At 69.1% G+C, this 55,290-nt stretch carries 54 protein-coding genes (1 of these 54 only partly in view); 29 read left to right on the forward strand and 25 right to left on the reverse strand.

The genetic code is table 11. From position 1 onward, the window contains the following. Positions 1 to 265: glycosyltransferase (locus tag MKK67_RS30200; protein ID WP_409568462.1), on the forward strand; the 265-nt coding region annotated here is incomplete at its 5' end. Here the strand turns inward: MKK67_RS30200 and MKK67_RS30205 are convergent. After that, positions 253 to 1,242 (reverse strand): hypothetical protein, encoded by a 990-nt coding sequence (locus MKK67_RS30205; RefSeq protein ID WP_243972462.1) that lies wholly within the window; start codon positions 1,240 to 1,242, stop codon positions 253 to 255. The genes MKK67_RS30200 and MKK67_RS30205 overlap by 13 nt on opposite strands. A gap of 84 nt (positions 1,243 to 1,326) precedes the next feature. Here MKK67_RS30205 and MKK67_RS30210 point away from each other — a divergent pair, with 84 nt between their 5' ends. Then, complete coding sequence (locus tag MKK67_RS30210) at positions 1,327 to 1,968, forward strand: hypothetical protein (RefSeq protein WP_243972463.1); 642 nt, start codon at positions 1,327 to 1,329, stop codon at positions 1,966 to 1,968. Next, positions 1,965 to 2,609, forward strand: coding sequence for a hypothetical protein (locus MKK67_RS30215; protein ID WP_243972464.1), 645 nt, complete (start codon positions 1,965 to 1,967; stop codon positions 2,607 to 2,609). The genes MKK67_RS30210 and MKK67_RS30215 overlap by 4 nt, the downstream gene beginning before the upstream one ends. A gap of 512 nt (positions 2,610 to 3,121) precedes the next feature. Here the strand turns inward: MKK67_RS30215 and MKK67_RS30220 are convergent. After that, positions 3,122 to 4,561 (reverse strand): PLP-dependent aminotransferase family protein, encoded by a 1,440-nt coding sequence (locus MKK67_RS30220; RefSeq protein WP_243972466.1) that lies wholly within the window; start codon positions 4,559 to 4,561, stop codon positions 3,122 to 3,124. 356 nt (positions 4,562 to 4,917) lie between these two features. Here MKK67_RS30220 and MKK67_RS30225 point away from each other — a divergent pair, with 356 nt between their 5' ends. The 8 genes from MKK67_RS30225 to MKK67_RS30260 all read left to right on the forward strand — a co-directional run bounded on the left by MKK67_RS30225 (position 4,918) and on the right by MKK67_RS30260 (position 11,907). Continuing rightward, positions 4,918 to 5,400 carry an MSMEG_0572/Sll0783 family nitrogen starvation response protein gene (locus MKK67_RS30225; RefSeq protein ID WP_243972468.1) on the forward strand — a complete coding sequence of 161 codons (483 nt, stop codon included), beginning with the start codon at positions 4,918 to 4,920 and terminating at the stop codon, positions 5,398 to 5,400. A gap of 82 nt (positions 5,401 to 5,482) precedes the next feature. Further along, positions 5,483 to 6,559, forward strand: a complete 1,077-nt coding sequence (locus tag MKK67_RS30230; protein ID WP_243972470.1) for a Nit6803 family nitrilase — start codon at positions 5,483 to 5,485, stop codon at positions 6,557 to 6,559. Then, on the forward strand, positions 6,513 to 7,616 hold the full coding sequence (locus tag MKK67_RS30235) for an MSMEG_0568 family radical SAM protein (protein WP_243972754.1): 1,104 nt from the start codon (positions 6,513 to 6,515) through the stop codon (positions 7,614 to 7,616). Before MKK67_RS30230 ends, MKK67_RS30235 begins: the two co-directional genes overlap by 47 nt. Beyond that, complete coding sequence (locus MKK67_RS30240; protein WP_243972472.1) at positions 7,613 to 8,158, forward strand: MSMEG_0567/Sll0786 family nitrogen starvation N-acetyltransferase; 546 nt, start codon at positions 7,613 to 7,615, stop codon at positions 8,156 to 8,158. Before MKK67_RS30235 ends, MKK67_RS30240 begins: the two co-directional genes overlap by 4 nt. Then, positions 8,158 to 9,153, forward strand: a complete 996-nt coding sequence (locus tag MKK67_RS30245; RefSeq protein WP_243972474.1) for a sll0787 family AIR synthase-like protein — start codon at positions 8,158 to 8,160, stop codon at positions 9,151 to 9,153. Before MKK67_RS30240 ends, MKK67_RS30245 begins: the two co-directional genes overlap by 1 nt. Beyond that, positions 9,150 to 10,325, forward strand: a complete 1,176-nt coding sequence (locus MKK67_RS30250; RefSeq protein WP_243972475.1) for an MSMEG_0565 family glycosyltransferase — start codon at positions 9,150 to 9,152, stop codon at positions 10,323 to 10,325. The genes MKK67_RS30245 and MKK67_RS30250 overlap by 4 nt, the downstream gene beginning before the upstream one ends. After that, a complete protein-coding gene (locus MKK67_RS30255) occupies positions 10,318 to 10,599 on the forward strand; it encodes an MSMEG_0570 family nitrogen starvation response protein (RefSeq protein WP_243972476.1) in 282 nt (93 codons plus the stop codon). The genes MKK67_RS30250 and MKK67_RS30255 overlap by 8 nt, the downstream gene beginning before the upstream one ends. Positions 10,600 to 10,638: 39 nt before the next feature. Next, positions 10,639 to 11,907: an MSMEG_0569 family flavin-dependent oxidoreductase gene (locus MKK67_RS30260; RefSeq protein ID WP_243972477.1), complete on the forward strand. Its 1,269-nt coding sequence runs from the start codon at positions 10,639 to 10,641 to the stop codon at positions 11,905 to 11,907. 306 nt (positions 11,908 to 12,213) lie between these two features. On the opposite strand, the gene MKK67_RS30265 is transcribed toward MKK67_RS30260, so the two are convergent. Together MKK67_RS30265 and MKK67_RS30270 are read right to left on the reverse strand one after the other, a co-directional pair. Beyond that, on the reverse strand, positions 12,214 to 12,900 hold the full coding sequence (locus MKK67_RS30265; protein WP_243972483.1) for a response regulator transcription factor: 687 nt from the start codon (positions 12,898 to 12,900) through the stop codon (positions 12,214 to 12,216). A gap of 8 nt (positions 12,901 to 12,908) precedes the next feature. After that, positions 12,909 to 14,249, reverse strand: a complete 1,341-nt coding sequence (locus MKK67_RS30270; protein WP_243972485.1) for a histidine kinase — start codon at positions 14,247 to 14,249, stop codon at positions 12,909 to 12,911. Between the two features lie 173 nt (positions 14,250 to 14,422). Between MKK67_RS30270 and MKK67_RS30275 the strand changes: the two genes are divergently transcribed. Then, positions 14,423 to 15,334: an MBL fold metallo-hydrolase gene (locus MKK67_RS30275; protein ID WP_243972487.1), complete on the forward strand. Its 912-nt coding sequence runs from the start codon at positions 14,423 to 14,425 to the stop codon at positions 15,332 to 15,334. Between the two features lie 140 nt (positions 15,335 to 15,474). Here MKK67_RS30275 and gyrB read toward each other — a convergent pair whose 3' ends face one another. The 5 genes from gyrB to MKK67_RS30300 form a co-directional block, all read right to left on the reverse strand. Beyond that, positions 15,475 to 17,919: a DNA topoisomerase (ATP-hydrolyzing) subunit B gene (gene gyrB, locus MKK67_RS30280; protein WP_243972489.1), complete on the reverse strand. Its 2,445-nt coding sequence runs from the start codon at positions 17,917 to 17,919 to the stop codon at positions 15,475 to 15,477. 179 nt (positions 17,920 to 18,098) lie between these two features. Beyond that, positions 18,099 to 19,061, reverse strand: a complete 963-nt coding sequence (locus MKK67_RS30285; protein WP_243972491.1) for an aldo/keto reductase — start codon at positions 19,059 to 19,061, stop codon at positions 18,099 to 18,101. A gap of 4 nt (positions 19,062 to 19,065) precedes the next feature. After that, positions 19,066 to 19,710: an MBL fold metallo-hydrolase gene (locus MKK67_RS30290; protein WP_243972493.1), complete on the reverse strand. Its 645-nt coding sequence runs from the start codon at positions 19,708 to 19,710 to the stop codon at positions 19,066 to 19,068. Between the two features lie 88 nt (positions 19,711 to 19,798). Beyond that, a complete protein-coding gene (locus MKK67_RS30295; protein ID WP_243972494.1) occupies positions 19,799 to 20,188 on the reverse strand; it encodes a hypothetical protein in 390 nt (129 codons plus the stop codon). A 63-nt stretch (positions 20,189 to 20,251) separates the two neighbouring features. Next, positions 20,252 to 21,919 carry an alpha-amylase family protein gene (locus tag MKK67_RS30300; protein WP_243972495.1) on the reverse strand — a complete coding sequence of 556 codons (1,668 nt, stop codon included), beginning with the start codon at positions 21,917 to 21,919 and terminating at the stop codon, positions 20,252 to 20,254. Between the two features lie 155 nt (positions 21,920 to 22,074). Here MKK67_RS30300 and MKK67_RS30305 point away from each other — a divergent pair, with 155 nt between their 5' ends. Further along, positions 22,075 to 25,116 (forward strand): penicillin-binding protein 1A, encoded by a 3,042-nt coding sequence (locus tag MKK67_RS30305; RefSeq protein WP_243972497.1) that lies wholly within the window; start codon positions 22,075 to 22,077, stop codon positions 25,114 to 25,116. 26 nt (positions 25,117 to 25,142) lie between these two features. After that, on the forward strand, positions 25,143 to 26,189 hold the full coding sequence (locus MKK67_RS30310; protein WP_409568463.1) for a hypothetical protein: 1,047 nt from the start codon (positions 25,143 to 25,145) through the stop codon (positions 26,187 to 26,189). Between the two features lie 108 nt (positions 26,190 to 26,297). Here MKK67_RS30310 and MKK67_RS30315 read toward each other — a convergent pair whose 3' ends face one another. Next, positions 26,298 to 26,513: a hypothetical protein gene (locus MKK67_RS30315; protein ID WP_007563892.1), complete on the reverse strand. Its 216-nt coding sequence runs from the start codon at positions 26,511 to 26,513 to the stop codon at positions 26,298 to 26,300. A 269-nt stretch (positions 26,514 to 26,782) separates the two neighbouring features. Here MKK67_RS30315 and MKK67_RS30320 point away from each other — a divergent pair, with 269 nt between their 5' ends. Both MKK67_RS30320 and MKK67_RS30325 read left to right on the forward strand, forming a co-directional pair. Then, positions 26,783 to 27,031 carry a hypothetical protein gene (locus MKK67_RS30320; protein WP_243940950.1) on the forward strand — a complete coding sequence of 83 codons (249 nt, stop codon included), beginning with the start codon at positions 26,783 to 26,785 and terminating at the stop codon, positions 27,029 to 27,031. Between the two features lie 301 nt (positions 27,032 to 27,332). After that, a complete protein-coding gene (locus MKK67_RS30325; RefSeq protein WP_243972506.1) occupies positions 27,333 to 27,968 on the forward strand; it encodes a hypothetical protein in 636 nt (211 codons plus the stop codon). A 231-nt stretch (positions 27,969 to 28,199) separates the two neighbouring features. Here MKK67_RS30325 and MKK67_RS30330 read toward each other — a convergent pair whose 3' ends face one another. Further along, positions 28,200 to 28,778 (reverse strand): polysaccharide biosynthesis/export family protein, encoded by a 579-nt coding sequence (locus MKK67_RS30330; protein ID WP_243972756.1) that lies wholly within the window; start codon positions 28,776 to 28,778, stop codon positions 28,200 to 28,202. A gap of 187 nt (positions 28,779 to 28,965) precedes the next feature. Between MKK67_RS30330 and MKK67_RS30335 the strand changes: the two genes are divergently transcribed. Beyond that, positions 28,966 to 31,194 (forward strand): GumC family protein, encoded by a 2,229-nt coding sequence (locus MKK67_RS30335; RefSeq protein ID WP_243972511.1) that lies wholly within the window; start codon positions 28,966 to 28,968, stop codon positions 31,192 to 31,194. 425 nt (positions 31,195 to 31,619) lie between these two features. Here the strand turns inward: MKK67_RS30335 and MKK67_RS30340 are convergent, their stop codons facing one another. Next, positions 31,620 to 32,807, reverse strand: a complete 1,188-nt coding sequence (locus tag MKK67_RS30340) for a GNAT family N-acetyltransferase (protein WP_243972512.1) — start codon at positions 32,805 to 32,807, stop codon at positions 31,620 to 31,622. Between the two features lie 237 nt (positions 32,808 to 33,044). On the opposite strand from MKK67_RS30340, the gene MKK67_RS30345 reads away from it, so the two are divergent. Then, positions 33,045 to 34,106, forward strand: a complete 1,062-nt coding sequence (locus MKK67_RS30345; protein WP_243972514.1) for a polysaccharide deacetylase family protein — start codon at positions 33,045 to 33,047, stop codon at positions 34,104 to 34,106. Positions 34,107 to 34,133: 27 nt separating this feature from the next. On the opposite strand, the gene MKK67_RS30350 is transcribed toward MKK67_RS30345, so the two are convergent. The 4 genes from MKK67_RS30350 to MKK67_RS30365 form a co-directional block, all read right to left on the reverse strand. Next, complete coding sequence (locus tag MKK67_RS30350) at positions 34,134 to 34,580, reverse strand: type II toxin-antitoxin system VapC family toxin (RefSeq protein WP_243972516.1); 447 nt, start codon at positions 34,578 to 34,580, stop codon at positions 34,134 to 34,136. A gap of 4 nt (positions 34,581 to 34,584) precedes the next feature. Then, positions 34,585 to 34,824, reverse strand: a complete 240-nt coding sequence (locus MKK67_RS30355) for a type II toxin-antitoxin system Phd/YefM family antitoxin (protein WP_243972518.1) — start codon at positions 34,822 to 34,824, stop codon at positions 34,585 to 34,587. A gap of 98 nt (positions 34,825 to 34,922) precedes the next feature. After that, a complete protein-coding gene (locus MKK67_RS30360; RefSeq protein ID WP_243972758.1) occupies positions 34,923 to 35,258 on the reverse strand; it encodes a hypothetical protein in 336 nt (111 codons plus the stop codon). 81 nt (positions 35,259 to 35,339) lie between these two features. Continuing rightward, positions 35,340 to 35,546, reverse strand: coding sequence for a DUF2842 domain-containing protein (locus MKK67_RS30365; RefSeq protein WP_243972760.1), 207 nt, complete (start codon positions 35,544 to 35,546; stop codon positions 35,340 to 35,342). A 179-nt stretch (positions 35,547 to 35,725) separates the two neighbouring features. Here MKK67_RS30365 and MKK67_RS30370 point away from each other — a divergent pair, with 179 nt between their 5' ends. From MKK67_RS30370 to MKK67_RS30385, 4 genes are all read left to right on the forward strand, one after another. Next, entirely contained in the window at positions 35,726 to 36,823 is a 1,098-nt protein-coding gene (locus tag MKK67_RS30370) for a COX15/CtaA family protein (protein ID WP_243972763.1), read from the forward strand. A gap of 147 nt (positions 36,824 to 36,970) precedes the next feature. Continuing rightward, positions 36,971 to 37,654: a PAQR family membrane homeostasis protein TrhA gene (trhA, locus tag MKK67_RS30375; protein WP_243972765.1), complete on the forward strand. Its 684-nt coding sequence runs from the start codon at positions 36,971 to 36,973 to the stop codon at positions 37,652 to 37,654. 87 nt (positions 37,655 to 37,741) lie between these two features. After that, entirely contained in the window at positions 37,742 to 38,980 is a 1,239-nt protein-coding gene (locus tag MKK67_RS30380; protein ID WP_279601912.1) for a glycosyltransferase family 4 protein, read from the forward strand. Between the two features lie 414 nt (positions 38,981 to 39,394). After that, positions 39,395 to 40,915, forward strand: a complete 1,521-nt coding sequence (locus MKK67_RS30385; RefSeq protein ID WP_243972528.1) for an undecaprenyl-phosphate glucose phosphotransferase — start codon at positions 39,395 to 39,397, stop codon at positions 40,913 to 40,915. A 42-nt stretch (positions 40,916 to 40,957) separates the two neighbouring features. Here the strand turns inward: MKK67_RS30385 and MKK67_RS30390 are convergent, their stop codons facing one another. The 9 genes from MKK67_RS30390 to MKK67_RS30430 all read right to left on the reverse strand — a co-directional run bounded on the left by MKK67_RS30390 (position 40,958) and on the right by MKK67_RS30430 (position 50,347). Continuing rightward, positions 40,958 to 41,311 (reverse strand): hypothetical protein, encoded by a 354-nt coding sequence (locus MKK67_RS30390; protein ID WP_092041422.1) that lies wholly within the window; start codon positions 41,309 to 41,311, stop codon positions 40,958 to 40,960. A gap of 217 nt (positions 41,312 to 41,528) precedes the next feature. Continuing rightward, a complete protein-coding gene (locus tag MKK67_RS30395; protein ID WP_243972531.1) occupies positions 41,529 to 44,102 on the reverse strand; it encodes a TonB-dependent receptor in 2,574 nt (857 codons plus the stop codon). A 257-nt stretch (positions 44,103 to 44,359) separates the two neighbouring features. Beyond that, positions 44,360 to 44,998 (reverse strand): hypothetical protein, encoded by a 639-nt coding sequence (locus MKK67_RS30400; protein WP_243972533.1) that lies wholly within the window; start codon positions 44,996 to 44,998, stop codon positions 44,360 to 44,362. 75 nt (positions 44,999 to 45,073) lie between these two features. Further along, the gene (locus MKK67_RS30405) at positions 45,074 to 45,961 is read right to left on the reverse strand and encodes an ABC transporter permease (protein WP_409568464.1); all 888 of its coding nucleotides are present in this window, start codon (positions 45,959 to 45,961) and stop codon (positions 45,074 to 45,076) included. 268 nt (positions 45,962 to 46,229) lie between these two features. Next, entirely contained in the window at positions 46,230 to 46,970 is a 741-nt protein-coding gene (locus MKK67_RS30410; protein ID WP_243972535.1) for an ABC transporter ATP-binding protein, read from the reverse strand. After that, the gene (locus tag MKK67_RS30415) at positions 46,967 to 47,248 is read right to left on the reverse strand and encodes a hypothetical protein (protein ID WP_243972537.1); all 282 of its coding nucleotides are present in this window, start codon (positions 47,246 to 47,248) and stop codon (positions 46,967 to 46,969) included. The genes MKK67_RS30410 and MKK67_RS30415 overlap by 4 nt, the downstream gene beginning before the upstream one ends. Positions 47,249 to 47,451: 203 nt before the next feature. Next, entirely contained in the window at positions 47,452 to 47,886 is a 435-nt protein-coding gene (locus MKK67_RS30420) for a hypothetical protein (RefSeq protein ID WP_243972540.1), read from the reverse strand. Between the two features lie 104 nt (positions 47,887 to 47,990). After that, positions 47,991 to 48,974 (reverse strand): YVTN family beta-propeller repeat protein, encoded by a 984-nt coding sequence (locus MKK67_RS30425; protein WP_243972542.1) that lies wholly within the window; start codon positions 48,972 to 48,974, stop codon positions 47,991 to 47,993. A 125-nt stretch (positions 48,975 to 49,099) separates the two neighbouring features. Next, positions 49,100 to 50,347 (reverse strand): ABC transporter substrate-binding protein, encoded by a 1,248-nt coding sequence (locus tag MKK67_RS30430; RefSeq protein WP_243972544.1) that lies wholly within the window; start codon positions 50,345 to 50,347, stop codon positions 49,100 to 49,102. A 182-nt stretch (positions 50,348 to 50,529) separates the two neighbouring features. Here MKK67_RS30430 and MKK67_RS30435 point away from each other — a divergent pair, with 182 nt between their 5' ends. The 7 genes from MKK67_RS30435 to MKK67_RS30465 form a co-directional block, all read left to right on the forward strand. Continuing rightward, positions 50,530 to 51,036: a DUF3280 domain-containing protein gene (locus MKK67_RS30435; RefSeq protein ID WP_243972546.1), complete on the forward strand. Its 507-nt coding sequence runs from the start codon at positions 50,530 to 50,532 to the stop codon at positions 51,034 to 51,036. A gap of 28 nt (positions 51,037 to 51,064) precedes the next feature. Next, a complete protein-coding gene (locus MKK67_RS30440) occupies positions 51,065 to 51,766 on the forward strand; it encodes a (5-formylfuran-3-yl)methyl phosphate synthase (RefSeq protein ID WP_243972548.1) in 702 nt (233 codons plus the stop codon). Then, positions 51,763 to 52,332, forward strand: coding sequence for a uridylate kinase (locus tag MKK67_RS30445; protein WP_243972549.1), 570 nt, complete (start codon positions 51,763 to 51,765; stop codon positions 52,330 to 52,332). Before MKK67_RS30440 ends, MKK67_RS30445 begins: the two co-directional genes overlap by 4 nt. Continuing rightward, entirely contained in the window at positions 52,329 to 53,888 is a 1,560-nt protein-coding gene (locus MKK67_RS30450) for a DUF6513 domain-containing protein (protein ID WP_243972550.1), read from the forward strand. Before MKK67_RS30445 ends, MKK67_RS30450 begins: the two co-directional genes overlap by 4 nt. A 2-nt stretch (positions 53,889 to 53,890) precedes the next feature. Then, positions 53,891 to 54,481: a DUF447 domain-containing protein gene (locus MKK67_RS30455; RefSeq protein WP_243972551.1), complete on the forward strand. Its 591-nt coding sequence runs from the start codon at positions 53,891 to 53,893 to the stop codon at positions 54,479 to 54,481. Between the two features lie 116 nt (positions 54,482 to 54,597). Continuing rightward, on the forward strand, positions 54,598 to 55,131 hold the full coding sequence (locus MKK67_RS30460; RefSeq protein ID WP_243972556.1) for an SRPBCC family protein: 534 nt from the start codon (positions 54,598 to 54,600) through the stop codon (positions 55,129 to 55,131). Further along, on the forward strand, positions 55,128 to 55,290 hold the start of the coding sequence (locus MKK67_RS30465; RefSeq protein WP_243972557.1) for a YncE family protein. 794 nt of this gene lie beyond the right edge of the window; only the first 163 of its 957 coding nucleotides appear in the window; it begins with the start codon at positions 55,128 to 55,130; the stop codon falls past the right edge of the window. Before MKK67_RS30460 ends, MKK67_RS30465 begins: the two co-directional genes overlap by 4 nt.

Genomic DNA, 55,290 nt, shown 5'->3' on the forward strand with positions numbered 1-55,290 from the left:
GGCCCTGGCCTATGGCCGGCCGGTGGTGGCCTGCGCCGAGGATGCGAGCGCCCGGGCCTTCGTGGGCGTCCCGGGAGCGGGGCCGCTGGCGCAGGCGGCGACCGGTCCGGCGCTCGCCGACGCCCTGCGCCCGCTCCTGCGCGATCCCGCCCTGCGCTCCGCTTACCGGGCCCGGGCCCTGGAGGCCGCGGGCCGGTTCGACCGGGCGAGCCTGGGACGGGAGACCCTCGACCTCTACCGCCGGGCGATCGCTCAGGGGCGGTAGGGCTGCAGCAGCGCGTCCCGCTCCTCGGGCCGCCCTCGCCCCGGATCCAGCGCCTCGTAGCGTTGCGAGCGCGCCCGGACATGGGTTCCGGTGAGCGCGTGGTCGATCGCCCCGTGGAGCGCGATGAAGCTCTGCGGCCAGCCGCCGGGCAGCACCGGCCGCTCGTGCACCCGGCCGTCATAGCGGATGGCCGTGCGGTTCAGCCGGTACTGCACGTCGGGGTAGACATCCGACAGGAGGCCATCGACGCGGTTGCGCCGGGGAAGCCCGACCGAGACGACGTCTCCGGCCTCGGCGAGCGCCGCGAGTGCGGGGAGATGCGCGCCGGTCGCGGGATCGAGGGCCTCGTCGGCGTCGAGTTGCAGCATCCAGGCGGTGCGGGCGAGATCCTGCAGCGCGTTGCGCTGGGCGGCGAAATCGCCCGCCAGCGGCCGGGCCGCCACCCGCACGGCGCCGGGGGCAAAGCTCGGCACCGGCACGGCCCGGGCCGGGGCCGCGGGGCCGTCGAGCAGGATCGCGACATCCGCGGTCCAGGCGGCCTGCGCCGGCAGGGCCGCCAGCACGGAATCCCGCTCGGCCGCGCGGCAGATCACGCCGAGCGAGACCGGGCGCTGTTCCGCGCCGTCGAGATCGTACAGGACGCCTTGTGCGGCGCGCAGGCTATGAGGTTGCAGCAGGGCGGCGCGGTCCGCCGGGCCGAGGGGGCGGATCCCGCGGCCGAGCCGGGTCGCGGCGCTGCGCAGGGTGTAGAGGTCGAGGCCGTAGCCCGCATCCGGGTCGGGGATGAAGACGGGCGCAGCCAGGCGCCCAGCGAGATCCCGCCAGCATCTTTCTGGGTCCGCATCCGGCTCGATCAGGACGCCGCAGGAGCCGCAGGCGATCGGGAACAGGCGTCGGCGCCCGCCCGGGAAGTCTAGCGGCCGGGCGCTCGGGGCCAGCATGGCGGCCGCGCAGATGAAGCACCGGCGCACGCGCATCACCCCGGCTTCCGGTTTGTCGCGGTGCCCTGGTGGCACGGAGCCAGCGCCATACCTCGGCTGTTCCTCACGCCCCCGCCGCCCATGTCCTTCGCCATCGATCCCCTCCGCGCGGAGCGCGCAGACCCGCACGCGTCCCTCGCCATCGTCGGCAACGCGCCCGGGATCGGCCCGGCGGCGCGCGCCATCGACGCGGCCACGCATGTGGTGCGCTTCAACAACGCCTCCGGTTTCGGCGGGCCCACCGGCTCGCGCGTCACACATCTCGCCCTGGTCAATCGCGGCGGGCAGATGCGCGAATGGCTGGCCGACCCAGCGTTCCTGGACCGCCCGGTCATCCGGCAGGCCGAGGCGTTCATCCTGCCGTTCCCAATGCTGCCCGCAGAGGCGAACGAACCCGAGCCGATCTGCTGGACCCGCGAGGCTTTGGCGCTGCTGCGCCCCCTCGGCAAGCCGATCCATCTCCTGCCCGAGACCCTGCACCTTGAGGCGAGGCGCCGGCTCGCGCCCAAGACGAACGAGTGCCCGAACCCGAGTACCGGCTTCCTGGTGAGCCTCGCGCTGCTGCGCGACCGCCCGGCGGATTCCGGCCCGGCCGACATCCACGGCTTCGGCTTCGCCGGCTGGCCCGGTCATCCCTGGGCGGCCGAGCGGGCCTGGTTCGCCGAGGCCGAAGCGGCCGGGCGCCTGCGCCTGCATCCGCCCGACGCGACGGACGCGCCATGACCACGCTGATCACCGTCCTGAAGAGCGGCGGTCGCTACGACGCGACCTGGGTCGAGCGCCTCGCTCGCGGCGTGCGCCGCCACGCGCCGGCCTTCGACCGGATCCTCTGCCTGACCGACCTGCCGCTGGCTGTGACTGGGGTCGAACGAGTGCCGCTGCGGCATGATTGGCCCGCCTGGTGGGCGAAGATGGAGTCGTTCCGCCCCGGCCTCACCGACGGCACGACTCTCCTGTGCGATCTCGACACCGTCCTCACCGGCCCGGCCGACGCCCTGGCCCGGCCGGGCCTTGCCGCCATGGAGGATTATTTCCACCGTGGACGGCTCTCCAGCGCCCTCATGCGCTGGAACGGGGACGAACTCGCCGGCCTCTACGCGACGTTCGCGGCCGAGCCCGCGCGCTGGATGAGGCCGGGATCCTGCGGCCCCGTGCCGAACGCCGTGCACGGCGATCAGGTCGTCATCGACCATCTGCTCAGCCGGGACGGCCCGTCTCCAGACTTTATCCAGCAGATCCATCCAGGCCTGCTCGATTTCTACGATCCCCGACGCTCTGAGCACGGCCCGGTGGTGATCTTCATCGGCGCCGCGAAGCCAGATACGGCCACCGGCCCCGTCCACGCGGCATGGGCCGGAACCTGAACCGTCCGCGAGTTACCCCGTTCGGCTGGATCTCACCGCTTGTTTAAGCTTTGCCGGGAGGAATGGGAGGCAGCACCGAGATCGGCAATTCTTCCGCACACCGTCCCGGCGGCCCTCCTTTCGGACGTTGGATTGGGGCAAATCCTCCCAGGTGCAGACAATTTTGCGCCGTCCATTCGCATGGCAAGGCCTCGTCCAAAGCATCCGTTTTCGACCGCATTTCGCTTGAAAGCCGCCCGTCCGTGTTCGGCCAGCTTCGGGCGGCCGTTCTGCGCCCGTTTCGTACATTCAACGGTTCAAGGGCGTATCTCGAAAACAAATATTCATACGTTGTAGTGAGCCATTTGCTTTAAGATCTTGAATAGGCCGCCGTCGCCTGCTGGGCCAATGATCCGAAAACCCTTGATCATGCGCTTATCGTTGTCGTCATTCCCCGCCGCCATCCGGCAGGTCGAGGTTACGGCCGCCGAGCACATAATCGAGCGCTTCGACCCGTACCCGGCTCGGATGGGTCAGATGTAGGCCGAGGCGAGGGCCGGCGAGCCTTCGAGGGCGTGGGCGAGCACTTCCAGTCCGTGCGTGATCTGCTGCCGGGTGGAGGGGCCGCCAAGACAGAGACGGACCGCCTCCGGCGGCGTGCCCGCGACGCAAAAAGGGTCGCTGGCGATGACGCCGAGCCCGGCCGATCGACCTTGGCTGGCGAAGGCCGAGCGCGTCCAGCCCTCCGGCAGCGTGATCCAGACGTGGAAGGCGTGCGGATCGGCGGTGTAGGTGCCGGCGGGCAGCATCGCGGTTGCGATGCGCTGGCGCGCGGCCGATTCCTCGCGAACGAACTGCACGATGGCCTCCGCCGTGCCGTCCATGATCCACCGCGTCGCCAGGGCCGTGGAGATCGGCGAGGCCATGACGGTTGCAGCCCGGAGTGCGCCTCCGAGCGGCAGGGCGGAACGGGCGCTCGGGGCGACCAGGAAGGCGAGCCGAAGTCCGGCGCCCAGGCACTTGGCGAGGCCTGCCACGTAGTAGGTGATCTCCGGCGCGAGTTCCGCAAAACTCGGCGGCGGAGTCGGGCAGATGCGAGCGTAGGCGTCGTCCTCGATGATGGTGACGGCGTATCGCCGTGCTACTGCGATAACGGCCTCGCGCCGCGTCCTGGGCAGGGTCGCGGTGGTGGGGTTCTGCAGCAACGGATTCAGGTAGATGGCCTTCGGGGCCACTTTGGTGCAGGCGGCGGCGAAGGCATCAGGGTCGACCCCGTATCGGTCCATGGGCAGATCGACGAGGCGCAGGCGCAAATGCGCCGCGAGCGCGCGGATGCCGGGATAGGTGATCCGCTCGGCGCAGATCGTGTCGCCCGGCCGGGCCACCTGCCCCAGGATGCCGAACAGGGCGCTGTGCGCCCCTGGGCAGATCAGCAGACGCTCGCGGGACGTGACGACCCCGCGGCCTTTCAGCCAGCGCAGAGCCGCCTCCTTGTCCTCCTCGGTCCCGCCGAAGCCCTGGTAGCGCAGCAGGTTGGTGAGATTGCCGGACAGGTCCGCGAACGCGGCTTGCATGCGCGCCTTCAGGGCCGGCGCGTCGGGCTCGGGGGGCAGGTTCATGGTGAAGTCGACCGGACCGATCCGACGCGCTGCCACGGCAGCGGTCGAATGGGGGGGGCGCGCCGGATCGACCACGAAGGTCCCCTGGCCGACGCGTCCCTCGATCAGTCCACGCTTATGGGCCTCGACGTAGCCGCGTGAAACCGTCGTGAAGTTCAGATCGAGCGCCTCGGCGAGGGCGCGCTGGGTCGGCAGGCGCGTCCCCGCCGTCAGGCGCCCCGTCCGGATGTCGTCGGCCAACGCCTCCGCAATGGCGAGGTAATGCGGCTTGCCCCACCGCTTCAGATCCGGCGTCCAGGCCCCGGTCCCTCCCCGCTGCGTGTTCGGTCGTTCGTCTCGCTCGGGCGAAGTCATGCGTGGCGGCCCAGATCATGATGCGATCAATGCTTGATTGTATGGCTTGCAATAGCCGTACCGCGATCACGCTCCGAATGACCAGTCTCCGGCATCCATACAATGCCGACAATCTTCGGTCCGTAAATGGGCATCCGTTGGCAATTGTGTACTCATATCGCGCCCGATAAATAGGCGCTGGGCGCGACGCCGATATGCCCGAGCCAGCCATATTGATCGCATTATTGTATGAATGTAGCTCCGACACCTTGTATGGCCGATTGATCGAAGTCCTCTGGCACACCGCTTGCCATGAATGGTTTACGGCCGCTCGAAGTTCAGTCTTCCGCGGTCCAATCCTTCGAGGAGAGAGATCAATGCCTGCTGTGAACCGCGAGCCTCACAAGAAGGGCGACTTCCTGGTCGATTACGAGGAGAAGGTCTTCGAGGACGTCAAGGCCGAGCGGGGCCAGAAGGCGTTGGTCACCTTCCATACCGTCGCGTTCGAGGGCTCCATCGGCCTCGTCAACCTGCTCCAGGCCACGCGCCTGCAGCGCAAGGGCTTCGAGACCTCCATCCTTCTCTACGGCCCGGGCATCACGCTGGGCGTCCAGCGCGGCTTCCCACGGCTCGGCGACGAGGCCTTTCCGGGGCACCTCAACTTCAACAACCAGCTTGAGAAGTTCATGGCCGAGGGAGGCAAGGTCTACGCCTGCCGGTTCTCGACCCAGGCCCTCTACGGCCACGGCGAAGCCGCCTTCATCGAGGGCATCCGCATGATCAACCCTCTCGACGTCCTCGACTGCATCCTCCTGCACAAGCGCGACAACGCGGTGATCATCGACACCTGGACCGTCTGACCGGCCTTTGGCCTCCAGTCCGGGACGTCGCATCCGGCGGCCGCGCACGACGTGGCCGCCGTTCACAGCCGGAGGATGTTCCATGTCAGACAGCCGGATCGTGCGGGCCGCCGCCGTCCAGATCGCGCCGGATCTCGACCGGCCGGAGGGCACCCTGGAACGGGTGCTCAATGCCATCGACGAGGCTGCCGCCAAGGGCGCGCGCTTCATGGTCTTTCCCGAGACCTTCGTCCCCTACTACCCCTACTTTTCCTTCGTGCTGCCGCCGGCGATGCAGGGCGCCGAGCACCTGCGCCTCTACGAGCGGGCCGTGACGGTGCCGGGCCCCATGACCCAGGCGGTCTCCGCCGCCGCACGCCGGCACGGGGCGGTCATCGTGCTCGGGGTCAACGAGCGCGATCACGGCTCGCTCTACAACGCGCAGCTGGTCTTCGACGCCGACGGGAGCCTCAAGCTCAAGCGCCGCAAGATCACGCCGACCTATCATGAGCGCATGATCTGGGGTCAGGGCGACGGCGCCGGCCTCACCGTGGTCGACACGGCGGTGGGGCGCGTCGGCGCGCTGGCCTGCTGGGAGCACTACAACCCGCTCGCCCGCTACGCCCTGATGGCGCGCCACGAGGAGATCCACGCGGCGCAGTTCCCGGGCTCGCTCGTGGGCCAGATCTTCGCCGACCAGATGGAGGTGACGATCCGCCACCACGCTCTGGAGGCGGCCTGCTTCGTGGTCAACGCCACGGGCTGGCTCACCGAAGAGCAGGTGGCACAGGTCTGCCCGGACGAGGGCCTGCGCGGCGCCTGCCGCGGCGGCAACTGCACCGCCATCGTCTCGCCCGAAGGCAAGCATCTCGCGGAGCCGCTGGGCGCCGGCGAGGGCATCCTGATCGCCGACATGGACCTGGCGCTGGTGACCAAGCGCAAGCGGATGATGGACTCGGTCGGCCACTACGCCCGGCCCGAACTCCTCAGCCTGCTCCACGACGACCGCCCGGCCTCGTTCGTGCACCAGCCGATCCATTCCCAGACCGATTCCCGGAGCCTCGACCATGAGCAGCAGCCCGCTTCCGACGAGCCTTCCCGCGTTCCCGCCGGTCGTGGCGGGCCTGGTCGGGATGCCGACGGAGCGCCTGATCAACGCGTTGCAGTCCTACGGCGTTAGGCTCGCCGACAGCCGCGCCGGGGCGCCGAGCCGCCGCGGCGGGGCCGGTCCGTCGGACCACAAGGCCATGACCATCGCGGGCCGGACCGTGATGGTACCGGTCCACACCGAGGCCGCCTTCGAGTCGCCCTTCCTGGTCCGCCGCCCGGATGCCAACGGGGTCTCGGTGATCGAGCGTGACGGCGTGGTGATCGGGCAGGCGACCTTCCCGGGCAAGCCGCGCTTCTACGCGCTCTCGACCTTCGACGGCGTCCCTTACGCGAAGATCGCCGTTCTGCACGGGCGGGACGTGCTCGCCACCACCGTGCTCCAGACCTGTATCCGCTACGCAAGCCGCACGAAGACCTGCCAGTTCTGCTCGATCGGCCAATCGCTCGCCGCCGGTCGCACCGTCGCGCACAAGACGCCCGAACAGCTCGCCGAAGTCGCCCGCGCCGCCGTGCTCCTCGACGGCGTGAAGCACATGGTCATGACGACCGGCACGCCGAACGCGACCGACCGGGGCGCCGCCGTGCTCTGCGAGAGCGCCTTTGCCGTCAAGGCCGCGGTCGACCTGCCGATCCAGGCGCAGTGCGAGCCGCCGGATGACGACCGCTGGTTCGAGCGGATGAAAGCGTCGGGCATCGATGCCCTCGGCATGCATCTGGAGGCCGTCACGCCCGAGGTCCGGGCCCGGATCATGCCCGGCAAGGCGAGCGTGCCGCTCGAGCGGTACTATGCGGCCTTCGCGGCCGCCGTTCCCGTCTTCGGGCGGGGTCAGGTCTCGACCTACATCCTGGCGGGGCTGGGGGACGCCCCGGAGGCGATCCTGGAGATGGCCGAGCGCCTGATCGGGATGGGCGTCTACCCGTTCGTGGTGCCGTTCGTGCCGATCTCGGGCACCCCGCTGGAGAGCCACCCGGCACCCGGCCCCGATGTCATGCACGGCATCCTCAAACCCCTCGCGGACATGCTGGTCGGCGCGGATCTTCGCTCGACCGACATCAAGGCCGGATGCGGGCGCTGCGGCGCCTGCTCGGCGCTCTCCACCTACGAGCGCGCGGGGGCGGTCTCATGATGTTCGAGCCCGTGCCGCCCTACTGGCCAAGCCACTTCCGCATCAAGTTCGCCACGCGTTCATGGGAGCGGAACGCCTGCGCGGCCCTGCGCCGGCAGGTCTTCTGCGCGGAGCAGCGCATCTTCACCGAAGACGACCGGGACGCCGTCGACGCGCACGCGATCCCGATCTGTGCCCTCTCGACGCTCGGCGGCGATGCCGACGCCGTCGTCGGCACCGTGCGCATCCACGAAGCGTCGGAGCGTGCCGGCACGTGGTGGGGCTCGCGCTTGGCCGTCGCCGGAGCGTTTCGCGGCACCGCCGCCCTGGGCGCCGGGCTCATCCAGGTCGCGGTTTCCTCGGCCCATGCCCGGGGCTGCACGCGGTTCCTGGCCCATGTGCAGGATCGGAACGTCCCGTTGTTTCAGGCCCTCCACTGGACGAGCCTCGACGCGATCGAGCTGCACGGGCGGCCGCATCACCTGATGCAAGCAGACCTCGCGGCCTACCCGCCGATGCACGACCCCGAGCACGGGCTCGTCACGTTCCGCAGGGCCGCGTGATGAATGCGGGCTTCGACCTCCAGTCCCTGGCCAGCCAGATCCGTGACGCGCGCGGCGTCGCTCACAAGCGCGACATCGATGCCGTGGTCGAGCGGCTGGGACTGAACAGCCGGCACGCCGCGGTGCCGGTCGGTGACGATTGTGCCGCCCTACCGGATGGCGACGACCACCTGCTGTTTGCCATCGAGGGCTTCCTCGACAGCTTCGTCTCGGCCGATCCTTACTTCGCTGGCTATTGCGGCATCATGGTCAACCTCAGCGACATCGCCGCGATGGGTGGGCGCCCGCTCGCGGTGGTCGACGCGCTGTGGAGCCGGGATGCGGCAGCTGCGGACCCGATCCTGGCTGGTTTGTCCGACGCGGCGGCCCTCTACGGCGTCCCGATCGTCGGCGGTCACACCAATACGCGCGCGCAAGCCGGCAACCTCGCGGTCGCCGTGCTCGGCCGGGCCGGCCCGCGCCTGCTCACGAGCTTCGACGCGGCGCCCGGCGATGACCTCGTCGCGGCGATCGACCTGCGCGGACGCTTCCGCGACCCATACCCGTACTGGGACGCCTCGACCGGCAGGGCGGGTGAGCGTCTGCGCGGTGATCTCGCGTTGCTGCCGGCCCTCGCCGACGACGGGCTCTGCCGGGCGGCCAAGGATATCAGCATGGCAGGTGTCGTCGGCACCGCACTGATGTTGCTGGAATGCTCGAACGTCGGCGGTGTCATAGACCTCGACGCGATCCCGCGGCCGACCGATGTGCCGCTCGCCCGTTGGCTGACCGCCTTCCCGAGCTTCGGCTACCTTCTGAGCGTGCGCCCGGACTGCACGCCCGCCGTCCGCGCGCGGTTCGCCGAACGGGACATTGCCGTCGCCACCGTGGGTCAGCTCGATGCAAGCCGGGTCGCCCGGGTGCGCGATGCCTCCGGCGAAGAGGCCGTGGTCTGGGACTTCAAGGTCAGCCCGCTGATCGGCTGTGGCCAGGATGGCATGGGTGCCGTCCGATGACGGCCCTGCGCATCGCCGTCCTGACCCACTCCACCAATCCACGGGGCGGCGTCGCGCATTGCCTCGCCCTGGCCGAGGCCCTGTGCGCGCTCGGGCATGAGGCGGTGGTCCACGCGCCGGATCCGTCCGGGCGCGGCTTCTTTCGCGCGGCTGCCTGCCCGACGGTCTCGGTGGCCGCAAAGCCGGTGGCCGGCGCGACGGTCGACCGCGTGCGGGCGCGCATCGCCGATTACCTGCGCCACTTCGCGTCGCCCGCCGCCTGTGACTTCGACGTCTTTCACGCCCATTGCGGCATCGGCGGCAATGCGCTCGCGACCCTCAAGCACCGCCGCTTGATCCCCGGCTTCGTGCGCACGGTCCACCACGTCGACAGCTTCTCCGACCCGGTGCTCGCGGACTGGCAGGATCGCTCCATTCGTGAGGCCACGCGCCTGCTCTGTGTCAGCCGCACCTGGGCCGACCGGCTCGCGGACGATCGCGGTACGGAGATCGGCGTCGTGGGGAACGGCGTGGACCTGGCGGCTTATCGAGAGGCGCCGACCGAAGCCGACGCGATCGTGCAGGAGCGCTGCGGCCTCGGTGTCGGGCCGGTCGTCCTGAGCGTCGGCGGCTTCGAGGCGCGTAAGAACACGGCCGGGATCATCGACGCTTTCGCGCTCCTGCGTCGACGCCACCCCCAGGCGCAGCTCGTGGTTGTCGGCGGCGCATCACTCCTCGACCACGCCGCCTACGGCGTCCGCTGCCGCGCCGCGCTGAGCGCGCACGGGCTTGTGGTCGGGCGCGGCGAGGCCGTGATCGAGACCGGACCCGTCTCGCAGGAGGAGATGCCGGCCTTCTATCGCAGAGCGGACGTTCTCGCCTTTCCATCCTGGACGGAGGGCTTCGGGCTCTGCGTGCTGGAGGCGATGGCCTGCGGCACCCCGGCGATCGTCTCGCGCCGGCCGCCCTTCACCGAGTACCTCCGGAGCGACGACGCCCTCTTCGTCGATCCCGGCGATCCCCGGGACATCGCCGACGCCATGACGGCCGCCCTGGCACCGATGACGCGCGCGCGGCTGCGCGCTGCCGGTTCGACCCGGGCCGCCGCGCATTCCTGGCGCGCCTGCGCCGAGCGCCACCTCGATACCTACGCGGCCTGCGCCCGCGTCGAACGGGAGCCGATCCATGCCTGAGATGCACTTCCACATCCGCTGGCCCGATGGAAGGCGCGAGGCCTGCTACTCGCCCTCCCTCGTCGTGAAGGATTTCCTCGCGGTCGGCGAAAGCTACGCCCTCGACGACTTCGTCGAGAAGACCCGCACGGCCCTCACCATCGCGAGCGAGCGGGTGCGCGAGAAATACGGCTTCGCGTGCACGTCGGCGATGGCCCAGTGCGCCCGGATCGAGACTGCGGCGAAGCGGCAGGACCCCGGGGGCCTCGTCACGGTCGAGACCTTCGAACCCTGAACCCGGCGCCTCCCCTCGGAACATCGCGGAGTTAGAGCCATGACGTCTACGCCCCGTCACGTCCCGGTCGCCATCGTCGGCGGTGGCCAGGCCGGTCTCTCGGTCAGCTATCACCTGAAGCAGCGCGGGATCGATCATCTCGTCTTCGAGAAGCATACGGCCGCGCACACGTGGTCGAGCCAGCGATGGGACACGTTCTGCCTGGTCACGCCGAACTGGCAGTGCGACCTGCCCGGCCATCCCTACGATGGGCCGGATCCGGACGGGTTCATGAAGAAGGACGAGATCGTCGCGTACCTGAAGGGATTCGTGGCGAAGGTGAACCCGCCGATCCGCGAGGGTGTCGCGGTCACACGCGTCGAACGGCGCGGAGACGGCATCTTCTCGGTCCAGACCTCGGACGGCGACTACACGGCGAACGAGGTCGTTGTCGCCTCGGGCGGCTATCACACCCCGATCATCCCGCGCATGGCCGAGAAGCTGCCGGGCTCGGTCACGCAGATCCACTCGAACCAGTACCGCAACCCGGCCCAACTGCCGGAGGGCGAGGTTCTGGTGGTGGGCTCCGGGCAGTCCGGCGCGCAGATCGCCGAGGATCTGCATCTCGCCGGCCGCGCGGTGCATCTCGCGGTGGGCGACGCGCCGCGCTGCGCCCGGTTCTATCGTGGCCGCGACGTCGTCACCTGGCTCGCCGATATGGGCTATTACGCGATGACCGTCGACAACCATCCGCTGCGCGACGGCGTCCGCGACAACACCAACCACTACGTAACCGGCCGCGACGGTGGCCGGGACATCGACCTGCGCCGCTTCGCCAAGGAGGGCATGACGCTCTACGGTGCGCTGGAAGATTACGATGATGGCAGCCTACGCTTCCGCGACAATCTCAAGCGCTCACTCGACGGGGCCGACCGGACGTACAACGGCATCAACGCGGCCATCGACAAGTACATCACCGAAAACAACGTCGATGCTCCGGTGCAGGCGCACTACACCCCCGTTTGGGAGCCGGGCGAGCCCATCACCCGTCTTGCCCTCGCGGGCTCCGGCATCACCGCGATCGTCTGGTGCATCGGCTTCACGCCGGACTTCCGGTGGCTCGACGCGTCCGTGTTCAACGGCGCGGGAAACCCCAAGCACAAGCGCGGCGTGACGCAGGAGGACGGCGTCTACTTCATCGGTCTGCCCTGGCTGAATACCTGGGGCTCGGGCCGCTTCGGCGCGGTCGGCCGCGATGCCGAGTTCGTCGCGCAAACCATCCAGACGCGCCTCGGCGCTGAGCGGTTCGCCCTGAAGTTCGCCGTGTAAATGGGTTGCCGACGGGGCGGCCGCTTGTACGGCACCGATGGCTGCCTCGGCCCAGGTTCAAGACCGCCTCGCCATACCGTTCCTCTCTGGAGCGGGTGGAACCAAGCCTCGAAACCTGCTGCCACGATGCCCCTCACACGCGCTGAGGGGATAGCCTGTGAGTTTGCACATCAGGCTTGATGGGGTTGGTTCATCCCTGTCGAATGCTGCCCGCTACACTTCGGGTATGCCGCATCTCCGCGCGAACGGTCTGTCGGAGACCTGGCTCTGGAAGGAGTTGAGACACCGCCATTGGGCGTTGATCGCTCAGGCGCCCGGTAGAGTGACGGCTAGGTTCCAACTGATGTTCAGTCCCTCGGACGGCGATACCAGCCCAGCTCCGAGGGCGATCCAAACGAGGTGGGCGTCGGTGCGTGCGCCGAGCTTGGCGCGGATCACCGAGAGGTTGTTGTGCACGGTCTTCAGGCTCAGGCACAGCGCCTCGGCCACCGCCTGCGCCGTCGTACCCGCCGCCGTCAGGCTCAGGATCTCGAGTTCCCGCGGGCTGAGGTCGTCTAGGGCTTCGCGCCCGCCCTCCACCTCGTCCACCGCGATGGCCCGCGCGATATCGGCGCTCATCGCGCGCTCGCCCCGCAGCACGGCGGCCACCGCCGCCAGGAGTTCACGCGGCGGACTGGCTTTGCTGACATAGCCGCACGCACCGGCAGCGAAGGCTTGACGTGCGATCACCGACCCCGTGCGCATGCTGAACACCAGGATGCGCGCCGCCCCATCCCATTGGCGGATGTGCCGGATGGCCTCGATGCCGCTCGGACCGGGCAGCGACAGATCGAGGATCACGAGATCCGGTGCGAGCGCCTTGTATCGCCGGTAGGCCTCCGCTGCGCTCTCCGCCTCGGCCATCACGACGAGCCCCGGCTGCCGCTCGAGCAGGCGGCGGTAGCCCTCCCGCACCACGGGGTGGTCGTCGACGAGGAGGATATTCGTGGCCATGGGCGACCTCAACCGGCGGTCGGAACGGTCGCGCAGGCGCGGATGCCGCTTCCGGTGGCGGTGAGCGACAGGCTGCCGCCCAGCGCGGCGAGCCGCGCCCGGATGCCGACGAGGCCGCGGCCTGCGGCGGATGCCGTGCGGGCTACGTCGCCGCCGCCGTCGTCGTCCAGGGAGAGCGTCACCGCCCGCATACCAGCCTCCGCCCGGTCCAGCCGGAGGAAGATCCGGCTCGGCCGGCCGTGGCGCAGGGCGTTGGTCAGGAGTTCCTGCGCGACCCGGTAGAGGCTCGCCGACGCGCCCGTCGGCAAGTCGGCGAGGTCGCCGGTGACGTCGAGATGGAGAGCGGGGCCGGTCCTGAGTTGCGCCCGCCAGTCCGCGACGAGGCCACGGAGGGCGTCCACCAGTCCGACCTCGGCGAGGTCCGGCAGTTCGAGGCGGGCCAGCGCCCCGCGCAGGCTCTCGCGCATGGTGGCGAGAGTAGCCTCGATGCCGCGCGCGTCCTCGCGCAGGTCCTCGCGGTCTGGAGGCGCGGCCTGTTCGATCGCGGCGGCGCGTGCGCCAGCCGCCGCGAGGCACTGGCCGAAGGCATCGTGCAGGTCGCGGGCGAGCGCCTGCCGCTCCTCTTCCTGGACCGTGACGAGGCGCTGCATCAGGTCTGCGCGTTCGGCCTCGGCGTGGACCAGCCGGCCAGCGAGGCCGTTGCAGGCGATGGCGATCCGGTCGAACTCGGCGGCCGCGAAGCGCGGCAGGGGCGCTCGGATGCTGGCGGCGTCGAGCTTCTCTAATCCCTGAACGATCCTGCCGGCGGGCGCGACGAGGCGTGCGACGGCGAACCAGTTGAGCAGCGCCGTCGCCGCGGCCAACACGATAGCGAGACCGCCCGCGAGGCGCACGCGATGCCAGATCCGGGCTGCGCCGGCCATCGGGTCGGGCCAGGCCGCGACGCTGCCGATGGTGCGCCCGCGATAGACGATCGTCCGGATCGTCGGTTCGGCTTCAGCCTCCCACCCGAGCGCGGTGCGAAGCCACCCAGGGGCGGCATCGAAGCCGTCCCAGTCGCCGCAGAACCGTCGGGGCATCTCCGCGCCGAGATGGATGTCGGCGCAGATCCCGGGCAGGAGTGTGAGGATCGCCGGCGTGGGCTGTGACGCGGACGCGGGCATCGTGGCCGGACCGGCGCTGCCGAGGCCGGGCTGGCGCGCGAGCTGCGCGGCGATCCGATCCGCCGAGGTCGCGGCCTCGCGGCGCAGGCCGATGCGCGCCTCCCGGATGCTCCAAACGACCGCTCCGGCCAGGCACAGCAGCGCGACCGCGAGGAGGCGTAGGCCGAGATGGGCAGGCAGGCTCATGGGGTAACGGCCGCGCTCGATGTGTGCCCTGATTTGGCACGTGGAACGCCAGCGTGCGCAAGCCCTGGTCGGCTCGGTCGGGAAGAATGCCCGGGTGTTCGCGGGAGGACTTCCCTGGCCCGATCCCGGCATGGCCCGGAGGATGGCGACGTCTCTTCCATGCGGAGCCCGCCATGTCCATTCAGCTCTCCCGCCGCAGCCTGCTGGCCGCCACCGCCCTGCTGCCGCTCGGCCTGCACGGGCCGACCACGGCCGCACCTGTCGCCGGCCCCTACCGGGTCGGCGCGTTCACGGTGACGCCGCTGCGGGACGGGCTGTTTCCGCTGGAACCGAGCATGATCCCATCGGCCGACAGCACGGCCGGGCATGCCCTATTGAAGCGGGCCGGCCTTCCTGCGAACGGCCCGTCACCGGAGCCGGTCAACGCCTTCCTGATCCGGCGCGGGGAAAGGCACTGGCTGCTCGATGCGGGCTGCGGCACCGTGCTCGGGCCTGGGTTCAACCGGGTAACCGCGGCGCTGGCAGCGGAAGGCGTGCGGCCGGATCAGGTCGAGACGATCTGGCTGAGCCATCTCCATGCCGACCATGCCGGCGGCCTCCTGATGCCGAGCCGCCGCGCACGCTTCGCCAACGCCGAACTCGTGCTCCAGGACCGCGAGGTGGCGTACTGGTCGGATGCGGGCGCACGCGCCTCCGCGCCCGCCGCCCTGAGTTCGATGTTCGATACGGCGCAGGCGGTTCTCTCAGCCTATCCCGATCGGATCCGGCGTATCTCCGGCGAGGTGGAGCTCGCACCCGGCATCCACGCGCTGCCCCTGCCCGGTCATACGCCCGGGCACATGGGTGTTCTGATTGCGGACGGATCAGAGCGTCTGCTAATCTGGGGCGACATCGTCCACTCGCGGCTGCTGCAGATGCCGCATCCGGACTGGACGGTGATCTGGGACACCGATCCGGCGCAGGCGATCGCGACGCGCCGGCAGATCCTCGACCGTGCGGCGGCGGAGGGCTTGAGCGTGACCGGCATGCACCTCACCGCCCGCGGCAGGATCGAGCGGGCGGATGCCGGGTACGCGCTGCGTTAGAATCCCTCGATCCTCGATCCAACGCGCTCGCCGTCGAACCGGTATCTGCTTCGACGGCGAGCGCTTCGGGAACGCCGGAGAGGATCAGCTCCCATCGGAAGATAGCGATTCCAGCCGATAGAACCTCGACAGGCGAGCTGTCACACGTCCAAGTTAGCCACGCTCAGCGCGTTCTCCTGGATGAACTCACGCCGCGGCTCGACCACGTCGCCCATCAGCTTGACGAACAGGTCGTCGGCGTCGGTCGTATCCTTGACCTTCACTTGCAGCAGGGAGCGCACGTCGCGGTCCAGCGTCGTTTCCCAGAGCTGCTGGGCGGTCATCTCGCCCAGACCCTTGTAGCGCTGGAGCTGGAGGCCCTTGCGGCCGAAGGCCATCACCGCCTCGAACAGGGCGACGGGGCCGTGCAGAACGGTCTCGTCGGTCTTGCGCATCAGCGTGGCGGGCTCGCCGTAGATCTCCCGGAACGCGTCCGCCCGCTCGGACAGGCGGCGCGCCTCCTGGGACGAGATCAGGCTGGCATCCAGGGTGGCGACCTGCTTGACCCCGCGTAGGGTCCGGGTGAAGCGATAGCCGTCCTCGTGGGCTTCGCCCTGCCAGCCCTGCTCGATCTCGTCGGCGATCAGATCGAGGCGGCGCGCGGTCGTGTCGGCCAGAACCTCGGCCTCGCTCAGCCGCGACGCCGCCTCCCCGTCGAACGCCCCGGCCAGAACCGCCTGTTCGACCACGGAGCGGTCGTAGCGGGTGTGCAGGCCCTGGAGCACGTTGCGGAAGCCCCGCGCCTCCTCGACCAGGCTCTTGAGCTGCGGCCCGGTGAACTCGGCGCCCGTGGAGAGGCGCAGGATCGCCCCGTCGGTGCCCTGGTCGATCAGGTAATCCTCGAGGGCGCGCTCGTCCTTGAGGTAGATCGCCCGGCGCCCGCGCTCTGCTTTGTAGAGGGGAGGCTGGGCGATGTAGAGGTGGCCGCGGTCGATCAGCTCCGGCATCTGGCGGAAGAAGAACGTCAGCAGCAGGGTCCGGATGTGCGAGCCGTCGACATCCGCGTCGGTCATGATGATGATGCGGTGGTAGCGCAATTTTTCCGGGTTGAAGCCTTCCCGGTCCGTCGACGAGCGGCCGATCCCGGCGCCGAGCGCCGTGATCAGCGTGCCGATCTCCGCCGAGGACAGCATGCGGTCGGCCCGCACGCGCTCGACGTTGAGGATCTTGCCGCGCAGCGGCAGCACCGCCTGGAACGCCCGGTCGCGGCCCTGCTTGGCCGAGCCGCCGGCCGAATCGCCCTCGACCAGCAGGATTTCGCATTTCGACGGGTCGCGCTCCTGGCAATCGGCGAGCTTGCCGGGCAGCGAGGCGATGTCGAGGGCGCCCTTGCGGGTCACGGTTTCGCGGGCCTTGCGGGCGGCCTCACGGGCCGAAGCCGCCAGCACGACCTTGCTCATCACCGAGCGGGCCTGCTGGGGATTCTCCTCGAGCCAAGTCGACAGGCCCTCGTTGAGCACGTTCTCCACCGCCGGTCGGACCTCGGACGAGACCAGCTTGTCCTTGGTCTGCGAGGAGAATTTCGGGTCCGGCACCTGCACGGAGATGACCGCGGTGAGGCCCTCGCGGCAATCCTCGCCGGTCAGCGAGACCTTCTCCCGCTTGGAGACGCCCGAGGAATCGGCGTACCCGGTGATCTGCCGGGTCAGCGCCGCCCGGAAACCCGCCATATGGGTGCCGCCGTCGCGCTGCGGGATGTTGTTGGTGAACGGCAAGGCCGTCTCGTTGAACGAATCGTTCCACCACAGCGCGACTTCCACCCGGATGCCGTCGCGCTCGGCACGAACCACCACCGGGTTGGTCATACCGTCGATCGGCTTGCGCGAGCGGTCCAGGTACCGGACGAACGCCTCGATGCCGCCCTCGTAGTACAGCTCCTCGCGCTTGTGCTCGGCATGGCGCGCGTCGGTCAGCACGATGCGCACGCCGGAATTGAGGAAAGCCAGCTCGCGCAGGCGCTTCTCCAGCGTGCCGTAGTCGAACTCGATCATCGTGAAGGTGTCGGTGGAGGGCAGGAAGGTCACTTCCGTGCCGCGACGTCCGTTGCCGGGGCCGACGATCTTGAGCGGCGCCACGGCATCGCCGTGACGGAACTCCATCGCGTGCTCCTGGTCGTTGCGCCAGATCCGGAGTCGGAGGAAGGACGACAGGGCGTTCACCACCGAGACGCCTACGCCGTGCAGGCCGCCCGAGACCTTGTAGGAGTTCTGGTCGAATTTACCGCCCGCGTGCAGCTGGGTCATGATGACCTCGGCCGCCGAGACGCCCTCCTCCTTGTGGATGTCGGTGGGGATGCCGCGGCCGTTGTCGGACACCGTGACCGAGCCGTCGGCGTTGAGTTGCACGGTGACGAGGTCGGCATGGCCGGCCAGGGCCTCGTCGATGGCGTTGTCTACCACCTCGTAGACCATGTGATGCAGGCCCGAGCCGTCGTCGGTGTCGCCGATATACATGCCGGGGCGCTTGCGGACGGCGTCGAGGCCCTTCAGCACGCGGATCGATTCCGCGCCATACTCGGCGGGCTCGTTCGGGGGGATGTCGGCCATGAAATTCCTCGGGCAGGCGGACCAATTCGCGACGGAGAGACACGCGCCGTCGGGCGCCCACGCCTGCGCTCTCGCTTGGTCCGCCTGATATAGGGGTTCCGCGTTGAGATTGCACGATTTTACGGGCTCGCGCCGGGCCCGTGCACCCGCTTTTCTGAGGCCCCGCGCTTAACGTCGCGTTAGCCCTGGATGCCGCCCGCGCTCGCCGCGTCCAAACGAGCGATCGCGTCCGCCGAAAGCCGCAGATCGGTAGCGCCGAGCAGGTCGTCGAGCTGCGCCACCGAGGTCGCGCTGGCGATCGGTGCGGTGATGCCGGGCCGAGCGATGATCCAGGCGAGCGCCACCTGGGCTTGGGTCGCGCCGTGGTCCCGGGCGACCGAATCGAGCACGTCGAGCAGCGCGAGGCCGCGCGGGGTCAGGTACTTGCCGACCCGGTTCTCCCGGGCCCGTCCCGCCGCATCCTGCGCGGACCGGTACTTGCCGGTGAGGAAGCCGGCCGCCAGGGAGAAATAGCCGATCACCCCGATCTCTTCGGTCCGGCACAGGGGTTCGAGCTCCGCCTCGTAGCCGCGCTCGGCGAGGCTGTAATCCGGCTGGAGGCATTCGTAACGCGGCAGGCCCGAGGCGGCCGAGACCTTAAGCGCCTCGGCGAGCCGCTGGGCGTCGTAGTTCGAGGCGCCGATCGCCCGGACCTTGCCGGCGGCGATCAGGCGCTCGTAGGCGCGCAGCGTCTCCTCCAGGGGCACCTCGGCATCGTCGGTGTGCGACTGGTAGAGGTCGATCCGGTCGGTCTGGAGCCGCCGCAGGGACGCCTCGCAGGCTTCCTCGATGTGCTTGGCCGAGAGGCCCTTGCCGGCCTCGCCCATATCCAAGCCGACCTTGGTCGCCAGCACGATTTTCTCCCGGGCGCCCGGTCGGGCCGCGAACCACGTGCCGATCACCGTCTCGGATTCGCCGCCCTGATGGCCGGGCGCCCAGCGCGAATAGACGTTGGCGGTATCGATGAAGTCGAAGCCGCGCTCCACGAACCGGTCCAGGATCGCGAACGAGGTCGCCTCGTCGGCGGTCCAGCCGAAGACGTTGCCGCCGAGGCAGAAGGGCGCGACCCGGAGGTCGGAGCGGCCGATGCGACGCTTGTCCATGCTGTCAGCCCTGAAGGAAGGGATTGGAGACGCGCTCCTCGCCGAGCGTGCCGGTCGGCCCGTGGCCGGGGATGAAGGAGATGTCGTCGCCCAGCGGCAAAACCTTTTCCTTGATCGCCCGGATCAGCTGCTCGTGGTTGCCGCCCGGCAGGTCGGTGCGGCCGACCGAACCCTTGAACACCACGTCGCCGACCAGCGCGAAGCGCGCGTCCCGGCTCACGAACACGACGCTGCCGGGCGAGTGCCCCGGGCAGTGGAGGATGTCGAAGCCGAGTTCGCCCACGGTCACGGCGTCGCCGTCGTCGAGCCAGCGGTCGGGGGTCACGACCCTCGCCTCGCCGAGCCCGTAATTGGCAGCGGTCTCGGGCAGGGAATCGAGCAGGAACTTGTCGGCGAGGTGCGGCCCTTCGATCGGCACGCCGAGGCGCTCGCGCAGCTCGTCGGCGCCGGCAGCGTGGTCGACATGGCCGTGCGTCAGCAGGATTTTTTCCACGCGCACGCCCTGCTCACGGATGGCGGCCTCGATCCGGTCGAGGTCGCCCCCGGGATCGACCACGGCGCCGACCTTGGTGGCGTCGTCCCAGATCAGCGTGCAGTTCTGCTGGAAGGGCGTGACCGGGATGATCCCGGCGCGGGGCGTTCCTGGCATGGGGTTCCGCAGGTTGGCTGCGCCGCCGTCGGCGCTCTCGATCCGGTTCTAGCGCAGAAGGACGCGCACGGCACCCTGCCGGGTGTGGTCAGGCCGTACCGTCCTTCGGTCGGCGCAGGCTGTCATGGAGTGCCAGCATTTCGGCCATGCCCAGGGACCGGCTGCTCCAGCGGGTCTCGGCGGTGTTCACTTTGGTGAACCGGTCGTGGGACCGGCCGCCATAGGCGCCGAAGATCGCGACACCCGCCTCGGTCGCGCCGTCCTCCGAGGGCGTCGCGGACGCGTCCGGCCGGTCGATCCGGTACGAGGGCGCCGCGGCCTTGCCGGTGACGCCGATCCGGACCCAGGCATCGCCGTAATGCTTCTGGCACATCCGCATCGTCACCAGCACCTGCCGGAGATAGCCCTCGGCATCGTCCAGGCTCTCCAGGACGTCCGCGATCGTCGCGTCCGGGGGGTAATGTTTCGTCCGAACCATGTGCAATCCTGCTCCGCGGCGAGCCTTACCGCGCCGGCCGGAGAAGCGCGAGGCGCCGTCCGATCAGCCCGGGGTCCGCTTCAACAGGGCGTCGAGGCCGCCGACCCGAAACCAGTGGTAGCCGTAGCCCTCCAGGAACAGGCAGTGCTCGCCCTCGGGGCTGGCCTGGCTGCGCGCTCCGGTGAGCACGTCGACCAGGATATCGTGCTCCGGCTCGGTCTCGCCGGTCCGGAGCGCGACCTCCACGGGTTCCGGCGCGAGGTTGTGCACGCACAGGACGGCGTTGCCGCGCCATTCGTAGCGCAGGGCCAGGATCGAGTTCTTGCCGGTCGGCACCGCGGTGACGTCGCCCCAGCCGATCTCGGGAGCCTCCTTGCGCTGGCGGATCAGGCTCTGCATCCAGTTCAGCAACGACCCCGAATCGTGGCGCTGGTCGGCGACGTTCACATGGGCGTAGCCGTAGGGGCCGTGATCGATCGGCGGCAGCACCACGCGCTCGGCCTTGGTGAAGCCGCCCTGGTGCTCGGCTGTCCACTGCATCGGCGTGCGGGCGCAGTCCCGCTCCTTGAGGGTGAGGTCGTCGCCCATGCCGATCTCGTCGCCGTAGCGGAGCACCGGCGTCCCCGGCAGGGTGAACATCAACGAGTAGGCGAGCCGGATCCGGCGCGGATCGCCGGCCAGCATCGGGGCGAAGCGGCGGCGGATGCCCCGATCGTAGAGCTGCATCCGCTTCTCGGGGCCGAACTCCGCGAACACGGCCTGCCGCTGCGTCTCGGTGAGCCGGCCGAGATCCAGCTCGTCGTGGTTGCGCAGAAAGATGCCCCACTGGCACGAGAGCGGACGGGGCTTGGTCCGCTCGATCGCCTTCACCAGCGGGCGGGCATCGTGCGCGGCCAGGGCGTAGAAGGTCGATTGGTTGACCTGGAAGTTGAACATCATGTGCATGCGGTCGGCATCGTCGCCGAAATAGTCGAGATCCTGCTTCGGCAGGACATTGGCCTCGGCCAGGATGATCGCGTCGCCCTTGCGCCATTGCAGGAACTCGCGAAAGTCGCGCAGCATGTCGAACTGCTCGCGCGGCTTGCCGCCGACATCGGCGCCCTTCTCGGCGATGACGAACGGCACCGCATCCATGCGGAAGCCGGACACGCCGAGTTCGATCCAGAAGCCCATGATCTTCAGGATCTCGGCCAGCACCTCGGGATTGGCGGTGTTGAGATCGGGCTGGAAGTCGAAGAACCGGTGGAAGTACCAGGCGCCGGCCTTCTCGTCGTAGGTCCAGGTGGTCTCCTGGACGCCGGGGAAGACCATGCCCTCGTCGGTGGTGGCCGGGCGCTCCTTCGACCAGACGTACCAGTCGCGATAGGGCGAATCCGGGTCCGAGCGGGCCGACTGGAACCAGCGGTGCTTGTCTGAGGTGTGGTTGACCACGAGGTCGATCAGCACCCGCAGGCCCCGCTGCTTGGCCGCGTGCGCGAAGGCGACGAAATCGCCGAGCGAGCCGTAATCGGGATCGACCCCGTAATAGTCCGCGATGTCGTAGCCGCCGTCGCGCTTGGGCGAAGGCTGGAACGGCATGAGCCAGACCGCAGTGGCGCCCAGGCCCTGGATGTAGTCGAGCCGCCGCTCCAGCCCGGCGAAATCGCCGATGCCGTCGCCGTTGGCATCCATGAAGGTGCCGACCGACAGGCAGTAGATGACCGCGTTCTTGTACCAGAGATCGGTGATCATGCCGGTCCTCGCCTTCGCTGCACGACGAACGTCAAGCCTCACGAAAGCGTTGCCGTGGGCTGTCTCAAATCAGCCGCGTTGTGGAGCGCCTATCCACCAGCCCCGGCGTAGCGCTATCCCGGCCGGGCCCTGACTCGCCCCCAAATCCGGACCGCATGAACGCCATCCTGATCAAGCTGTTCGCGACGGCCCTGACGCTGAGCCAGGTCACCACGCGGCCGGACGCGGTGCGGACCCAGTTCGACCCGTTCACCGACCAGGCCGAGGTCGTGCGGCTGCTGCGCGACGGCTGCGCCCACATGCGCAAGGCGTTCGACATCGAGGACATCAACCTCGACGAGCTGATCACCACCGCGATGGAGGATCCGACCAGCGTCGCCGGGCCGGGGGCGCCGAAGATCCTGCACGGGCTCAACCTCGACGAGCTGAACACGAGCTACAAGCAGTTCTGCAAGGGCGAGAATCCGGCGATCTCGCCGTTCAATGCCCGCGAGGTCATCGAATTCTACGACAACGCCACCAAGGACCTGCCCACCGCCGAGGCGCTCCGGGACAAGGTGCTGCCCGGCATGACCCGCATCCTCGACGGTTCGGGCAAGCCCTTCGCCGAGACCTTCGAGCCGAACGGCCGCCGCCTCGTGGTGCCGATCACGTCGGTGCCGAACCTGGTGCAGAAGGCGTTCATCGCGGCGGAAGACAAGCGCTTCGAGAGCCACCACGGCATCGACGAGCGCGGGGTGATCCGCGCCTTCATCGGCAACCTCGCCTCACCCGGGCGCCCGGCGGGCGGTTCGACCATCACCCAGCAGGTGGTGAAGAACCTCTCGGTCGGCGACGACGTCACCTACGAGCGCAAGATCCGCGAGATGATCGTGGCGGCCCGCCTGGAGCGGATCCTGACGAAGCCGCAGATCCTCGGGCTCTACCTCAACGGCATCTATCTCGGCCGCGGCGCCTACGGCATCGAGATGGCGGCGCAGAGTTATTTCGGCAAATCGGTCGGGCAGCTTACCCTGACGGAAGCGGCCCTGCTCGCCGGCATGCCCAAGGGGCCGAACTTCTACAGCCCGGACAAGTACCCGGAGCGGGCGCGCGAGCGGCGCGCCTACGTGCTCGCGCGTCTCAAGGAAGAGGGCACGATCACCGAAGCCGAGATGACGAGTGCGGTGAACGCCGATCTCGGCCTGAAGCCGGTCGACGCGACACGGCGCGATTCGGGATTCTACGTCGTCGATTACCTGAACCGCGAGGCGCGCACCTTCGCGGGGGTGGATACGCTCACCGCCGGCTCGTTCACCGTGCGCTCGACCATCAATGCGGGGCTCCAGCGCGCCGTCGAAGGGGCGTTGCAGGACGGGCTCGCCACTTACGAGCGCGGGACCGGGCGCCAGACCTATACGGGTCCGGAGCTTAACCTCGCCGACAGCATCCGCCGGATCCAGGCGGCGACGCCCGCGCCGGAAGGCTCGGTCCAGACCGCCCCCGGGGTGACCGGCGCCCGAGTGGAGCCCGCCAAGGAGGCGGCCAAGCCGGAGACGAAGCCGAGCGCGAAGGCGTCCCGGCCCAAGGTCGCGGCGGCGCCGCAGGTCAAGCCCGTCTGGCTGCGGGCGCTGGAGAGCGCCCGGCCGACTTTGTACGACGTGCACTGGCCCGTCGCGGTGGTGCTGGAAGCCGGCCGCGGGCCGGTGAAGGTCGGCCTCGCGGACGGCCGCACCGCCATCCTGGACCCGGGCATCGCCCGCAACCGGTTGCAACTCTACGACGTGGTCCGGGTGAAGCTCGCCGAGGGGCGCGGCGCACCCAGGGCGCAGCTCCGGGTCCGGCCGACCGTCCAGGGCGCCGCCCTGGTGCTGGAGAACCAGACCGGCCGAATCCTGGCGATGGCCGGTGGCTTCTCCTATCCGATGAGCCAGCTCAACCGGGTCACCCAGGCGGTGCGCCAGCCGGGCTCGACCCTGAAGCCCCTCACCTACCTCGCCGCGCTGAATGCCGGGCTCCAGCCCAACACGCTGGTGCTCGATTCGGCGGTGACCCTGCCGCCGATCAGCGGTTCGGGCGAATCCTGGTCGCCGAAGAATTACGAGGGCGGCGGCTCCGGTCCGACGACTCTGCGAAGAGGCCTCGAATTCTCGAAGAACCTCGTCACCGCCCGGCTGCTTCAGGGCGGCATTGCGCCGAAGGCTCCGGCCAGCCTGAAGCGGGTCTGCGACATCGCCCTCGAAGCGCAGATCTACGCCGAGTGCGAGCCCTATTACCCGTTCGTGCTCGGCGCGCAGCCGGTGCGGATGCTGGATCTCGCGGGCTTCTACGCGGCGGTGGCCAACGAGGGTGCCCGCCCGGCGGTCTACGCGCTCGAAGCGGTCGAGCGGGACGGCAAGGCGCTCTACACCCACGCCCCCCGCGAGCCGGTGCGGATCGGCTCGGCCGACCGGGTGGCGTTCTACCAACTCAAGACCATGCTGCAGGGCGTGACTCAGCACGGAACCGCGGCGGCTCTGTCCAAGGTGTCGACCTACGTCGCCGGCAAGACCGGCACCTCCGAGAACGAGAACGACGCCTGGTTCGCCGGCTTCACCAACGAGATCACCGTGGTGGTCTGGGTCGGCTACGACAACGCCGACGGCAGCCGCAAGACGCTGGGCCGAGGCCAGACCGGCGGCCATGTCTCGGTGCCGATCGCCTCCAACATCCTGCAGGCCGCCTGGGCGAACGGCGTCCCGAAGACGCCGCTGCGGGGCCCCTCCTCCGAGGCGCGCCCGTTCATCGCCGACCTGCCGATCGATCCCCATAGCGGCCAGCGGGTCGCGGGCGGCGGTTTCCTCGAGCATTTCCGCACGAGCGGCGACGGCAAGATGGCCGACACCCAGTTCCGCCTGGTGCCGCGCGAGACCCTCTACGCCATGCGGCCCGATGCCGAGGACGGTGATCTCAACGGCGCCGAGGACGGGGCCAGCGTCGCGGGCGATGTCGACGGCACCATGACCGGCGAGCGCCCCGCACCGGATCCCCTCGACCCGTTCGGCGAGCGCCAGCCGCCGCGCAGCCGCCGTGCGCAGGGCGATCTGGATTCCTACGGCCAGGACGCCTACAGGCCCTGGCCGGGCCAGACCGCGCGCTCGCCCTTCGGGGACGAGGATGCGCGCCGGCCCCGCCGCCGCGACCCGGATTACCTGTTCGGCGAAGACCCGGGCTACTGACCGCCCCTCGATCGATGAGACGCCCGTTGCGCACGCAGCTTCCTGCCGCCCTCGCCCTCGCCCTGACCGCTGCCAGCCCAGTCTGCGCCCAGACGCCCGCCGCCAACACGGTGCCGGGCTCGGAGCGGATCAGGGAGGTGCCCTCGGTCACCGCCCTCGATCCGGTCGCGATCAAGCCCGGGCAGATTCTGTTCACGGATCACCGCGACAACCCCACGGCGCCGGAGAACGGCTTGATCCCGTACCTGGACTGGCTGCGGACACGCTCGGCCGAGGCCGCGGTGCTGGCGCCCTTCCCCGGCTACAAGGAGCCGGACTACACGGTGACGGTGAACGGCGTGACCAAGCCCCGACACGAGACCCTGAAAGTCTACGTGGCGGAAGGCCGGTTCGTGGTGCCGCGTCCGGCCGAGGCGATCGACCTCCAGGCCTTCGCCAATCTGGGCTTCGTCCAGAAGATGGACCCGGCGATCAAGCACAAGACGATCAGCACCGGCGAGGTCACCCCGAACAAGGACCCGGCCGCTGCCTTCGCCAAGCGTCCGGACCGCCCCTGGTGCGAGGCCGCCGGCGCCTGCATCGAGTCGCGCTACGACCTCGAAGGCAAGCTGCCGCTCGGCGTGAAGCTCGCCAACAAGCTCGAAGAGGGCTCGGCCAAAAAAATCGCCGAGTACGTCTCGTTCCAGAGCGAGCTGCGGGTGCTCGGCCCCGACCAGGGCGCACCGCTCAAGGCGCTCACAAAGATCGACACCACGGTGACGGGCGGGCTGGAGCAGACGATCTTCTGGGTCAACCAGATCCTGCGCTTCGGCAAGTTCCTGGCCGTGTTCCAGCCACTGCCGAACGATCCGACCAAGACCGTGGTGACCACCTACATGGCGCTGGCGATCAAGGCCGATGTCCTCGACCGCAAGGCCGAATACGCCCGGGTGCCGGTGCTGAAGAACCTGCTGCCGGCCCAGGTGCTGATGGGCAATTCGAGCTTCAACACCGGCAACTCGATCAGCGCCGGCCTGCCGGTCTACGCCCGCAACCGCATCACCACCTTCGCGGACGCGATCGCGAAGCGCTGAGCGGCCGGAGCATCGTCCCGAAAGGCGGTCGCCGGCTTTCGGGACGATGCACAAGCAAAACCCGAGTGCCGCGTCGTTGATCTCATATCCGGGACGCGGCGCTCGGGATCAGAACCCGCGGTTGCCGATCGAAGGCAGGGTCGGCTGCGTGTAGGCGCGGTTCACGTCGCGCCGTGTCTGGGTGCCGTTGGTGTCGTTCGAGGCCCGGTAATTGTCGAGCCGGAAGCTCTCGGCCAAACCGCTGCGCCCGTCCGGGCTGTCGGTGTTGCAGGCGCAGAGCCCGCCGACCGCCAGGAACGAGACCGCGAGAAGGGTAAAGCGCATGATTGATCCTGGGCGATGCTGAACCGCGCGAGGGATTGCTATCCGCCGCCGAATCGCAGTTTGAAGAGTCGGTGGCGGCATGGTCAGGGCCGCGACAAGTCCGTCAAGACCGGCGGCGAGGCGTAAACCGATTCCGCCGCCTCCGATGCGCGGCGGCCACGGAAAATCTACCTTTCCACGCGTTAGCGGCGGATAGAGGCCGGCAATTGCCGGAAGTACGGCCCCTCCCCCTGGCGAATCCGGGTCCTTTCGGGCCAGAACCGTCGGCGATGAGCAACGTCCTGCCCTTCCGGCCGCGCCCGACCGTCACCCGCCTCGCCCGCTGCGAGGTCGTGACCGTGGCCGGCGACCTCCTCGCCCTGCTGGAGCAGCTCGAGGACGTGAGTGCCCGCGCCGCGGCGATGGGCCGTCCGGCGCTCGAAGTCGAGCGCACGGTTCAGCATCTCCTCGACGCCGTCGGCGCCGTGGAGCGGGCCCTCGACTGCATCGGCGAGGGCGAGCAGGTCGCCCCGGCCTAGCGGTTTTTTGGTCCGACGCCGTGCCGGGCCATGGCCCGCGTTCGACAGATGCGGCTCCGCCCCGTTCAGGAACCGGCGGGTTTGGCCGGCGTGTGCATCATAACGGTTGTGCCCGATCCGCGACATCGGTGTAACCGGAACGGTTTTGCACAATAGATCTTCGGTCGATCCGAACGAAGACCACATCCCATCCGTGGTCCTTCGAGGTTCGACGCCGAAACCTTAATATTCCGGAACCCTCCCGCGCAGCTTGCGGTTGAGTGTCGGGCGCTCGAAAGCGACGCTGGTTCCGGAGGACGTCATGAGGTTTCGCACGGGCAGCACGTTGGCCGTCATCACTGCCGCCGGGCTCCTCGCTGGAACCGTGATCCAGGCGCAGGCAGCGGAAGTCGGGTTCCTGGAGATGCTGTTCGGCGCCCGGCCGGCGCCGCAGCCGGTGCAGCAGGCCCAACCCCCGGGCGCTCTCGACGACCGCGCCGTCTACCGTCGCTCGACACCGCGGCTCGGCAGCGCCCGCCACCGCCTCCAGACCCGGTACGCGGCGCTCCCGGTGCGAATCCGCGCCAAGGAGCCGGAAGTCAGCGACCGTCAGACGCCCATCGACATGAAGGGCGGCGCGGCCGCGGCGCTCCTGAAGGACGAGACGCTCCTGCCCGGGGACATCGTCGTCCTGAACACCGGAGCGAAGGTCTTCACCGGCAATCCCGACACGCGCCACGCCATGCGCGATTTCGAGCCGGCCCACACCTCGCGCTTCGTCAGCAAGGGGACCCGCAAGCAACTGGCCGGGCTGTTCACGCCTGTCGGTGCGTCGCCCGCGAACGAAGCCCGCCGGGTCGTGGCGCGCGGACCCCAATCCACGCCGCCGATGGCGACCCCGATCCCGTCGCAGCAGACTGCGATGCGGGTGATCAACGTTTGGAAAACCGCGCCGTAATCGGCAGCCGGCTTCCGAAAAGACAGTGTTCGACCCGAGGGTCCTACCCGCGACCTCATCCTGAGGTGTGAGCGCAGCGAGCCTCGAAGGAGCCCTCCAGCCAGCCGCGCGATCCCTGGAGGGCTCCTTCGAGGCCTCCGCTTCGCTGCGGCACCTCAGGATGAGGGAGCGGCCGGGATGTGGACCTGCCTTCACCGGCAGGCGGCTGAGATTGCAAAACCGAACAGGCTCTCAGAAAAAGCGTTCCTTGACGACGATCGTATCGCCGGGGCGGACCGAGTAGGTCATCGGCACGATGCCGGAGACCAACCCGCTCCCGGTATCGCGCGTCAGAACCGCGTAGTCCCGGGCGGCCCGCGGCCCAAAGCCGGCGGCGATCGCCACGGCGGTCTCCACCGTCATGCCGTTGACGAACGGGTACTGGCCGGAGGTCGTGACCTCGCCGAGGATATAGAACGGCCGGTAGGTGTCGACCTCGACCGTCACGTGCGGCTCGCGCACGAAGCCGGAGGCGAGCTTGGCCTCGATCGCCCGGGCCGCCTGCCCGGTGGTCTGGCCGCCGACCTGGACGGTGCCGATCAGCGGCATCGCAATCTTGCCGGCCCCATCCACGGCGTAGATGTTCGACAGGTTGTCCTGCCCGAACACGATCACCCGCAATTTGTCGCCCGCCGAGAGCGGGTAGCGCGCCCCGATCGAGCCGGTGCCGGTGGCATCGAGCTGGTCGGTGCGGAAGGTCGGACGCAGGCAGCCGCCGAGCGCCAGAGTCGAGCCAAGAGCGAGAAACAGAGCGCGCCGGTTCATCACCATCGCCGTCATGGGTGCCAAGTCGCCGTGGTGTAGGCCGTTAAGGTTAATGAACATTGAGCATCGGGGTGCCCGGTCCCGAATAGGCCGGCGCGCAAGCTTTCTTAACGCTCAAGCAACCTTAACGACCTCTAATAGTGGCGGATGGCGCCGCGTGCCGTCCCGTCGGCCTTCGTGCTCAGAGCGTCTCATGTCTCGTATCAGCCTGCGCTCGCTCCCCGCCGTGCCCGCACAGCGGTCCAGCACCCGGGAGGGCGTCGGCCTCGCGCAGGTGCCGCAGATCCTGCGCCGGTCGATCGGCTGGATCGTCGGGCCGACCCTGGTGGTGGCGCTGGGCGCGAGCGTCTTCGTCAACGTCGTGAGCCCGCGCTACACCGGCGAGGCGAAGCTGATCCTGGAAAGCCGCGATCCGGCCTTCGCCCGGACCGCGCAGGAGCGCACCGACCAGCTCGCGCCGATCGACGAGCAGGCGGTGGCGAGCCAGGTCCAGGTTGTGATGTCGCGCGACCTCGCCCGGGAGGCGATCCGCCGGCTCAAGCTCGTGGGCAATCCGGAATTCGATCCCGGTTCGAGCAGCATCGGCCCGGTCCAGCGCGTGCTGATGATGCTCGGCATCGGCGCCAACCCGCTCGACCGCCCGGCCGAGGACCGGGTGCTCGATTCCTATTTCGAGCACCTGCTGGTCTATCCGGCCGGCAAGTCGCGGATCCTGGCGATCGAGTTCCGCGCCAAGGACGCCAAGCTCGCGGCCGAGGGCGCCAACACCATCGCGCAGCTCTACATTTCCTCGCTTGAGGCCGACAAGGTCGATACCGCCCGCTACGCCTCCTCCTGGCTCGGCGGCAACATCGACGGCTTGCGCAAGCGCGTCGCCGAGGCCGAGGCGAAGGTTGAGGCGTTCCGCGCCAAGAACGGCTTGGTCGGCAGCGGCGGCGCCACCGGCCAGCCGCTGACCACCCAGCAGCTCGGCGAGTTGTCCAGCCAGCTTTCCCAGGCCCGGATCCTGAAGGCCGACCTCGCCGGCCGTGTGAAGGCGATCAAGGACCTGATCAAGGACGGCCGCGCCTACGAGATCACCGAGGTCGCCAACAACGAGGTGATCCGGCGCATCGTCGACAACCGCATCGCCGTGCGGGCGCAGCTCGCGCTGGAATCGCGCACGCTGCTGCCGGCCCATCCGCGGATCAAGGAGCTGCGCGCCCAGCTCGAAGACCTCGACGCCCAGATCAAGACCTCGGCCGAGCGCGTGGTCCGCACCCTGGAGAACGACGCCAAGATCGCGGGCTCCCGGGTCGAGAGCCTGCAGGCCGCCGTCGACGGCCAGCAGGACGTGGTGGTGAAGGGCAATGCCAGCGAGATCCAGCTCCGGGCCCTGGAGCGGGAGGCCAAGGCGCAGCGCGAGCAGCTCGAATCCTACCTGTCCCGCTACCGCGAGGCCGCCGCCCGCGACGGCGAGAGCGCCACGCCCGCCGATGCCCGCATCGTCTCGCGCGCTGTGACCCCGGAAGTGCCCTCCTTCCCGAAGAAGCTGCCGATCATCGGTTTCGCGACGCTGGTGACCCTGATGCTCGCGGTCGGCGGCGTGCTGGCGAGCGCGCTGCTGTCCGAATCCGGCCGCACCGAGAAGGATACCGATCTCGATCCGGCGGACCGGCCTGCGCGCCGCGAACCGGAGCTGGACCGCCCGGGCTTCGCCTTCCCGGAGGCGATGCCCCCGGCGCATTGGTCCGAGGCCGCGACCGAGGCCGAGCCGGCGACCGTCGCGGCGGCTCCGGTCGCGCTGCCGGCCGCCCCTCGGGCGCCCGCGGAGGCCTATGACCTCGCGCCGCTGATCGCCCGGATCTCGGCCGTGGCCCGCGAACCCGGTGATCGCACCGGCTGCCGCGTGCTGGTCATGGAAACGGAGGTTTCCCACGGCGGCGAGGCCCTGCACGACGCGCTGGTTCGCGCGCTGGGTCGCAAGACCAGCCTCGTCACCGTCGATCTGAACGGCGCCAGCGCCGATCTCGGCTTCACCGATCTGGTGGCGGGAGACGCCGCCTTCCTCGACGTGATCCAGCCGGCGCCCGGCAGCAGTGTGCACCGGATTGAGGCCGGCCGCGCCGAGGCCTCCGTGCTGTTCGCCGAGCCGGACGCCTTGACCCTGACCTTCGAGGCCCTGGCGGAAGCCTATGATTGGGTGGTCTGCCGGCTGCATGCCACTCCGGGCGCCGTCGATCTGCTCGAACTGGCGGCCGGCTATATGTACAGCGTGATCATCGCCTCGAACGCCTCCGCCAAGGATCCGGCCCTGGCCGACCTCTACGCCATCGCGGAGGATGCGGGCGCCGGGCAGGTTCTGGTCGCGCAGGACCGTTCGGCCGAGCACGACGCGGCGGGCGACCGGTCAACTCCGGAACTCCGGCTTAACGCCGCTTGAAACGAGCGCGCGCCGAGCGAGCCCGGGCCCGAGGCCACAGGCTCTATCCCCCCATCCCTATCAGATTCATACATTCGCGGATGTGGCGCGGGTCCCCTCTCCCGTGCGGGAGAGGGACAGGGTGAGGGATGCGCGCTTTCCGGAAAAACCTGGTCCCTCACCCCAACCCTCTCCCGCACGGGAGAGGGGGCGCGTGGCGGACTTTGCAAGCCGAGGTGTGAACATCGTAGCCCTCATCCTGAGGTGCTGCGCAGTAGCCTCGAAGGAGCCCTCCAGGGATCGCGCGGCCAGCTGGAGGCCTCCTTCGAGGTCTCCGCTTCGCTCCGCCGCCTCAGGATGAGGGGGTTGAGTTGGAACGCCGCCGCTGACGACTAGGCGCGTCCCATCCCCTCGTATGACCCCGCGCAACGCGAACCGAACCGGCGTCACGACCTGCGCGTCAGCTTCCGCAGACGCGCCACGGCGGCGTAAAGGCGCGGGTCGCGCTTGATCCGGCGCTTCGTGCGGGTCAGGCCGAGCCGCGCCAGCCCGTAGGCGCGGCCCCGCAGGCTCACCGGCACGATCGTCTCGACCAGACCGATGGTCTCGTCGCAGATGCTGGCCTTGTAGCGTGCCTCGCCGACCCCGAGATCGAACCCTTGCCGGCCCCGCGCGGTCTGGTCGGCGACGAGGTGCTGCAGCAGCAGATCGCCGGGGCTGAACCGGGCCACCTCCGGATCGGGATCGAACGCCGTCATCATGCCGCTGAAGCGGTGATCGCTCACGGCGCCCCCGAAGGTCGCGAGCACGCGCCCGCTCTCGGCCAGGCACAGGGCGTGGATCTCGACCGCCGGATCGGTGCCGGATGCGGCTGCGGTCAGGAATCGGCGGATCGGCTCGGCGGCGTAGGGGTCGGCGACGCCCATCCCGGCGAACCGCACCGCCTTGTGGGCGAAGAATGCCGCGAGATACCGGGCCGCCTCCTCGGGCGTCTCGGCCCGGCGATACGCCAGGGCGCCCTTGGCCTCGATCAGGCGCTTCTCCTTCGAGCGCAGCTTTTTGCGGGCATCGGCGCTGAACACCCGGCGCACCGTCGCCTCGGGGTCGGGGCCGAGCATCAGCCCATAGGCATCGCTGGCCTCGGGTTCGCCGCCTTCGGCAAGAGGGTTGGCCGCGCCCTCCCACATGCGGGGCTGATGCCGCAGCGCGTAGACGTCGATGCCGGCCGGCCGCCCGGCGCGGATCAGGGCGGCGGTCACCTCGCCGGGGGAGATCGCCGCCGCGTCCCGGGTGGCGAAGAGCGGCATGTGGTAGTTCGCATGCGTGTCGCCGACGATCCGCGCCACAGTGAGCCCGAAGGTCCGCGCGAGCACCAGCGGCAGCAGGATCCGAGGGCGGCCCCCCACATCCCGCAAGACGACGATGCGGGCCTCGGCCTCGGTGCCGGTCGCCCGCAGATAGGCGGCGACCCAGTCGAACCGCTGATAGGGCGTGTGCAGGCTCGCCGGATCGGAGTCGAGCCGCCGCCACAGGGCTTCGACTGCCGCGAGATCAGAGAACACCTCTGCGGTCAGGGTTCCGGACGCGCGCGCACCGATCATGTCCGTTCCCGCCATCTGGACGCCGGTCGCCATACCCGAATCTCCCGCTGCGCCGGGCAGCGCCCGAAGCCGAAAGCCGACCTTGCGGGGCATGCACTGAATGGCCGGTGACTTCGACGCTGTTGCGTGCCCGCGTGGCGCTGTAAATCGCGACTTTGGCTAATACAATCTTCCGGCTGAACTACAGACCGGGCGCGGCTTTCAGCTTTCTTTACCGCGGCGGGTGATGGCTGCTCCGCCAGGGCCGCGCGGCCCGAATGGGTCGAAGCTATGATCTCCTCGCGGGCCAAGCATCGGGTGTTCGCATCCGGCTTCCGCGCGATTCAGGCGCTCGGCGCCGATCGCTGGCTGGCCCCCGCCGCCCGCGGCCTCGGGGTGATCCTGACCTTCCACCATGTCAGCCCCGATCCCGTCCCGGCCTTCGCGCCGAACCGGCTGCTCAGCATCACCCCGGACTTCCTCGACCAGACCCTGCGCGAGCTCGATGCCCGCGGCTTCGAGATTATCAGCCTCGATGCCGTGCCGGACCGGCTCGCCGCGCCGGGCTACGAGCCGCCCTTCGCGGTCCTGACGTTTGATGACGGCTATCGCGACAACGTCGAGCATGCCCGCCCGGTGCTGCAACGCCACCGCGTCCCGTGGACCCTGTTCGTGACCAGCGGCTTCGCCGACCAGGGCGGCCGCCTGTGGTGGATCGAGCTTGAGCGGGCGATCGCGCGGCTCGACCGGGTGCGGATCGACATCCATGGGCGTAGCCTCGACCTGCCGGCCCGCAGCCCCCAGGAGAAGGCGCTGGCCTTCGAGGCGCTCTACCGCGACCTGCGCCGCGGGAGCGAGGCCGACCTGCTGGACCGGATCGCCGATTTGTGCCGACAGGCGGGCTTCGCGCCGGGCGCGATCGCGGCCGAGCTGTGCCTGTCCTGGGCCGAGCTGCACGATCTGGCCCGGGACCCAGCGGTGACCATCGGGGCACACACGGTCAGCCATCCGATGCTCGCCAAGCATGACGCGGCCGCCGCGACGCACGAGATCGCCGCGGGTCGTGCTCGCATCGAAGCCGAGCTCGGCCGGCCCGTGCGGCACCTCTCCTACCCGGTGGGCGATCCGACTTCGGCCGGCCCCCGGGAATTCGCGCTGGCGCAGAAACACGGATTCGCCACCGCCGTGACGACCCGGCCCGGGCATCTCTTTGCCGAGCATGCCGGCCACCTGCACGCCTTGCCGCGCGTCTCGATCAACGGCTGCCATCAATCGCGCGCGGCGTTGGCGGGGTTGCTATCCGGGGTACCGTTCCTGGCCTGGAACCGGGGCCGGCGGCTCAACGTCGCCTGACGCTCTCTGCCGGAGCCGGAGTCCCGCTCAGGTCACATCGGCCGGCAGAGTCTCGAAGGGATCGTGGGCCGGAACGCCGAGGGGCCTGAAATGCCGGCCGTTTCGGGTCAGGATCGTCCAGCCATGGCACTGAGCCGTGGCCGCGATCGCAAGATCGGCCAAGCCGGGCGCATGTCCCTGTCCGCGCGCCACGTCGGCCAGACAACCGATGTGCCGGGCGATGGCGAGATCGATCGGCAGCACCTGCCCGCCATAGAGGTGCAACAGCGTCTCCAGCCAGTCCGAAAGACGGTGCGCCTTGCGCGACGCGCCTTCCCGGCGGCTTTTGGCGATGCCGTCCTCGATCTCGGCAATGGTGACCACTGAGAGAAAGAGACCGGCGCTGTTCCGGTCCATCCAGGCGATCAGGTCAGCCGCTGGAACGGCCTTGGTCGGTGCGCCGGCCGAAAGGACGTTGGTATCGACGAGGTACACGGCATCAGAGCTCAGGACTTCTGAGACCGCCCGTGTGTGAGGGCAGATCTTCCGCCGTTAGCGGCGCAGCCATGATGAGGCGTCCGAAAGACGGGACCTGCGAAAGCCTCTGCCACTCCTCGAAGCTCAGCAGCACGGCCTCCGGTCGGCCATGTCGTGTGATGATCGACGGCTGGCCCTGCTTGGCCTGATCGATGACAGCCGACAGCGTCGCCTTGGCATCGCGAAGCTGGATCTCCTGCATCGCACCTCTCCGTGACCAGTGTAGTCACAGTAGGGATCGCACGGGGCTACGGCAATGGCGGCACGTCGAGCGCCGCCGTCGTATCGACCCCGCAAGCCTCAACGCCGTCGGCGGTGCCGGTAGCCGGTGGAGAAGGACGCGTATTGCCGGCCGCCGCGCCGCGACCGGTATCGGCCCCGGCGGCTGGTCGCGGCTTCGACGGCCTCGTCCGCCTGGGGCAAGGCCTCGGCGAGTGCCGGGGCGGCGGCCGCGTCGGCCGAGGCGTAGCCGCCCGCCACGTTCTTGGCCGCCGGGCCGAACATCGCCAGGCACTGGTTGTAGGCCAGATCGTTCTTCAGCCGCTCGCACTCCCCGATGGAACGCGGCGTGCCCTGCGCGAGGGCGGAGCATGGCGCGAGCAGCACGGCGAGTGCGGCCAGATGCTTGAGGCGCATGGGCAAGCGATACACGAACGGGGTCTCGAACTCGGGTCGGAGGCTTCTGGCGCCCGAGTGCGGCAAAATCGAGGGGTCCCGCTACCGGTCCGGACGCTCCATCCAGCGGATCAGGGGCATCAGGGGAAAGATCCACGCGATTCCGAGGATCGAGTAGAGCACGGCCTGGATCGCCGCCGGAGTCTCGGCGATGCGGCTGTCGGCCAGCGCCATCGCCAGCGGCCCGTACAAGCAGACGAAGGCCAGCATCCCGACCGTGCCGATCAACGTGCGGGTGCGGCGGCGCATCATGATTCCCACAGCCTCGTCTCTCCCTACGGTGAGACGGCTATCGCCCGCGGCTCCGGTTGGCAACGCGCGCTCTGCCGCGGGCTGCGGCAGCGCGCGCGTTGCCCGCATCCCGCGCTTCCCCTAACGCCTCCGTAGGCCGGGACATCCCGGCAACCGCGGAAGGGATACGCGTGGTGATGACAGTCTCGGGCGACCCGCGATCGGGAGCCGTGCGGGCATGGCTGTACCTGGTGGCCGCCCTGGTGGTCGCCATGGTGGCGGTCGGCGGTGCGACCCGCCTGACCGGGTCCGGCCTGTCGATCACCGAGTGGCGCCCCGTGACCGGGATCGTGCCGCCCCTCTCGGAGGTGGACTGGGCCACGGAATTCGCCAAGTACAAGGACACGCCGCAATACACCATCCTCAACCAGGGGATGGGGTTGTCGTCGTTCAAGGTCCTGTACGGCTGGGAATGGGGCCACCGCGTCCTCGGGCGGCTGATCGGCCTGGTGTTCTTCCTGCCACTGGTCGTGTTCTGGTGGCGCGGCATGATCGGCCGGCGCCTCGGGCTCGGATTGCTCGGCCTCGGCATCCTCGGCGGATTCCAGGGCGCGATCGGCTGGATCATGGTCGCGTCCGGCCTCCAGCCCGGCATGACCGCGGTGGCGCCGCTGAAGCTCGCCCTGCACCTGACGACGGCGAGCTTGATCCTGGCCGGGCTTGTCTGGCTGGCGGCCGGTCAGCGCAACGACACCGCCGAACCCGCACCGGATCGCATCCGCTTCGTCGCGGCCCTGCTGCCGGCCCTGGTCCTGGTGCAAATCTTCCTCGGCGGCCTCGTCGCCGGATCGCATGCCGGGCTGGTCTACAACACCTGGCCCAGCATGGACGGCGTCCTGGTCCCGCCGGTGGACAGCCTGTTCGCGATCCAACCCTGGATCGAGAATTTCGTCGACAACCACGCCCTGGTCCAGTTCGACCACCGGGTGACCGCCTACCTGCTCGTCGTCGTCGCGCTCCTGCACGCGGTCGACGCCCGGATCACCGGTTCGGCCGGCGCGGCCGGGCGGGCCGGCGGCGTCGCCGCCCTGGCCCTGGCCCAGGCCGGGCTCGGCATCGCGACGCTGTTGCTGGCGGTTCCGCTCTGGGCGGCCCTGGCGCATCAGATCTTGGCGATGGCCGTACTGACCATGGCGGTGGTGCACGCGCGGCTGAGCCGCGGCACCGGTCGCGTCCGGCTTTCAGCCACGGAGCCCGCTCTCGGCTTCGAGGGCTTGGCAGGACGCGGCGCCTGAAACCGGGTGCGGCGAGACAGCCACGCCCAACAAGACTTTTACCACGCTGCAATAGAACCTTGGGATAATCTCCGCGTCAGCACTTTGCATAGGGAACGACTGAGCGCTCTTAAGCTTTAGGCTGCAGGCGTAGCAGGAGGCTTCATGATGTCTCTCGCGGAGGATGGTCGCCCGCTGACCCTGACGTGGCATTACACGCCCCGCGAGATCGTGGCGGACGGTGTGATCCACGGTCTCGGGGTCGTCCTCGGCTTGGCCGGCGCGGTCGCGCTGGTTGCCACGGCGCTCACGGCGCATCTCGGCTTCGGCGAGCGGGCCGCGGTGGTCCTCTACGCCACCGCCCTCGTGCTGATGCTCGGCGTCTCCGCGGTCTACAACCTCTACCCGGTCAGCCCACGGAAATGGCTCCTGCGCCGAGCCGACCATGCGCTGATCTACCTGATGATCGCCGGGACCTACACACCGCTCGTGGCGCTGGTGGGCTCGGGTATCCGCGCCTACCTGCTGCTCGCGGTGATCTGGCTGGTCGCCCTGGTGGGCATTGCGGTAAAGCTGTTCCTGCCCGGCCGGTATGATCGGCTGTCCATCGCCCTCTACCTCCTGCTCGGCTGGAGCGGTTTGCTCGCCTACGAATCGGTGATCGCCGCCCTGCAGCCGACCGCCCTGTGGCTGCTGGCGATCGGAGGCCTGCTCTATTCGGTCGGCGTGCTGTTCCACGTCTGGCGGACCCTGCCCTTCCAGAATGCGATCTGGCACGGCTTCGTGCTCGCCGCCACGGCGTGCCATTACGGCACGATCTGGGCCAGCCTCAACGGCTTGCCACTGACGTGAATTGATCCACAGCAGTAAAACTCCGCTTACCTTCTCGATGAAAAGGCCAATCGAGCCAAGCGCTGTTTAAGTTTACTGCGACGGTCAATGCACCACATTCTCGGGACTGTTATTCCCGGGAGTGATACCGTGGCTGCGAAGCCGAGCGACACCCGAATCCCTCAGCGTCACCGCATCCTGCACGTGTTCCGTGCACCGGTCGGGGGCTTGTTCCGGCACGTCATGGACCTCGCCCGCCTCCAGGTGGCGGCGGGTCACGCGGTCGGGATCGTCTGCGACGCATCCACCGGCGGCGAGCGCGGTGCGCGCGCCCTGGCCGAGCTCAGCGCTTGCCTGGAGCTCGGCCTCGTCCGGATCCCGATGCGGCGCAATCCGCACCGGTCGGACTGGACCTGCCTGCGAGCCGTCGCCCGCCGGGCCGACGCCGTCGGCGCCACCGTGCTCCATGGGCATGGGGCCAAGGGCGGCGCCTACGCCCGCCTTGCCTCGGCAACGGCGATCCGGGCTTATACCCCGCATGGCGGCAGCTACAATTATCGGCCGGGTAGCGCGCTCCATCGGACCTACATGGCCGCCGAGGCCGTGCTCGCCCGCCGGACCGACGCGTTTCTGTTCGAGAGCGAGTACGTCGCCGGCCGGCACCGGGCCTTCGTCGGCGGTCCGGAGCAGGTGACCCGGATCGTCCATAACGGCATCGCCGAGTCCGAGTTCGCTCCGGTTCCCCTCGCCGAGGATGCCGCCGACCTGCTCTATGTCGGCGAGCTGCGCGAGGCGAAGGGCCTGCCCTACCTGCTCGAAGCCCTGGTCCGGCTCCGCGCCGAGGGCCGGGCGCTGCGGCTGCTGATGGTCGGATCCGGGCCGGATTCCGAGAGCCTGCGCAGCATGGTTCAGCGGCTCGGCCTGTCGGACGTGGCCGCCTTCGAGCCCCCTCAGGCGATCCGGTCGGTCCTGGCCCGGGGCCGGATCCTGGTCGTGCCGTCGCTGGCGGAATCGCTGCCCTACGTCGTGCTCGAGGCCGCGGCCGCGTCGCAGCCCCTGGTCGCCACCCGGGTCGGCGGCATCCCGGAGATTTTCGGGCCGGCGGCGGACGACCTCGTCCCGTCCCGGGATGCCGGCGCCCTTGCCGGCGCGATCCGCCGGGTGCTCGACGAAGCCCCGGACGTCCTGAACGCGCGGGTGCGGGCGCTGAGCGAGTCCATCCACCAGCGCTTCTCGCTGGAGCGGATGGGCGCCGATGTCGTGTCGGGTTACGCGGCGGCGTTCCAGGCCCGCGCGGAGCGTCTCAGCGTCGAGACGCGCAAGGTCGCGCAGGCGCGCACGGCATAGCGTTGTTGTGGCCCAGTGTTTCCGCGGGTGGGTGTTCCGACAGACGGAAATCCCATCCCCCCGCCCCTGAGGTGCCCGGCGATCGAAGATCGCTGGGCCTCGAAGGAGGGCTCCAGGGATCGCGCGGCCGGCTGGAGGGCTCCTTCGAGGCCTCCGCTTGCGCTGCGTCGCCTCAGGATGAGGGCGGGGATGGGAACGGTCGAACATGCTCTCGCGGCAGAACCACGCGAATGTGACACGAGCCATGAGCCCGCGATCGACCAAGTACACACGGTCGGGTGCCTGTTTAAGCTTTTATACGATGCCTCGTGCGAGGGTCCCGGCCTAGAGCATCATGCTGAAAGGCAGTTTCCGGTCTTCGGAAACAGATGATGTGACGTGAGGCCCGGCCAGTCGCCCGGGAGGAGCCGATCGATGAGCGCGTTCGATATCCGCGATCTTCTTGAGGCCGCCGGACCTCTCGACGGGCCAGCGGCTGCCGCTCGCGGCGACGTGGGTCAGCAGGCCGAGACGCTTGCGCCCGGCCCGGCGGCGATCTCGCCGGTGGTGGTGGCCGGGCTGGTGCGGGCGCTCGAATTCGCGCTGATCTTCGCCCTTGGCGCGCTGCTGCATCTGCTGATGTTGCGCGGCCGGGTGCCGTTCGGGCTGACCTATGCCGGCGTCATCGGGCTCGTGTCCGGTCTCTCCGTCGCGCTGATCCAGGCCTCGGGCGGCTACCGGATCTCGGCCTTCCGGACCTTCGCCAAAGCGGCGATCCGGCTGATCGCGGCCTGGTCGATGACCTTCCTGATGGTCGCCGCGATCCTGGTGCTCGCCAAGGTCGCCGACCATTATTCGCGCCTGTGGCTCGGCACGTTCTACGGCACTGGGCTTGCCGCGTTGCTGACCGGACGCTTCGCCCTGTCCCGGATCATCGACAAGCAGACCCGGGCCGGCCGCTTCGATCGCCGCACCGCCATCGTCGGCGGCGGCAAGCCGGCCGAGGACCTGATCGCCGCCCTCGAAACCCAGAGCGAGAGCGGCATCCGCATCGTCGGCGTGTTCGACGACCGCAACGCCGATCGATCCTCCAACGTGGTGGCCGGATATCCGAAGCTCGGCAATGTCGACGACCTGGTCGCCTATGCCCGGCATGCCAGGATCGACCTGATCGTGTTCACGATCCCGATCACCGCCGAGGCCCGAATCCTCCAGATGCTCGCCAAGCTCTGGGTGCTGCCGATCGACATCCGCCTCTCGGCCCACGCCGCCAAGCTGCGGTTGCGCCCCCGGAGCTACTCGTATCTCGGCTCGGTGCCGGTCCTCGACGTGTTCGACCGGCCGATCGCCGACTGGGACGTGGTGGTGAAGGCTGTGTTCGACCGTTGCGTCGGCCTGATGATGCTGCTGGCGCTGTCGCCGCTCATGATCGCGGTGGCACTCGCCGTCCGTTTGACCTCGCGGGGGCCGGTGCTGTTCCGGCAGAAGCGCCACGGCTTCAACAACGAGCTGATCGAGGTGTTCAAGTTCCGCTCGATGTATGTCGACCAGTGCGATGCCGGCGCCGCCAAAATGGTCACCCGCGGCGATCCCCGTGTGACGCCGGTCGGACGCTTCATCCGCAAGACCTCGCTGGACGAGCTGCCGCAGCTGTTCAACGTCCTGAAGGGCGACTTGTCGCTGGTCGGCCCGCGCCCGCACGCGCTCCAGGCCAAGGCGGCCAACACGCTGTATGATCAGGTGGTCGACGGCTACTTCGCCCGCCACAAGGTGAAACCCGGCATCACCGGCTGGGCCCAGGTCAATGGCTGGCGCGGCGAGACCGACACGTCGGAGAAGCTGCAACGGCGCGTCGAGCACGATTTATTTTACATTGAGAACTGGTCGGTTCTGCTCGACCTGCAAATCCTGGTGACGACGCCGTTCGCGTTGTTCAAGACTGAGAATGCGTATTGAGCCTTGGGGTCGGCGCTTTACGGTCGCTGACCCGGTGGAGCCCTACGGCAGGGCGCCGGCCTTTTCCTTCGCCTGCATGATCGTGTTGCGGCAGGCCTCGGCGTTGCCGGCCTTGTCCTCCGCCGCAGCCTTGGCGACGAGCTTCTTGGCCTCGTCGACGCCCGAGGCCGTAGGCTTCACGTCGGCATCGCCCTTGGTCAGGGCCGGCGGGGTCGCGAGCGCCTTGTCGGAATGCGACGAGGTCGTGCCGCCGGGGGGCGTCGTGCCGGTCACCGAGGCGGCACCCGCGCTGTCCAGGCGCTTCTGCAGCGTGGACACCTCGTCGGCGCACGGGGTCGCCCAGGCGGGCGTCGCGGCGGCGAGGGCCAGGGCTGCGAGCGCGAATCTCATCATCATCGTGGCGTGTCTCCGTAACGTTCCGGGCGTGCTCGGCTGCGATCGTCTGGATCGGCCGAGGCGTCTGTGGCTCCCGGAAGAGACGCGGGGCGCCCAACCCCGTTCCTGAGACGTGAGGCCGCACGGCGTTGCAGCGCGAGAGCCGAAAACGCGAAGGGCGCCCCGCCCGGTCCGAAGACCGCGCGGAACGCCCTGCTTTCAGAACCGCGTTCGCGTCTCAGTACTTGCGGATGATCGGCTCGGCCGACATCGGCACCGGGTCGGCCCCGAAGGCGTAGCGGATGCCGCCATAGATCGAGAGCGGCTGCGCCAGGGTCGTGGTCCGCGGGTCGCTGATCCGCAGGTTGCCGGCCACCGCGCCCGGCTCGGCGAAGGTGCCGAAGGTGGCGTAGCGGTTGTTGGTCAGGTTGGTGACCAGACCGAACACTTCCAGGTTCTTGGTGACCTGATACTTCGTCTGAAAGTTCATCACGTAGTAGGGCGGAAGCTTGCGGTTCAGATTCGATTCGTCGCCGCGGTAGTAGGACGACGAGAACGCCTGGAGGTAGAGGCCGACCTGCCAGTTCGGGGTGAGGAAGTAGTCGAACCCGGCCTTGAACTGGTGTGTCGGCACCAGCGGCACGACGTTGCCCTTGCGGACGTTGATCGCGCCGTCATCCGCGAGCGGGTTGTTGGGCGAGGACAGGGTGCCGTTGAACTGGAAGGTGGCGTCGATCAGGGCGTAATTGGCGTAGACCCGCAGGTAATCGGCCGTGTACTCGCTGCCGACCTCGATGCCCTGGCGCTGCGTCGCGGGCACGTTCACGAAATAGGCGCGGGCGGTGTTGCCCGGGGTGGCGAGGGACAGAATGTCGTTCGTCAGGTCGGTGCGGAAGGCGCCGATCTTGTAGGTGATGATGCCGCCATCATAGGTGTTCGGCAGCTGGCCGCGGAAGCCGACCTCGTAGGTCCGCCCGGTCACCTGCTTGAGCGGCGGATCGGCCACCAAGGAATTCGGCAGCAGGCATGGCCGGTCCGGGTTGGCGCAGGCCAGTTCCAGCGGCGTCGGCGCGCGGTTCGATTCCGAGTAGCTGCCGTAGAGGTTGACCGCGTCGGTGAAGCGGTAGGTCAGGCCGGCGACCGGGTTGATCTTGTTGTAGTAGTGCGTGCCGGTCACGTCCGGCGAGAAGCCGGTGAGATCCTCGCTCTGGATGCGGGCGAAGTTGAGCCGCGCGCCGGCCGTGAGCGACAGCCGGTCGGTCACGTCGAGGGTGTCGAGGGTGTAGAGGCCCATATAGAGGTTCGAGCCGTTGACCGAGCTCGGCGCGATGCCGAGCGCGCCGGCGGTCCGCAGCTGCGTCGTACCGAGGCCCGGGATGGTGCCGTAGTACGGGTTGTTCGGGTCGGTGGTGATCGACAGGTTCGGGTTGATCACCCCGAGGGTGCTGGACGACTTGAACGAGTAGTTGGCGGCATCGATGCTGCCGCCGACCACGAAGGTGTTGGGCAGGCCGAACACCCGGTCGCGGTTGGCCGCCTGCAGCGAGCCGCCGAAGCCCGTGGCCTCCGTGTTGGTCACGTCGAGGGTCCCGTACGGAACGTTGGCGCGGAACGGAATGCGCTGGTTCTGCTGGCCGAGGATCAGGAACTGGTTGCGGAAGGCCAGCTGCGATTGCCCGGCCCCCGGGCTGAACCCGTCATCCTCGAAGCAGAGGTTGCCGCGGAAGCTGGAGCGGGTGCTGCAATTCTCGAAGTTGCCGTCGTTGCCGTCGACGTAGGTCTGGCTGAAGCGGCGGAAATAGGCATTGCCGGCCAGATCCCAGGTGGGCGACACGTCGACCCGGCCGGTGAGCTGGATCGTGCCGACCTCAGTAGTGGTGGTCTGCGGGTAGGTGAAGATCGCCCGCGGGTCGCGGTGCGAGAAGTCCACGGGCGTGGCGGCGGCGGCGCCGAAGAAGCTGCGGGCGGCGAGCCCGATCAGGTGGAATTCGGAATCCTGCGAGCGGTAGCCGATATCGCCGTAGAGCCGGCCGATCGTGCTCGGGCTCTCGTAACGCCAGCCGCGGTCGTTCAAGCCGTCGCCGGTGAAGTAGACGCTCCACGGGCCGGAGACCTTGCCGTATTCGATGTAGCCGGCCGTACGCGCATCCGAGCCGCCGAAGGCGGTGATCTCGGTGCCCTGCCAGGTGAAGCCGTTCTTCATCTGGATGTTGATCGCACCGCCCAGGGCGTTGAGGCCGAAGACCGGGTTGCCGGTGACGACGTCGATCCGCTGGATCGCCTGCGGCGGGATCAGGTCGAAGTTGACGATGTCGCCGAAGGCTTCGTTGATGCGCACGCCGTTCTGGTAGACGGCGAGCCCTTGCGGCACGCCCTGGACCGGCGAGGCGGTGAAGCCGCGATAGGTCACGTCGGGCCGGTTCGAGTTGCCCTGTGAATCCGACAGGTTCAGGCCGGGCGTGCGCCGGGCGAGCGTCGCGACGACGTTGTCGGTGCCGCGGTCGACCGTGATGTCGCTCGCCGTGACGGTCTCGACGGTGCTCGGGATCTTGTAGAGCGGCTGCTCGCTGCCCCGCAGGCGGACCGGGCCGATCGGCGGCAGCGCCGAACCGGCGGGCTCCAGCCCGCCCGGGCCGTTCAGGTTCTGGACGCGGCTCGAATTGCCGCCGCCCGAACCGACCGGCGACGTCGAGACGACGCTGATCTCACCGAGGGTCACGGCATTCTGCGCCAGTGCGGCGCCGGGCAGCATCGCCCCCCCCAGGACCGACGCCGACGCGACCAGGCTGCTCCGAAGCGCCCTCAATGACATCCCAAACCCCTTGCCGTGAACCCACGCTCGTTTCTGCCGAGCTTGCGGACACTCTTGGCGGGTGAAGGAAAAGGACACAATTGATCTGAAACCACGCGAGCCCTGTTTCAGCAACCTTTCGGAAATACCGAACTCGAACGCTGCGCCACGTGATTTAACAGCAACAGTTTTGACAACGATTTCAGGGACTTAAGGAGTATTTGGCAAGTCGGGCGGGATCATTCGGCAAAAGCTGCGGGCCCGCCCGGATCCCCCGATCAGAGCCGCGCCTGAATCAAGCGCCCGATCTCGCCGAGCCGCTGCTCCAGCAGCTGCGGCACCTCGCAGACATAGGTGAGCGACTGGCTGCGCTCCTGGAAGATGCGCCGGTCCCAGGCGAACTTGGTCTCGAGCTCCGACTGGTCCTTCGGCAGCTCGGTGGCATCCGTGGCGCTCGGCGCATCTTTGGTCTGGCTGATCTTGTCGGCCTCGTCGCGGATCCGCTCGGCCATGCGGCGCTGGCCCTGGGCGTAGCGCGCGATCCCGCCCATGATCTTGTCGCGCTCGCCGTTGATGACCTCGAACACGCCCGCGTAAACGTGGGTCAGGGACTTGGCCCTGGCGTCCTTGTCGGCGCCGAGCTTGCCGACGAACCCGTCGAGCAGCGGTCCGACCTCGGACAGCTCGGTCCGCCGGGACGCGATCTTCTGGGCGAGCACGGCCGCGTCGTTGTCGCTGCCCCAGTCGCCGGCGGCCGCGATATCGGGCCCGGTCCAGAACTGGCCGGGGCTCAGGGTCGCGACCTTGCGCTGGACGCAGGGCCAGTCCGGATCCTGCCGGGGCTGGGCCAGGACGGGACCCGCCATCAGCGCGAGGCTGAGGGCGGGGACGAGAAGGCGGGCGGCGATGCGGGTCATCGAGGGGTTTCCGTCAGAGCAGGATGCGGACCAGTCCAATCCGGTTTTCCGAACTCATCATGCGATCACAAGGAGCTAGGCGTTGTCGCCGGCCGGGCCGCCGCGCCGGGCCATGATGCCGCGACCGGGATCGTAGGCGACGACCGCCATGCCGAAGAAGGCGAGGGTCACGCCGATGACGACCGCACAGGCGACCGGCTCGAACTGGATATAGAGGGCGTAGCGTACGAGCTGGACGGCGTGGCTGAACGGGTTCAACTCGCAGATCCAGTAGAGCGTCTCCGAGGATTCCCGGATGCGCCATAGGGGGTAGAGGGCCGAGGAGGCGAAGAACATCGGGAAGATCACGAAGTTCATCACGCTGGCGAAGTTTTCCAGTTGGCGCACCAGCGAGGACAGGAACAGCCCGATCGCCCCCAGCATCAGTCCCGAGGCCAGGAAGGCCGGGAGAGCCGTGAGGTATCCGAGCGGGGGAATGTCGGTCTCCCAGAAATACGCCACCGCCAGGAACGCGTAGGCCTGCACGATGGAGACCGAGACGCCCGCGAACAGCTTGGCGAGCAGCAGCAGCCAGCGCGGATAGGGCGAGGTCAGCAGCACCTTCATCGATCCGACCTCGCGGTCGTAGACCATCGAGAGCGAGGATTGCATGCCGTTGAACAGCTGGATCATCACGGCCAGCCCCGGCACGACGTAGACCTCGTAGAGCACGTAGGTCTGGTAGGGCGGCTCGATCGAGACCCCGAGGGTGTTGCGGAACCCCGCCGCGAAGATGAACAGCCACACCAGCGGCCGGACCAGCGCCGAGAAGAACCGCTCCTTCTGATTGAAGAAGCGCAGCAATTCCCGCCGGACGATGCCGCCGAGGCAGATCAGGTAGCCGACCGCATCGAGCCGGCCCATCTGGCGGGCGGTTTTTTGGGATGGGGCCGTGGGGACGGCGGTGGCGAGGGGCGTCGTCATGTGAGCGGACCTATACGCAGCAGGCCGGTTCGGTTCGCGCCGCGGCGATGGCGATGGTCACGCTGTCGGTCGCGGCGGACGCGACGGGCCCCCTCTCCCGTGCGGGAGAGGGTTGGGGTGAGGGACCAAGTCTTTCCGGATAGGTCGCGCCCCTCACCCTGTCCCTCTCCCGCACGGAAGAGGGGACCCGTGTCTCGCCCGGAAATGAACGGGGCCGATCGTTCGCGGACGAACGATCCCGTGCAATCCTGAGCCGGCCATGTGACCATCACGCCGCCGCCCTCCCCGGCTCGGCGACGAGGCGGCGGAACGCGTCGGCCAGGCCCTCGCCCGGCGCGCCGATATCCCCGGCCCGACCTCGGGCAACGATGCGCCCGCGGTGCAGCACCACGGCGTCGTCCTCGGAACCAATCTCCTCGAAGATATGGGTCGCCCAGAGGACCGACAGGCCCTCCTCGCGCACCAGGGCGCGGACGATGGCGACGATATCTGCCCGGGATTCGAGATCGAGCCCGACTGTGGGCTCGTCGAGCAGCAGCAGGTCCGGCCGGTGGATCAGCGAGCGGGCGATCTCGATCCTGCGCGACTGGCCGCCGGAGAGCGTCCGGACCTTGTCGTGGCGCCTATCCGCCAGGTTGACCCGGTCGAGCAGCGTGCCGACGCGCTGCTTCCCGGCCTTGCGGGCGATGCCGTGGAGGCTCGCATGATAGAGCAGGTTCTGCTCGACGGTGAGGTCGGTATCCAGCGTCCGGGCCTGGAAGACCACGCCGAGCCGGGCCAGAGCCCGGGAAGGCTCACGGTCGAGCCCGTGGCCGAAGATCGAGACCCGGCCGCTCTGGTTGGTGTAGAGCCGGGTGATCACCGAGAACAACGTCGTCTTGCCGGCACCGTTCGGCCCGAGCAGGGCCGCGAAGCGCCCGCGCTCCACCGTGAGCGACACGTCGTCCAGCGCGGCGCGGGCACCGAACCGGTGGCCGACATGCTCGACCAGCAGGGCCGCCTCGCTCATCGGCCGAGCGCCTTGCGGGCATCCGCGACCGCGTCGAGGCACTCGTCGAACTCGCCCTCCTTCTGCTCGCGCTCGGCGACCCGCAGGGCTTTTTTGAGTTTTGGGAGAGCGGTTTCGGACGGGTTTGCCGCCAGCGCATCGCGGATCATCGTGATGCCCTCAGCGCAGGACGTTGCGTCGTCGGCCGCGAGGGCGGGTGCGGTCAGGAGGCATCCAGCAATCGTAAATGCCAGGAAAGCCTCGTTTAAGCTGATCCATACTTTGGCATAACTGTCCATGCCGTCAGCAACGCGCCCCCTCTCCCGTGCGGGAGAGGGCTGGGGTGAGGGGCCAGGTTTTTCCGGAAAACGCGCATCTCTCACCCTGTCCCTCTCCCGCACGGGAGAGGGGACCTGCGCTGTGTTCGGTGACGTATGGCCCTGATACCAAGCGCTCGCGGAGGCGCCCTGCGCATCGCGATCAGAGAAGAAAAAGGCACCCATCACTTCACCGTCAGCGTGCCGGTCATGCCCTTCGCCTCCAGGCCGCGCGCCTCCCACTTGTAGGCGCCCGGCTTGATCGCCACGAACTCGACGGCGATCTCGCCGGGATCGTCGAACTCGAGGTGATCGGGCGCGCCGCCGCCATGGATCTCCTTGTGCTCGATGACGATCTGGTTGAGCCAGATGTAGCGGAAGAACTCGGGGGCGTAGAACTTGTACTCCTGCCGGCCCTTGGCGACGATGCGCAGCCGGTAGGCCTTGCCGGATTCGAGCGTGATGTCTTTGTTCTCGACCGCGAAATCGTTGCCCTGATCGTCGCCGAGGACGAGGTCGGGCAGGTTCTCGCGCTTCTTGGTGAGGTCGAGGGCCGAGGCCGGCCCAGCCGCGAACAGGCCGGCCAGAGCGAGGGCTGCGATCCGAAACGTCCGCGTCATGTCGTTCCTATTCCTGTGCCGCCGTTTACGCGGCGATGTCTTGCGTCATGGGCTTTCGATCGGAGTTGCACACCCCGATCCGGCGCCTGTCTTCGAGTGACAAACTAGTTCGGGGAGATGGCGACGCCCCAGGGCAGCAGGCCGACCGGGATGCTCTTGACCACCTTCTCGGCGGCGACGTCGATCACCGAGATGTCGTTCGACGTCCCGTTGGTGGTGAACAGCATTTTTTGGTCGGGCGTGAAGGCGAGCTGCCAGACGCGCTGACCCACCGGGAGGTATTTCTCGACCGCGTAGGTCTTGGCGTCGATCACCGCGACCCGGTTGGCCGGGCCCAGCGCCACGAAGGCCTTGGTGCCGTCCTTGGTGATGCGGATGCCGACCGGCTGGATCGCCTCGTCGTTCACGCTGGGGATCTTGAACGTGATCTTCTTCACCACGCGGCGCTGGTCCACGTCGATCACGCTGACCGTGCCGCCGACCTCGGCCGAAACCCACAGGAACTTGCCGTCGGCGGTGAACTCGGCAAACCGCGGCCGGGCATCGACCAGCACGTTGTCGATCACCTGGAACGTCTTGGTGTCGATGAAGTGGGCCATGTTGGTGGTCTCGGAGGTGTTCACCAGGATCTTCCCGTCCGGCGACAGGCCCATCCCCTCCGGCTCGACCCCGACCGGCACCTCGGCCAGGACCTTGTTCTTCTCGATGTCGATGATCGTGACCTGGCTGTCGTCCTCGTTGGCGACGTAGAGCGGGTTACCCGAGGCATCGAGGATGAACTGCTCCGGATCCGGGCCGGAGCGGAGCGAGCGCACGACCTTGCCGGAGCTCGTGTCGAGCACGTCGATCCGGTCGTCGTCGCTGGCGCAGACGAACACCTCCTTGCCGTCCTTCGACACGGTGATCCCACGCGGCCGGCGCCCGACCTTCCAGGTCCCGGTGACGGCCATCGTGGTCGTGTCGATGACGCTGACGGAGTTGCCCTTCTCGTTGGTCACGTAGGCGGTGAAGGCCAGGGCCGGCCCGCTGAGGGCGAACCACGCTCCGAGGGCGAACACACTCAGACCTGCCTCGACGCGGCGGCGCATGCGACTTCCTTCCCTTGTGACGTCCCGGCGTCCTCGAAGGACGTTCTCGACAGTCGATTGTAGTGCGCCGCCCGCGGGTTGCGAGGGCGCGGGCCGCTCGCCATCGCCGCAGGCGGCGTGGAGCCTCATTTGAACTTGCAGGTGGTCTCGGGCAGGTCGACGCCCAGCGTGTCCAATGGCGTGCGCTGGTGCAGGAAGCCCTGCTCCGGGGCCACCGAGACCAGGGCCTTCGGCTGGACGACGATCACCGGCTGGCGCAGCTGGTGGTCCCAGGGGCGGAAGCTCAGGGACACGCCCTTGTAGGCCGGCAGGTTGAAGGCCGGATCGACCAGATACGGGCCAAGGACGGCCGGATCGGCGGTCTTCTTGGCGGTGACGGCCTCGCCCACGGTGCGGATCGCCGCCCAGGCTTGGTAGTCGAGGGGGCGCATCAGCCGGGAGGAGAGCCGCCGGAAACGGTTCTGCGCCTGCGCGGCGCCCCAGGTCTCCAGCACCGGCGACCACGTGGTCGAGGTCAGCGCCTGAGTGCCGCCGACAGGGCGGGGATCGACGGTGCGGTAGGAGACGTAGTCGCCCCAGTCGCCCTCCTCGTCGGCCACGATCGCCATGTCGTAGTCGAGGCCCCGGGTGAAGACCATCGCCTCGGCCCGGGTCGGGGTATCGCCCCGCGCCTTTGCGAGCGGCCCGAAGGTCCAGGGTTTTTCCGCGGTGATCTTCAGGGCGAACTTGCGGGCCGAGTTGCGCAAAGCCTCGGCATAGGCCTTGTCGGCCTCGGTCGGGCCGACGATCAGAAAGATCTTCCGCCAGCGCATCACCGTCAGGTACTGCGCGATCGCGTCCGTCAGCATCGCCCGCGACGGCAGGATGTGGAACACGTTGGCGCGGCAATCGGCGCCGCGCAGGCGGTCGTCCGGGGCGCCGGCATTGAGCACCACCGCGCCGCTGTCCTTCACCGCATCGGCCACCGCCAGCACCGCGTCGGCCGGCAGCGCGAGGACCAGGTAGTTCACGCCCTTGGCGACCAGCTCCTTGGCGGCCGCCACGGCGTCGGGCTTCTCGTCGCTGAGCGCGACCGCATCCAGCGCGAAGGTCTGCTTGGTGAACCGGCCGGTGGTGTTGTTGTCGGCGATGCCCATCTTGGCGCCGGCCACACCCTCGTCCTCCGGGGCAGCCTCGGCGTCGTATGAGGACGGCGCCGGCTCCGGCCGGTAGATCAGCCCGATATGCGTGTCGATCGGCTGCGGCGCGGGCTGCTGCGCCAGGGCGGCGATGGGCGTCAGGAGCGTGCAGGTCGCGAAGGCCGCGCCAAGGCCGGACCGATACCACGGAGGCTGGGGGACACGCTGGGCCGGGGCATGTGCAGGATCGTGCATGGGCGCGGCCTCTAGCAGCTTCCGATCCGGCCGCTCAACCGCGGCTTCTTCGTCGGGCGTTCACGTTCGCGTCGTGGGCCACCGGCGCGGCGATGTACATTGCCAATCTGTCCCTTCGCCCGAGCTATAGTGGCTCAAGGGCCGCCAATCACGGCCATCAACATGGAGAGGGAGCCCCGAGGATGCGCCACCTGTTCGCCTGCGCGGTGACCGCCAGCCTCCTCGCCGGCCCTGCCGTCGCCGCCGAGAAGGCCGCGATCTTCCCGGTCGAGCTGTTCGACCCCGGCGCCACCTACGGCACGCGGGCGCGGCCGGTGGATACGAAGAAGCTTGCGCTGGTCACCGACGAGCTGCGCAACGCCCTTCACAATCAGGCCGGCCTGGAGATCGTCGACACGGCGCCGAAAGCCGAACTGGTTGCCAAGGAAGGGCCGCTCTACAAGTGCAACGGCTGCGCGGCCGACATCGCCAAGAGCCTGGGTGCGGATCTCGTCGTGACCGGCTATGTGGAGAAGGGATCCGGCCAGATCTTCAACCTGAACGTCACCATCGCCGAGGCCGAGACCGGCAAGATGGTGCGCGGTGGCCAGGTGACGATCCGGGCCGATACCGACGACACTTGGGCGCATGCCATGCGCTGGGTCGTGAAGAACCGCCTGCTCGCCGAGCCGCTGCCCGGCAAGTCGTGATTGCGTGCCGCCCATCTTCGAGAGATCCGTGTCCGCGTTCCCCGTCCCACCCGGCCCCCTGCCCCGCCTCCTCGTCAGCGTCCGCGACCCGGCCGAGGCCGAGGCCGCCCAGCTCGCCGGGGCCGACCTGATCGACGCCAAGGATCCGGAGCGCGGCGCGCTCGGCGCCCTCGCAACGGGAATGGTGGAGGAGATCGTCGCCCGGGTCGCCGGCGCCGCGGTGACCAGCGCGGTGGCCGACCCGAACCCCGAATCCGTCACCGCGATGGCGGCGACCGGGATCGACTGGGTCAAGACCGGTCTCGACCCCCACCGACGGCGCGACACGGCCGCGCTCGCCTCTCTGACGGCTGCAGCGCCCGGCCGTCTGATCGCCGTCCTGTTCGCCGAGGACGGACCGGCGGCCGACTTGGTCCCGGCTTTGGCGCGGGCCGGCTTCGCGGGGGCGATGATCGACACCGCCGGCAAGTCCGGCGTCCGGCTGACCGATCTCGCCGAGCCGGATACGCTCGCAGCCTTCACGGCCGCGTGCCGGACTCACGGGCTGATGTGCGGGCTGGCCGGCTCTCTCCGGATCACCGACATCCCGACCTTGAGCGCCCACCGTCCGGATTATTTCGGCTTCCGCGGCGGCCTGTGCCGCGACTTCGACCGGCGCAACGGCATCGATCCCTTGCGGGTCGCCGAGGCCGTGCGCGCCCTGCGGCCGAACCATCGGGACGCCGCGTGACGACCATCCTCAAGATCGGCGGCAGCCTGGAGGCGGATCCGGCGCGGCTGCGCGCCCTGCTGGCGGAGGTGGCCGAGTGCGTCCACGGGCGCTGCATCGTCGTGCCGGGCGGCGGCGCCTTCGCGGATGCCGTGCGGGCCGACCAGATCCGCGACGGCTTCGACGACGCGGAGGCCCACCGCCGCGCCCTCGACGCCATGGGCCGCATGGCCGTTTTTTTTCGGAGTTTGGAGCCGCGCCTCGTCCGCAGCGTCGCGCCCTGGGCCGACGATGCAGCGGCCTGCGTCTGGGACCCGGTGAGCCTGCGCGCCGGCCATCCCGACATCCCCGAAAGCTGGGACGTCACCTCCGACAGCCTCGCGCTCTGGCTGGCCGCGCGCCTGCGTGCCGGCCGCTGCGTGCTGGTGAAGTCCGCCGACGCCGCGGCCGACGAGTCCCCTGCCCTTCTGGCCCAGCGCGGGCTGGTCGATGCCGCTTTCCCGGCCTTCGCGATGCGCTACGGCGGCCCGATCGCGATCTGGGGACCGACCCGCCGGGTCACGCTGCAGCAGCGGGTGGCGGCGTGAGCGCCCCCGAGCACATCGTCTTCGTCACCGGCCGCCTCGCTCGGGCGCGGCTGGAGAAGGTCGCGGCCGGCCTGCCGGCCACGATCCGCTGGAGCATCGCGGATGCCGGCGTGAAGGTCGCCGCGCTGATGACCGAAGAGATCATCCGCCGCCGGGTCGAGATCCCCGAGGGCGCGACCCGGATCGTCCTGCCCGGCCGCTGCCGGGCCGATACCGGGCGGCTCGCCGAGCATTTCCATCTGCCGGTGGAGCGCGGGCCGGACGAGGTGGTGGATCTGCCGGCTTGGCTCGGCCTCGCCGGCCGCAAGGTCGATCTGTCGAAGCACGACCTGCGGATTTTCTCCGAGATCGTCGACGCCTCGAAGATGAGTCCAGACGAGATCCTGGCCAAGGGCCTCGACCTCGCCCGCCGCGGCGCCGACGTGATCGACCTCGGCGGCCTGCCGGACACGACCTTTCCGCATCTCGAGGACTCGGTCGCGGCCCTGAAGGGCGCCGGCCTGAAGGTCAGCGTCGATTCCTTCTCCCAGGACGAGCTGGCCCGGGGCGCCCGGGCCGGGGCCGACTACCTGCTCAGCCTGAACATCGACACGCTGGATCTGGCCTTCGAGACCGATGCGGTGCCGATCCTGGTGCCCCTGCGCCCGGACGACCTGCCCTCCCTCGACCGGGCGATCGAGCGGATGCTGAAGGCCGGAAAACCGTTCCTGGCGGATCCGATTCTGGAGCCGATCCACCACGGCTTCGTGGATTCGGTCAGCCGCTACCGCGACACCCGCGCCCGCTGGCCCGACATCCAGATGATGATGGGCACCGGCAACCTGACGGAGCTGACAGAGGCGGATTCCCTGGGCGTCACCGCCCTTCTGGTCGGGATGTGCTCGGAACTGTCGATCGGCAACGTGCTGATCGTCCAGGTCTCGAACCACACGCGCCGCACCGTCGAAGAGCACGATGCCGCCCGGCGGGTGATGTACGCGGCGAAAGTCGATTCCGCCCTGCCTAAGGGCTACGGACGGGCGCTCCTCGCCCTTCACGACAAGCGCCCCTTCGTGCAGACCGCCGCGGAGGTCGCCCAGGCCGCCGCCGAGGTCCGCGACCCGAATTACCGGGTCGCCGTCGCCGAGGACGGGATCCACGTCTACAACCGTGACATCCACAGGGTCGGCACCGACGCGATGGCCTTCTTCCCCGACCTCGACGTGAAGAGCGACGGCGCCCACGCCTTCTATCTCGGGGCCGAACTCGCCAAGGCCGAGACCGCATGGCGGCTCGGCAAGCGCTACGTTCAGGACGAGCCCCTCGACTGGGGCTGCGCCGCCGACGCCGATGTGGAGGACTCCACCGCGTTCAAGAAGGCCGGCCACACCCGCCATTCCGGCCCCGACGCGCCGCCGCCCGGCACCCGCGACGCCCAGCTGGTGAAGCCCGAGGCGAATGCGGACGCGCCTGAGACGATCTCGGAAGCTGAGGCTCGGGACGAGGCCACGCCGGAGACGCCGCAACCCGCGACCAAGCTGGTCTGCGGTCGGCTGGTGCCGGCGGACAGGGCCTGACCATGCCGCTGATCCTGGAGACGATCGTCACCACGCTCGCGCCGTCCGGCGAGCTGCACCTTGTGCCGTTCGGGCTGATCGGCGAGGCGGACGGCTACGTCCTGGCGCCGTTTCGGCCCTCGCCGACCATCACCAATCTCGAGGCCAATCCGTGCTTCGCGGCGTCGAGCCCGCGGGACATCCGGGTGATCGCCGGCGCGGTCACGGGGCGGCGCGAATGGCCGACCGTGGCCTGCAAGGCCATTCCCGGCCGGCGGCTCGCCGACAGCTTCGGCCATGCCGAGTTCGAAATCGCCTCGGTGGAGGATCATGAAACTCGGCCGCGCTTTCGCGGCCGTATGGTCCATTCCGCCGCCCACGCGCCGTTCATCGGCTACAACCGCGCCCAGGCGGCGGTGCTGGAAGCGGCGATCCTCTCGACCCGGCTCCACATGCTTGAGCCGGACAAGGTGTTGACGGAGATGGCCTACCTCGCCATCGCCATCGCCAAGACCGCGGGCCCGCGCGAGCGCGAGGCCTGGGGCTGGATCGAGGACAAGGTCGCGGCGGCCCTCGGCCCCGAGGCGCGCGTTCTCGGTCAGGACGAACGCTAGATCCGTATCCGGGCGTTCGGATGCGGGTCTGACACTCACTTGTGACACGCTCTGAGGCGCGAAACCGGTATCTCCATCACCGGAATGCGCCCTGGAGGCGGGAGGAGCGGGACACGATGAAGACAATGACCCTGGCCCTGGCGGCCACGGCTGCCCTGGTGGCGGCGACCGCGCAGGCCCACGGCCCGACCCGGCGCAAGATCTCCGAGTCGATCGAAATCAGCGCGCCGGCCGACAAGGTCTGGGCGGTGATCGGCGACGTGAAGAACGCCGACTGGATGCAGAACGTCACCAAGACCGAGGTCAGCGGCGACGTGCCGACCAAGTTCAAGCGCACCCTGACGCTCAAGAACGGCAACCAGATTCAAGAGACCAGCAACAAGTACAAGCCGGACGACAAGCTGTTCTCGTACTACATCGAGAAGGTCGACGTGAAGGACCTGCCGGCCAACGACTATTCGGCGACGATCACGGTCGAGCCCGCGGGCGACGCCAAATCCAAGGTCGAGTGGAAGGCCGCCTTCTACCGCGGCTACATGAACAACGATCCGCCGCCCGAGCTGAACGACGAAGCCTCCGAGAAGGGGGTCGGCGACTGGATCAAGGCGAGCCTCGCCAACCTGAAGGCCAAGGTCGAGAAGGGCTCGTGAGCCTGAACAGGCGCAGCGCGGCGCTCGCCGCCGCCCTCGCCCTAGTCGCGACGCTGGCCCGCGCCGAACCGGCGCGGGAGGCGATCGTGACGGCCCAACTCGGCGGCGCGGTCGAGATCGTCGACCTCGCCGCCGGCAAGGTGGTGCGCAGCATCGCCC

Source organism: Methylobacterium sp. J-072 (genome assembly GCF_022829425.1).
GTDB lineage: Bacteria > Pseudomonadota > Alphaproteobacteria > Rhizobiales > Beijerinckiaceae > Methylobacterium.

Coding starts and splice junctions, on each gene's coding strand:
- MKK67_RS30360 (WP_243972758.1), bottom strand. CDS start 35,258: ATGCGCCTCAAGCATCTGGCCGCACTCGCCGTGCTGCTCGCGCCATGC.
- MKK67_RS30420 (WP_243972540.1), bottom strand. CDS start 47,886: ATGACGCGGACGTTTCGGATCGCAGCCCTCGCTCTGGCCGGCCTGTTC.
- MKK67_RS30405 (WP_409568464.1), bottom strand. CDS start 45,961: ATGACGACGCCCCTCGCCACCGCCGTCCCCACGGCCCCATCCCAAAAA.
- MKK67_RS30390 (WP_092041422.1), bottom strand. CDS start 41,311: ATGATGATGAGATTCGCGCTCGCAGCCCTGGCCCTCGCCGCCGCGACG.
- MKK67_RS30220 (WP_243972466.1), bottom strand. CDS start 4,561: ATGACTTCGCCCGAGCGAGACGAACGACCGAACACGCAGCGGGGAGGG.
- MKK67_RS30205 (WP_243972462.1), bottom strand. CDS start 1,242: ATGCGCGTGCGCCGGTGCTTCATCTGCGCGGCCGCCATGCTGGCCCCG.
- MKK67_RS30290 (WP_243972493.1), bottom strand. CDS start 19,710: ATGCCAGGAACGCCCCGCGCCGGGATCATCCCGGTCACGCCCTTCCAG.
- MKK67_RS30305 (WP_243972497.1), top strand. CDS start 22,075: ATGAACGCCATCCTGATCAAGCTGTTCGCGACGGCCCTGACGCTGAGC.
- MKK67_RS30230 (WP_243972470.1), top strand. CDS start 5,483: ATGTCAGACAGCCGGATCGTGCGGGCCGCCGCCGTCCAGATCGCGCCG.
- MKK67_RS30330 (WP_243972756.1), bottom strand. CDS start 28,778: ATGGTGATGAACCGGCGCGCTCTGTTTCTCGCTCTTGGCTCGACTCTG.
- MKK67_RS30215 (WP_243972464.1), top strand. CDS start 1,965: ATGACCACGCTGATCACCGTCCTGAAGAGCGGCGGTCGCTACGACGCG.
- MKK67_RS30355 (WP_243972518.1), bottom strand. CDS start 34,824: ATGCAGGAGATCCAGCTTCGCGATGCCAAGGCGACGCTGTCGGCTGTC.
- MKK67_RS30410 (WP_243972535.1), bottom strand. CDS start 46,970: ATGAGCGAGGCGGCCCTGCTGGTCGAGCATGTCGGCCACCGGTTCGGT.
- MKK67_RS30345 (WP_243972514.1), top strand. CDS start 33,045: ATGATCTCCTCGCGGGCCAAGCATCGGGTGTTCGCATCCGGCTTCCGC.
- MKK67_RS30325 (WP_243972506.1), top strand. CDS start 27,333: ATGAGGTTTCGCACGGGCAGCACGTTGGCCGTCATCACTGCCGCCGGG.
- MKK67_RS30315 (WP_007563892.1), bottom strand. CDS start 26,513: ATGCGCTTTACCCTTCTCGCGGTCTCGTTCCTGGCGGTCGGCGGGCTC.
- MKK67_RS30240 (WP_243972472.1), top strand. CDS start 7,613: ATGATGTTCGAGCCCGTGCCGCCCTACTGGCCAAGCCACTTCCGCATC.
- MKK67_RS30210 (WP_243972463.1), top strand. CDS start 1,327: ATGTCCTTCGCCATCGATCCCCTCCGCGCGGAGCGCGCAGACCCGCAC.
- MKK67_RS30225 (WP_243972468.1), top strand. CDS start 4,918: ATGCCTGCTGTGAACCGCGAGCCTCACAAGAAGGGCGACTTCCTGGTC.
- MKK67_RS30455 (WP_243972551.1), top strand. CDS start 53,891: ATGCCGCTGATCCTGGAGACGATCGTCACCACGCTCGCGCCGTCCGGC.
- MKK67_RS30425 (WP_243972542.1), bottom strand. CDS start 48,974: ATGCGCCGCCGCGTCGAGGCAGGTCTGAGTGTGTTCGCCCTCGGAGCG.
- MKK67_RS30270 (WP_243972485.1), bottom strand. CDS start 14,249: ATGAGCCTGCCTGCCCATCTCGGCCTACGCCTCCTCGCGGTCGCGCTG.
- MKK67_RS30295 (WP_243972494.1), bottom strand. CDS start 20,188: ATGGTTCGGACGAAACATTACCCCCCGGACGCGACGATCGCGGACGTC.
- MKK67_RS30235 (WP_243972754.1), top strand. CDS start 6,513: ATGCCGACGGAGCGCCTGATCAACGCGTTGCAGTCCTACGGCGTTAGG.
- MKK67_RS30370 (WP_243972763.1), top strand. CDS start 35,726: ATGACAGTCTCGGGCGACCCGCGATCGGGAGCCGTGCGGGCATGGCTG.
- MKK67_RS30435 (WP_243972546.1), top strand. CDS start 50,530: ATGCGCCACCTGTTCGCCTGCGCGGTGACCGCCAGCCTCCTCGCCGGC.
- MKK67_RS30340 (WP_243972512.1), bottom strand. CDS start 32,807: ATGGCGACCGGCGTCCAGATGGCGGGAACGGACATGATCGGTGCGCGC.
- MKK67_RS30265 (WP_243972483.1), bottom strand. CDS start 12,900: ATGGCCACGAATATCCTCCTCGTCGACGACCACCCCGTGGTGCGGGAG.
- MKK67_RS30250 (WP_243972475.1), top strand. CDS start 9,150: ATGACGGCCCTGCGCATCGCCGTCCTGACCCACTCCACCAATCCACGG.
- MKK67_RS30460 (WP_243972556.1), top strand. CDS start 54,598: ATGAAGACAATGACCCTGGCCCTGGCGGCCACGGCTGCCCTGGTGGCG.
- MKK67_RS30415 (WP_243972537.1), bottom strand. CDS start 47,248: ATGGACAGTTATGCCAAAGTATGGATCAGCTTAAACGAGGCTTTCCTG.
- MKK67_RS30430 (WP_243972544.1), bottom strand. CDS start 50,347: ATGCACGATCCTGCACATGCCCCGGCCCAGCGTGTCCCCCAGCCTCCG.
- MKK67_RS30260 (WP_243972477.1), top strand. CDS start 10,639: ATGACGTCTACGCCCCGTCACGTCCCGGTCGCCATCGTCGGCGGTGGC.
- MKK67_RS30275 (WP_243972487.1), top strand. CDS start 14,423: ATGTCCATTCAGCTCTCCCGCCGCAGCCTGCTGGCCGCCACCGCCCTG.
- MKK67_RS30245 (WP_243972474.1), top strand. CDS start 8,158: ATGAATGCGGGCTTCGACCTCCAGTCCCTGGCCAGCCAGATCCGTGAC.
- MKK67_RS30395 (WP_243972531.1), bottom strand. CDS start 44,102: ATGTCATTGAGGGCGCTTCGGAGCAGCCTGGTCGCGTCGGCGTCGGTC.
- MKK67_RS30255 (WP_243972476.1), top strand. CDS start 10,318: ATGCCTGAGATGCACTTCCACATCCGCTGGCCCGATGGAAGGCGCGAG.
- MKK67_RS30365 (WP_243972760.1), bottom strand. CDS start 35,546: ATGCGCCGCCGCACCCGCACGTTGATCGGCACGGTCGGGATGCTGGCC.
- MKK67_RS30285 (WP_243972491.1), bottom strand. CDS start 19,061: ATGGACAAGCGTCGCATCGGCCGCTCCGACCTCCGGGTCGCGCCCTTC.
- MKK67_RS30385 (WP_243972528.1), top strand. CDS start 39,395: ATGAGCGCGTTCGATATCCGCGATCTTCTTGAGGCCGCCGGACCTCTC.
- gyrB (WP_243972489.1), bottom strand. CDS start 17,919: ATGGCCGACATCCCCCCGAACGAGCCCGCCGAGTATGGCGCGGAATCG.
- MKK67_RS30380 (WP_279601912.1), top strand. CDS start 37,742: ATGCACCACATTCTCGGGACTGTTATTCCCGGGAGTGATACCGTGGCT.
- MKK67_RS30335 (WP_243972511.1), top strand. CDS start 28,966: ATGTCTCGTATCAGCCTGCGCTCGCTCCCCGCCGTGCCCGCACAGCGG.
- MKK67_RS30300 (WP_243972495.1), bottom strand. CDS start 21,919: ATGATCACCGATCTCTGGTACAAGAACGCGGTCATCTACTGCCTGTCG.
- trhA (WP_243972765.1), top strand. CDS start 36,971: ATGTCTCTCGCGGAGGATGGTCGCCCGCTGACCCTGACGTGGCATTAC.
- MKK67_RS30400 (WP_243972533.1), bottom strand. CDS start 44,998: ATGACCCGCATCGCCGCCCGCCTTCTCGTCCCCGCCCTCAGCCTCGCG.
- MKK67_RS30320 (WP_243940950.1), top strand. CDS start 26,783: ATGAGCAACGTCCTGCCCTTCCGGCCGCGCCCGACCGTCACCCGCCTC.